Source organism: Ensifer sp. 22521, from assembly GCF_052044795.1.
Classification (GTDB): Bacteria; Pseudomonadota; Alphaproteobacteria; order Rhizobiales; family Rhizobiaceae; genus Ensifer.
The window spans coordinates 1-55419 of the sequence record NZ_JBQENM010000033.1; the positions used below are offsets into that span (position 1 = coordinate 1).

Consider the following 55419-nt stretch of genomic DNA (forward strand, 5'->3'; position numbering starts at 1 on the left):
GTCGGACCAGGATAATGTGACGGCCGAGAAACTGGCCGAACTTAAGACCAAAGTCCATTCGATCTTTGGCGAAGTCGTGCTGGCGATGAGTTCTGTACCTCGATACAGAACTCAGTCACTAGCAGACCTTGCTCACCTGATCATTGACCCTTTGGTTCGTAACCGCATTGCGGTGGCTTCTCCAAAGCGAACACGAGCGAAAGCTCTCTGCTCTCGCCAAGTGCCGTTGCCGTGTGGGCAAGCGTTTCTGCTGAAGTGGACGCCAAGATAGCAGAACAAACGAAGGCTGGCGTCTTCCCGATCCGTCTGAAGCCTGATGATTGGACCAGCGGCGAGATTGTGTGGTTATTGGACGTGATCGCGCCATCGCGGGAAATGGCAACAACCGTGCCTGCCAACTTCAATCGCGTTGCCAAGCAGGATGCAGTTAAGATCCATCCCCTCGTTGCTCGGTTGGTTGATGCCGAAGTGCTGCAAAAACTTGTCCGCAAAGTTGACGACGACAGGTCCTCCAAAGACTCTAGTTCTCTGAATTGAAGTCCATTGGAGCTTGCTCGCGTTCTCAGCGGGCAAAGCGGGCATGTAGGCGTCAATGACCCGAACGCGATTTGCACTGCTGATATTGTCGGCCGCCTTGCTGGCGGGGCTGGCAGGCTGTGACTTGTTCGGATTCCGGACATACGAATGGCACCAGAAGATCACTGTCATTGTTGATACTCCAGATGGCTCTGTGTCCGGTAGCGCGGTGACCGCCGTGACTCTTTCGGTTTCCCCAAAGTGGTTCGGCCTAGGAGATGTCTCGGGAGCGGCCGTGGGCAAACTTGCGGGAGAAGCGGTTGTCGTTGAGGTGCTTAAGGGCAGATACCTGTTCGCACTTCTACGGCAGTACGATCATCAGACAGCTTTGGAAGCGTTTGGGTCGCCGCGGCAGAAGGTGTTGTCTAGCGATGAAGTGCGTAGCGAATTCGCTCGCCTGGAAAAGCTCCGAGACGAACGCGTTCTGTCTCCCGACAACTATCCGGACCTAGCCACAATTGACGATGTGGGCAATCCGGCGAGCATTAATGAAGTCGATCCCCGTCACCTTGACCTTACGTTTGGTCCCGGCGTTCGCCTGAAGGCGATCACGATATCGCTGACGGACGATCCCGTGACCAAGGGCAATGTAGAGGCGGTCCTTGGTCCGGATTTCTTCAAAAAATGGTCCGTGCAGATGAAGGAAGACTTCAAGAAGAACGGACCTTTTGTCCAGCCACCATTCGCATTTCAGATTTCTCCAAACGATTTTGTGACAAGGAATTAGGCCGATGACTATTTCGCGGCAGTTGTTTCAGGCAATTTTGTCCAGACTCTTACAACCGTGGATACAATCCGGGTCTCCAACTCACAGGCACCCGTATAGGGAGCGCCGTAATTGGTCGTGACTCGTCGATCTTGACTGAGGGTGATCAGCGACTCGATATCGACGCCGGATTCTATGCGATTTCCTACGACTGGGATGGTCCGACCGTTATTTCGTATCGCGGTACCAGTCCCCAGAGTGACGGTACTATTCTCGTTGACGTACTAAATGGCTATTTTGTGGGCGCTGGGCATTCAACCAACGACCAAGCCTGGCTGGCCGCACAATTCTATCAGCAAATAACGGGCACAGAAGCTGGAGATCCGACTGCGGCCAACGCGATTTTGACAGGGCATTCGATGGGCGGCGGTCTTGCCGGGTTTATCGCCGCCTTGTATCGCCAAGAAGCCTACATTTACGACAATATGACATTCGAGAATGCGGCCGAGAGCGCCTACGACATTGTTCGTGCTGCAACGCTTTTAAGCCGCCCCGGCATGTATTATTGCCTTGAGGGGTCATGACCATCCGGCTGGTCAATGGCCTGGAAGCCTTTACCGAGGAAAAACAACATCTGGTTACTCCAATCGCCAACGCTCCAGCTCAGCCAGAGTGAAGCGCGGCGTAATGTGCTGCGGGCAGTTCCAGTCGAACGCCTCCACCGCGATGAGGACGAGACGCTCCACCCTTGCGAGATAATCGGGTACGGTCAGCTTTTTCGCCAGCACCGGATCGTCTTCTGCATCGATGACGCGCATGTGACCATAGATTTTCAGGCGCCGCCGGTGCGCGTAGTCCATCAGAAACAGTGAGACGCGGTCATTGGCGCTGACATTGCCTGTCGTGATGTATTGCCGGTTACCGCGAAAATCCGCAAAGCCGAGCATCGATGCGTCAACCGTGGTGAGAAAGCCTGCAGGCCCACCACGGTACTGGACGTAGGGCCAGCCGGTCTCCGAGACACTGGCAAGATAAAAACCGTCGCGCGCGCCGATGAAGGCCGTTTCTGCCGGACCGAGGCGCTGGCTCTGCGCAGTTTCGGCTGCGTGAGCGCGCGCGCCGATCCGCGCCCACTGCTCCGCGCTGCCATAGTGCTCCTGTGCGGCCGCTACGGAGGGCGTTGTGGCGATACTGAGATATCTGCTGCTCATTCCATTCCTAACTTTCTAGACCGCCGGAGCTAACTTCAATCCTGCAAGGCCCAGTCCGCCACCTCCCAGCGCATCTGCCCACGGTCGGCGACGACACGGCCGAGCCCTGGGAAGGGCATGTGCGTGGCGGCGATGAGTGCGCCTTCCGAAGCGGCGCGAGGGAAAAAGCGGTCGCGCATCGCCTTGGCCGCTGCACGCTCCTGCTCGAACAGGAAGAACACGTCGGTCGCCCCCGGATGCACGACCGGAAAGATCATGTCCGAGACCATGATGAGGCTCTTCCCGTCATCTTCGACCCGCACGCCGATATGGCCGGGTGTATGGCCGGTCAGGTCGACAATTGAGACGCCGCGCACAATTTCGCGTTCTCCGTCAATCGCCTGGAGTTTCGGGTAGAGGCGCACCACCTCCTCCGCCATCTTAAAGCTGGTCTGCAGATAATCGGGCGCGCCGCTGCGCTTGGCCGGGTCGGTCCAATGGGTGACGTCGCGACGATCGATGTAGAGCTCCGCCTTGGGGTAGTTGTTCTTGCCTCCGGCGATCAGACCGCCCATGTGGTCCTGATGCATATGCGTCACGATCACCGCGTCGATCTGGTCAAGCTGCAGGCCAAGCGCACCGAGCGCCTGCGGCAGTTTACCGGTCTGCCCGATCGAGCCCGCTGCACCGGCATCGATCAGGATGCGGCGCTCGCCATCATCGATGAGATACTGGTTGAAGAGGAACCGCACCCCACTCGGCCGGGCGGTGAACTGAGCGACTGCCGCCTGCTCCACCTCGGCCGGGGCGCGTCCCGGAAAATAGTCGAAGGGCATATCGGCATACCCGTCTGTCAGCGCCGTCACCGCGAAGCGACCGATGCGGATCTGCGCCAGCGGCGTAATGCTGACCGGCGTTTTGGCGGTATTCTGCGCGGCGGCAAGGGCCGGTGCGCCACTGATCAGTCCTCCCCCGAGGAGGCCGAGAGGAAGAGCGCTGGCAAAGGCACGACGTGAAAGTTGAGGCATGACGTCTTTCTCCTGATCATTGGCAATACGGGGAGCCGGCCGGCGTCCCCTTGGCACGACACAAAAGCTAGGATATCCGAAATCAATAGGGTATCCTGCCATTTCAGGAACTTTCCTCTCAATTTCCGGAAGGATTGGATGGATCGGTTTGAAGCGATGTCGGTGCTGCTGGCGGTGGTGGACGCCGGCAGCCTCTCGGCTGGATCGCGGCGATTGCATGCACCGCTCGCCACGGTCAGCCGCAGGGTCGCGGATCTTGAAAAACGCCTTGGCGTGCGCCTGGTCCTGCGCACCCGCCGCGGCCTCACCTTGACGGATGAGGGGCGCAGCTTCGTCGCCGCGTCACGTCGTATTCTGGAGGAACTGGATGCGGCCGAGCGGCAGGCCAGCGGCGACTATGGCGCGCTGCGTGGAGGGCTGCATGTGACCGCACCGATTGCCTTCGGCGAGCGCCATCTGCTGCCAATAGCTCTGGAGTTTCTGAAGCAGCAACCCGATATCAACCTGCGCCTGACCCTCGCCGATCGGCAGCTAAGTCTGGCAGATGAGCACGTCGATGTGGCCCTGCGGATCGGACACTTGGCGGACAGCGCGCTTATCGCAACGCGCGTCGGCGCCGTCCGACGGGTGATCTGCGCGAGCCCCGACTATCTTGCCCGCCGAGGCGTTCCGCGTCAGCCGGAAGACCTCAGCCAGCATGACGGCATAAGCTTTCAGGGCTTTGCGACCGCGCCGGAATGGCGCTACCGCCGGGACGGCGCGGCCTTTACCATCGAGCCGCGCCCCAAATTCGCGGTCAATACGACGGAGGCTGCCATTCAGGCTGCAATAGCCGGTATCGGCATTATCCGCGTGCTGTCTTACCAGATCTCCGATCAGTTGCGCTCCGGTGCTCTGCACGAATTGCTGACGGACTTTGCACCGGAACCGCTACCTGTGAACGTTATCCATGGACCAGCCGATCCCCTGCCGCTGAAGGTGCGGTGCTTCCTCGACTGGATCGTCCCAAGCCTACGCGCGCAGCTGGCTTATTAGCGTCCCGCTTCAGGCGCACCACCGTTGATGGCAGTGAGGCGCACCGGTGCGAATGCTGCCAGATGCGGCCGTCCTTCCTTAAGCGCCTAACATGTCGTCTTCCGCTAAGAGCCAAAGCTTTCTCTAAGACTGAAATGGGGGCGCATTGCTACCGGGCCAAGTCGGACGCTGAGGACCCGGGCTGCCGTTCGATCCGCATTAATGCGCACAAGCTTAACAGCGTTATCGTAGCCCAGCTGATCCACGTTGTCCCGTTCCTGCGCTTGGTTTACCCAGGTCTCAATCGGGTTGATCAAGGACGCCGCGAGTGGGATGGGAAGCACTAGAGCTGTGGGGTAAAGACGCGGTTCGCATAGAACGGCTCGCTGGCGGGGTTGCCAATGACGTCTGGAGCGTGCACATCCACGGGCAACTTGCAGTCAGTCGTCTGGGTACCAGGAGCAACGCTGATCTGGCGTGGGAGGTTGAACTCCTCCGGCACCTTGACCGTGAAGGTCTGAGCGTGCCGGTGCCGATCCCGGCGGTCGACGGCCGGCTATTCGCGGATGGCCTGATGGTTATGAAATACATACATGGCGGACCACCCGAGACCGAGGGCGACTGGCGGCGCGTAGCCGAGACCCTCCGCGAACTGCATCGTTTGACGCAAGGCTGGCCGCAGCGCCCAGGGTGGCGATCCTCGACGGACCTCCTGCATGCCGAGACGGGGACGAGGATCGACCTTGCCGCGATGCCGCCAGATGGCGTCGCTCGATGCCGCGCGGCATGGGCACGGCTTATCGGACGTGAGACAAGCGTCGTCCACGGCAATCCCAACAACCCTGCCAACATCCGCATGACCACGGACCGCGTCGCACTGATCGACTGGGATGAGTCGCATATCGACGTGCCCGACCTTGACCTCGTCTTGCCCCATAATGCTGCCGATCTGGAAGCCGGGGCGTATGACATCGCCGCGCAAGCATCGGCCGCATGGGAAGCCGCCGTCTGTTGGGATGACAAATACGCGAAACAGCGACTTGCCGAAGTTCGAGCGGTCTAAGCGACGGCCGCTCATGGCGCATTGATGCCGTCGAAGCTTAGCTTGATCGACGTCTGCTTTCGGGAAGACGCCACCGCGGGCACTGCGACCGAAATGCGGGCGCAAAGCGGAAACCATTTCCACTTTGGGGCCGGTTGCGGATTGGCGGGTGCCCGAAGACGACCTTTAGCTTCGCTGCTCTCGACGGCGGTAGCGGGTGGAGAGCGGTCGTCGCCAAGCGGATCCCCGAATGACGTGTTTCGGGCCGCATTCCGGACGGGCAGATTCCTGGCGATGAGGATCGCAGAAGGTTAACTGCGGCCGGTGGTGAACTGACCGAAGGTGGAACTGATTACCCCGCTACATTGTATATCTCGGCAAGGTCGCGTAGATCCCAGTTCCCGCCAGACAACACCGCGCAGACTTTTTCATCGGGCTTGACGTCTATGCTGCCCGCCAACAGTGCTCCGACGCCAATCGAGGCGGCTGGTTCAGCGATCAATTTCGCATCCTTGGCAAGAGCACGCATTCCTGTGATGATGTGCTCGTCGTCAACGAGAACAATCTCGTCCACATATTTTTCGATAATCGGATACGGGTTTTGACCCGGAACGCTTATCCTCAAGCCATCCGCAATCGTGTTCTTCAAGGGAAGCGATGTGCGCTCCTTATTGATCCGGCTGTGAAAATACTTCGGTGTCAAGGCAGGCTCCGCCCCGATAACGCGCACCGATGGCTTCGTTTCCTTGATAGCCGTCGCGATTCCGGAGATTAGGCCTCCGCCGCCCACGGGAACGATGACCGTATCTATATCGTCCAGGTCCTGCAGGATTTCACAGCCGATCGTTCCCTGACCGGCCATCACGATGGGGTCCTCGAAAGCGTGAACAGTAGCGTATTTGTTTTCTTCAGCGATTTCATACACCCTTTTCCATCTGGCGGCGGTGTCGCCATCGAAAAGAATGACCTCTGCCCCGAGGGCTTTTGTGTTTTCGATCTTGATTCTGGGCGTGGTGACCGGAACGACCAATATCGCTTTTACGCCCAGCATCCTGGCGGCATAAGCAAGCCCTTGGGCATGATTGCCCGACGACGTCGCAATAATGCCGTTTGCGATCTCTGCTCTCGAGAGCGAGAGAGCCTTGTTCAGGGCGCCGCGGATTTTGAATGCGCCAGTAATCTGCAGGGTTTCCGGTTTGAGATATAGCTCACAACCAGCGGCTTTCTCTATTTTTTCCGCACGCAATAGCGGCGTGTGCTTGACGTGCGGTTTCAGCCGTTCCTGAGCTTCACGGATGTCCTGAATGGTGGGGTAGTTGCGCATAGTCATTACTCAAAGAACTGAAAGAACGTGCCGACGTTATTGGCTATGGCGTTCTGATAGATTTTGCTGGCTGTCGTATTGTCTTGTATGGCCATCCCCGTGGAATCGAAAATCGTGATTTCATCATCACTTTCTCGTCCCGGCTTCCTTCCCAGCAATACCTCGCCGATTTCACCATGGATGTCGTCTCTGGCGATGATGTTTTTATTCAGCGGGTGCCAGGTCTCGCCCTTTTCGGCGCACTGCGCAATTGAGTCGACGACTACTTTTGCGTTCCTGAAGAGCTCTGGATCCAGTTCTTGTTTACCTTGTTGATCTGTACCGATTGCAACGATGTGGGTGCCGGGCTTCACCCAATCCGCTTCCACAAGCGACCCTTTCCCGCGGGTCGTCGTAATCAGGATATCGGCCTGCTCAACGGCCTCTTTTTTGGAGTTTGCCATGATTACAGGAATGCCGAATTCGCTTTCGATATCCGTCTTGTATTTGGAAACCGTGTCCGGATTACTGTCCCATGCGTGGATCTCTTCGATCTTCATGATCTCGTTGATCGCCCGGATTTGCATTCGTGCCTGATTGCCTGTCCCGATCGATGTAATTCTTCTGGCATTTTTCCTTGCCAGTGCCATTACGGAAACGGCTCCAGCCGCCCCGGTTCTGAGACCGAGGATCAAGCTTCCATCCATAATGCAAATCAGCGCACCGCTCCTGGCATCAAACAGGAGAATGGTCGCCATGCCATTGGGCACGCCGTGTGCTGTCGGGTTATCAATGAACCCTCCAGAAGACGCCTTCATGGAGATCACTTCATTGGCTTTGTAGTAACCAAGCTTGAAGTCAATCTCCCCCCGAGGCGACGGCAGATCTATTCCGATATAGTCAGGTTGTTCCACCTGATCACTGTTAAAGCCTTTGTAAGCCTCTTCCACCGCGCCGATGATTTCCGCCATACCGATTAGCTGCCTTACTTCATCCTTCTTGAGCAGCAGCGTTTTCATGCATGACCTCTCTATTGCCGGATTCATGGGACGCATCGGCACAGCCCGATCCGTGCCGCACTCACCATAGCGGGCGAACCGCGAGACTAGCGCCCGCATTCGCCCCGACCTGAAGCAGATTGTTTTGAATCGCATAGGGGCTTTGGCAGAGAGTTGCGGCAGGAGTTCTTCCGAGCTTAGGCGTCAGCGCGTAGGCTTCGCCGCGAGTGGGAACGCTTGAGAGGGAAGAGGATTCCATGACTATTTGGGACTTGACGTGTCGCGTCCCCTCGACCTGGCTCCCTCCCCATGTCCCGCCAACTTCTTCAGTTGTTCGGCTTACCCGCACTGCAATGCTGCTGGATGAAGTCCGACAGGAAGGTTGAAGCGTGAACACACCTCCGATGCACAGCGATCGCCTGAGGCACTTTCGAGAATGTCCCCTCAACAACGCGGAAACCTGGATTCTCTTCGCAGAAACGTGACAGGGACTCGGTCAAGCCCGCAGCCGCATCGCACCGGGAGGATACAAGCATGTCCAGGGCGGAGGCGGGATTTTCGGTATGGAGGACAATTGCATTTCTAACCTGTCGCTCAAGCTGCTTTGTATACGCAGCGGTTCTGGCGGCGGCAATGCGCACCCCTTCGACATCAACATGCTCCACGCTGCCCAGCGGGCTACTGTCTGACACCAGAAAGCTGGCGGTCACCGTGGTATAGGGGGGCGAGAAGGAGAACCTGTCGGCACGTGATGGATCGGAAGCAATGAACGCAACGTCCCACTCGTTGCCTTCGGCAGCGGCAAGAATGTCAGCGGCCGATCCGTATTGAACCAGCGACAAACCGCAGTCGAGTTCTGCCGCAAGTTCGATCGCGATCTGCTCGCTCGGCCCTGTTAGGGTGCCTGTCACTGGATCGAGTTGGACAAGTGCGGCATTCGACATGTTGACCGCCGCTCTGATGACTCCCGTCGGTGCGATTTCAGTGAGGAGCTCATCACGTTGCGGCATCGTGGTGCGCTCCGTGAGATGCAAATCGTGCCGCCAGTGCTTCCGATCCCCTTGCCAGGACAGCGACATCGACACCAACAGCAGTAAATAGTGTTCCCAGCGAGATGCACCGTGCCGCGAACTTCTCATCGGGGGTAAGAATGCCCGCAGGTTTGCCCAACGATTTCAGACGTTCAATCGCGTCGACAATTGCATCGACCACCTCCGGGTGGCTCGGTTGGCCCCTGTGTCCGAAACTCGCTGCCAGGTCTGCCGGTCCTACGAATACGCCATCCACTCCCTCTACAGAGGCAATCGCCTCCAGGTTGCCAAGCGCTTCCCGCGTCTCGACTTGTAGCAACAGGCAAATTTCCCGTTCCGCATTTTGCGCATAGTTCGCAACTCGCCCGAAACGAGTGGCGCGCGTCAGGGCAGAAACACCACGAATTCCATCCGGAGGATATCGCACGGCCGCGACTGCGGCTTTCGCCTCTTCTGCGTTCTGAACGTAAGGAATGAGCAGTGTCTGAACGCCAATATCCAGGAAACGTTTGATGAGAACGGGGTCGTTGATGGCCGGGCGGACGACTGGGGAAACGTCGTATGGTGCGACCGCTTGCAATTGTGGCAGGACGGTCAGAACGTCACCCGGAGAATGTTCCGTGTCGAACAGGAGCCAATCGAAACCTGAAGGCGCAACGATTTCCGCGGCGTAGTTTCCCGGCAAGCCACACCACAGTCCGATCTGACTTTGACCAGCAAGAAGCTTCTGCTTGAACCGATTGACAGGATGTTCCATCTAGCACCTCAAACGAACGACACGCCGATGGAGCCAACAGGGCCATAGTCGGCCTGAATGACATCACCTTTCGCGATATCGACAGGACGCGTGAAGGAGCCGGCCAGGACTATTTGTCCCTTCTTCAGGCCACCGCCCACAGCATGAAGTTTGTTGACCAGCCACGCGATGCCGGCTGCCGGATGTCCCATGATCGCCGCCGACACGCCCGACTCCTCGATGATGCCGTTCTTGGAAAGAGTCGCTCCGACCCAACGGATATCAATGTCCATCGGGCGAATTATACGGCCGCCAACGACGAGGGCGCCGAAAGCCGCGTTGTCCGCAATGGTATCGGTGATCGCTCGAGGGACTTCGGTCCGGTAGTCGATAATCTCGAGCGCCGGGACAACGAACTCGGTCGCACGCATGACGTCATAGATCCTGGTGCCGGGCCCGACGAGATCCTCACCCATAACAAAGGCCAGCTCGACCTCGAGGCGCGGCTTGATAAACAAGTCAGCCCTGATCTGCGCTCCGTCGTTGTAGAGAGCATCGTCAAGAATGCAGCCGTAGTCCGGCTCCGTCATTTTCGAAGCCATCTGCATTGCGCGTGACGTCAGGCCGATCTTATGCCCCACGATCCGTGCGCCCTTGGCCACCCTCGCCTCCGCCCACAAAGCCTGAATCCGGTAGGCGTCCTCGAGTTCGAGGTCCGGGTAGGTCTCGCTTGGCTGTATGATCGGCTTCCGCTCGATTTCAGCTTTGAGCAGCGCGTCTGCCGCGGCCCGGCGTTCTTCTTCGGTGATCATATCGTTTGCTCTGCTGATAGTGAATTTATTTGATCGGGGGACGCGGCAAAACTGCTTCGCCGGGTTCCATGACATAGGTGTAGTCGAGCGAGAACCATGGACCAGGAATATCCGTTTCGGTCGGATGGGGCTCCTCATGGCGAATGAAGTCGCCGGTCAGGGCCGCCGTGACACCGAACTGAACATCGGAGTCGATGTTCGGGTCGCTGGGGTCGAAGACCTGGGAAATCAGCGTCTTGTATCCGTGCTTGAAGATCAGTGCATGCAGGTGCGCCGGTCGGTACGGATGACGTCCCTGAGCTTTGAGCAAGCGTCCGACCACGCCATCGACCGGTATGGGATACCCGACCATCTTGACGGTCCTGAACCAGAACCGACCTTGCTCGTCGGTCATGAATTTGCCGCGCAAGTTCATCTCGGCCTGGTCCGGGTCCTGGTTTTCATAAAGACCGACGGGAGATGCATGCCACACATCCACTTCGGCGCCGGCAATTGGCTTACCGTCGCGGTCAACGACCTTGGCATGCACGAACAAGGGAGTGCCCGGCGTCTCGGATCGGATAATCGTTCCGCCATTTTCGACTCGCGGAGAGTTGAGGCGCCAGAATGGGCCCAACAGCGACTGGGAGGTCTCAGTCTGTCCTCTGTCGCCATTGTTCAGCAGGCAGACAAGTGAAGACACGCCAAGAGAACCGGCCATCAGCACAAACTCGTTGTGGTGATCAGTATGCAGCTTCCCGATCTCATTCAGCATGGCTGTCGCCTCCCGAAACTCGACCTCCGTCAGTCGAACCTCGCGCACGAAGGCATGAAGATGCTTGACCATCGCGACGAGGATTTCTCGCAGGCGGGGGTCTTCAGTGCGATTCATCACAGCGAGGACGGCTGGCGTCAGATCGCTTTCAGTTTTGATCACCATGTGGGCTACCTCCCGATTTCCTCGACTATCCAAATAATCGATTATCTGTCAAGGTCGCCGTACATTCTTGGCGGCGCCAATAGCCGAGAGAAACAGGATATGGCCATGGTAGTCCATTGATTCCAATACATATTAATCGCACAAAGTTAGCTGAGGCTCGACTTTTTGCAGATTTCAGAGCTCTCACGTTGACACGAATAATCGTTTATTGTATCGATCATCGACAATTAGTTCGGGGAGCCTTGGGAGGAACAATGGTACCGGATCACGACGGCGCATTTGCTCCGACGACAGAAGATGCCCCATCGTCTTCTGGATTTCTTGACGACGGCAAAAACACAATTGGGAGCCAGCTTGCATCCCGTCTTCGTGAGGCGATCATCTCCGGCGAGCTTCAGGCCGGCAGCAAGATCAATCTCGACAAGGCGCGCAAGACGTTCAACGTAAGCCTCAGTCCGCTGCGTGAAGGGTTGGCGCGGCTGATATCGGACGGCCTAGTGGAGTTCGAGGACAATCGCGGCTACCGCGTTTCATCAATTTCCTTGGCCAATCTGGAAGAGATCACCACCCTGCGCGAAGAGTTTGAAGTCTTTGCGCTTCGCGAGTCCATGCGGCTCGGCGATGTGGAGTGGGAGGGCAACGTCATGCGCGCGCTGCATCGCCTTAACCGCACCGAGCGCGACGCGGCTCGGCCAGAGACACTGGAGCGCTGGGAAGAGCTCCACCGCGAATTTCATCTGACACTCATCTCTGGCTGCGGGAAGCCGATCCTGCTCCATTTCTGCAGACTGCTTCTTAATCTCAACGACCGTTATCGCCGGGTGTTTCTGACCCGCACGTCGGGTGACCGCAACGTTAGCCAAGAGCACAGTGAGATTGCTCAGGGAGCCGTCGCGCGGGATCTGGACTATTCGTGCGATATGTTGCGTCAGCATATTCACCGCACGGGAACCAATCTGCGCAATCACCTCGCGACAAAGGGGATCTTGTGATGACCGTCGCGACGCCAAGACCGGGGCTTGAACTGGGCGTGGCGCATTTTTCATCCATCGCGCTGCCGCCCAAGGAATTCGCCGTGATAGCTGCTCGGGCGGGTTTTGCGTCGATAGGCCTGCGTCTGCACCCCGCCTTTCCCGGAGCCCCTTTCTACGAGTTGCCTGTGGGCAGCCAGAGTGCCCAGGAGTTCAAGACAGTTGCCGATGGCGAAGGCATCAAGGTGTTCGATATCGAGTTCTTCGTGATCGACGAGAGCTTCGTTGCGGCCTCCCATGAGGCGACCGTGGCAGCCGCTGCGAACATAGGGGCCTGCCGGCTGAGCGTTTGCGGCGATGATCGAGACGGCGGCCGTCTTGCCACAAACCTTTCTGAGTTTTGCGCCCTCGCGGCGCGATATGGCATGTCAGTCGACATCGAAAACATGGGCTGGCGGACGGTAAGAACCTTTCGCGACAGCGTAGCGGTCGTGAATTCCTGCGGAGCAGAGAACGTCGGTGTCCTTGTTGACGGGATTCACTTCTTCCGAAACGGAGCCTCGATCGACGAGCTTCGCGCAAATGCAGGGAAGGTAAAACACGTCCAGCTTTGCGACGTCCGCGGGCCTGCTCCCAAAACATCGGACGCAATGATCGCCGAGGCGAGAAGCGGCAGGCTCGCTCCTGGAGAAGGCGAATTGCCATTGAAGGACCTCTGGGCGGGAACCGAATACGGCGCTGCTATCTCGGTTGAAGTGCCACTCGTCGGGCCGGTGGCCCCGGAGGCACATCTAAAACATCTGCATGACAGCGCATTGGGGATTTTGAAACCGGATCATTGATTCGGCGCCGACGCGGCGTACGCCGGTCGGAGGGAGGAAATCTTACATGACTTATACGTTTGATTTCGGTGCGGTCCTCGACCGCGCCCCGGAATTGCTATGGGGTTCGCTTGGAACGCTTGGCCTTGCGTTGGCTGGGATGCTCCTCGCACTCGTCATCGGAATCCTGGGCGTTGTTGCAAGGACTTCCAAGAGCGAGATCACGCGCACCCCCGTGATCGTCTTCGTCGAGGTCGTTCGTAATACGCCATTCCTCGTGCAGATCTTCTTCATATACTTTGCCCTCCCTCTCATGGGCATCCGCCTCAATCCGACCGTTACGGCGATCTTTGCCCTCGGCATCAATGGTGGGGCGTACGCAATCGAGATCATCCGAGGCGGGGTCGAGAGCGTGTCGCGCGGCCAGATCGAGGCAGGTTTCGCACTTGGACTGCACAAGGCGGACGTCTTCCGGCTCATCGTGCTCAAGCCGGCACTGCGGGCGATTTATCCCTCGCTCACAAGCCAGTTCATCATGCTGACACTGACAACGTCTGTCTGCACGTCAATCGCCGCCTACGAACTGACCTCGGCCGCTCAGCGCATTGAGTCTGACACCTTCCGCAGCTTCGAAGTCTATTTCACGGTAACCGCTATCTACCTGGTTATTTCGACCCTGATGATGGGCCTCTTTGCCCTCATTTCTCGCCACTACTTCAACTACCCGACGCGATAGGAGGCAGCCATGGGTCCCATCGGCGAAAATGAATTCTTCTTTCTGATGCAGGGTTTGAGGTGGACCGTGCTGCTCGCGATCGTGGGCTTCATCGGTGGGGGGATATTCGGAATCCTGATCGCGCTGCTGCGCACCTCGAAGACGAAGGTCGCCCGGACGATCACCGCAGGGTATATCGGCGTCTTCCAGGGCACGCCCCTTCTGATGCAGCTCTTCGTTGTCTATTACGGCGTTGCGCTGGTGGGCGTCGAGGTCAACGCCTGGATCGCGGTCGCAATCGCCTTCACGCTCCATGCCAGTGCTTTCCTGGGCGAGATCTGGCGCGGCGCCATCGAGGCTGTGCCGAAGGGCCAGACGGAGGCCGCCAACGCCCTCGGTCTGCATTATGTCTCGCGGATGAAAGATGTCATCTTGCCGCAGGCCCTGAAAATCTCGATGCCGGCCACGATCGGCTTCCTTGTCCAGCTCATCAAGGGCACGTCGCTAGCAGCAATCGTCGGCTTCATTGAACTGACTCGCGCCGGCCAGATCATTTCAAACCAGACCTATCGTCCGCTGCTCGTCTTCGGGATCGTCGGCGCAATCTACTTCATCATTTGCTGGCCGCTCTCCCATGCCGGAAGTGGCCTCGAAAAACGGATGGCGAAAGCTGCCCGCTAACCGCTTCGCTCGAAGCGAAACTCTTGAGGAGGAGAATAAGCATGCATAACAATCGTAGGAATTTTCTCGGACTTGCACTGGCAACCGTTGCCTTCGCAACCGTTGGCGCTGCCGCCGCCTCTGCGGCAACTGTAGAGGAAATCAAGGCAAAGGGCACGCTTGTGGTCGGCATCCAGGGCGACAATGCGCCATGGGGGTTCGTCAACACAAGCGGTCTGCAGGACGGCTTCGACGCTGACGTCGCCAACCTTTTTGCCAAGGAGTTGGGCGTGAAGGTTCAATTCCAGCCGCTCGCCGTTGCCAACCGAATTCCTGCGCTTACGACCGGCAAAGTCGACATCCTGTTCGCAACGATGGCGATGACGGAAGAACGTGCGAAGTCAATTCAATACAGCAAGCCCTACGCCGCTAACACGATTTCGCTTTATGCCGCGAAGTCCGACACGGTTACGAAGCCTGAAGACGTTGCGGGATGGGAGATCGGCGTTCCGAAGTCCAGTTCGCAGGATAAGGCAGTAACGGACGCCGTCGGATCCACCGCAACGGTCCGCCGCTTTGATGACGACGCCGCAACCATCCAGGCTCTCGTCTCCGGACAGGTAAAGGCGGTTGGCGGCAACCAGTTCTATGGTCAGCGTCTGGATGCGGCGAGTGCCGGCACCTATGAGCGCAAGATTGACTTTCTGACGACCTACAACGGCGTCGGGACCCGTCTCGGCGAGAAGGACTGGAACGAAGCCGTCAACGCCTTCATCGAGAAGATCAAGGCCAATGGTGAGCTGGCCGCCATCACGAAGAAGTGGATGGCGATCGATCTGCCGCAGTTCCCGGAGTCCATTCCGAACATCCCGTTCACCGTCAATTAAAGCCCAAATGGAGAGATCCGTGCTCAATTCCGCAAACGATCAACCGACGCTGATTTCCCTTGAGGATGTGCAGAAGTGGTACGGCGCTTTCCATGCCTTGAAATCCATCAGTCTGTCGGTCCGCAAAGGCGAAAAAATCGTCCTCTGCGGGCCGTCAGGCTCCGGGAAATCAACGTTAATCCGCTGCATCAATGCCCTCGAAACGATCGAGGAAGGCAAGATCGTCGTCGAGGGTCAGGTACTGGACGGAAGCACCAAATCCGTCGATGCGATACGGCGCGAAGTGGGAATGGTTTTCCAGAGCTTCAATCTCTTCCCGCACATGACCGTACTTCAGAACTGTACACTCGCCCCGATGCGTGTTCGAGGCACAAGCCACGCTGACGCAGAGCGACTGGCTCGAAAATATCTCGAGCGCGTTCGAATCCTTGATCAGGCCGAAAAGTATCCTGCGCAGCTATCCGGCGGGCAACAACAACGCGTTGCCATCGCTCGCGCGCTCTGCATGGAGCCGAAGGTCATGCTCTTCGACGAACCAACCTCTGCCCTCGATCCTGAAATGGTGAAGGAGGTGCTCGACACCATGATCGGGCTCGCCCGTGACGGCATGACGATGATCTGTGTCACGCACGAAATGGGCTTTGCCCGCCAGGTCGCTGATCGCGTCATCTTCATGGCCTCCGGAGAAATCGTCGAAGAGGCCGAACCGGAGATCTTCTTCAAGTCTCCCAAGCACGAACGCACGAAAACCTTCCTCGGCGAAATCCTTGCCCACCACTGACGTTCGAAAGCGATACCAATGCACGACAAGAAATTCCTCGTGGGACTGATCGGGGCCGACATCCAAATGTCAAAGTCCCCGGCGCTCCACGAAACGGAGGCTCGACATCAGGGCTTCGATTACCGTTACGAGCTTCTCGATCTGGCCGAGCGAGGCCTTCCCGCCTCGGCGCTGCCGGACCTCCTAGATGAGGAAGAGCGGCGCGGTTTTGCCGGGAGCAACATTACACATCCGTGCAAGCAGTCTGTGATCGCCCACCTCAGCCGCCTTTCCGAGGATGCAGAGATGCTAGGTGCGGTCAACACAGTGGTGTTTCGTGACGGCGAGAGGATCGGCCACAACACTGATTGGTACGGCTTCTACGAGAATTTCCAGCGCGGCCTTCCGCACGTCGCGAAGTCGCATGCCGTCCTGCTTGGCGCCGGCGGCGCCGGTGTCGCCGTGGCGCATGCTGCAATCAAGCTCGGTATTAAGCGATTATCGATCTTTGACCATGATTCGAAACGAGCAGAAACCTTGGCTGGGCAGTTGAACGATCGGTTCTCAAGGGATTGCGCTCGTGCCACGACGGATGTCGGCAGCACCCTGCGCTCCGCCGACGGCCTTATTCATGCGACGCCGACGGGTATGAAGAGCCATCCTGGTTTGCCGATCGACCCGGAATGGCTTCTGCCACAGCATTGGGTCGCCGACATCGTCTATATGCCGCTCGTCACAGAGCTCCTTGCTCTCGCCGAAAGAAAAGGCTGCCGGACCCTTCGTGGCGGCGGCATGACCGTCTACCAGGCAGCAGCGGCTTTCGAATTGTTCACCGGGATAGCGCCCGACGCAGAGCGCATGTCCCGTCACTTTATGGACTTGTGCCGCCTGTCGGCTTGATGGGGAGATCCCAAATGCCCCATATCATCATCGATTATAGCCGGGGCGCGGGCGAGCATGTAGCCATGGACCGGCTCACGCTGAGCGTGCATCGCTGCGTTCGCGATGGCGGACTTGTGAAACCCTCCGCCGTGCGCACGCTTGCGCGAGAGGCGGCATACTCCTGCGTGGGCGATGAGCATGTCGATAATCATTTCATCCAAATCATCGTGCGGATGGCACCGGGTCGTACTGCAGAGACCAAGCAAAAACTCCTCACCGTCGTTCTCGACGCCGCGCGGGAGATCGCCGCGCCTTCTCTCGAAGCTGGGAGGCTCGGCTTGCGTGTGGATCTCTACGAGTCGGACCCTGATTTTGCCGTTCAAGCAATCGCGTTCGTCTGACCAGGACGGCGTGCTCAACAAGGACACTATACTATGAGCCTGATCTACGTTCTCAATGGACCAAACCTCAACCTGCTTGGCAAACGCCAGCCGCACATCTACGGGCATGAAACGCTCGCAGACGTAGAGGCGGACTGCCGCAAACTGGCAGCCGAACTCGGCCATGAAATCCGCTTTCATCAGAGTAACCGGGAATACGAGATCATCGATTGGATTCATGAGGCGCGCGAGGACGGTGCGGGCATCGTCATCAATCCTGCAGCCTTCACCCATACCTCACTCGCCATCCTCGACGCTCTGAACACATTTGAAGGGCCTGTGATCGAGATCCACATCTCCAATGTGCATAAGCGCGAAAGCTTCCGGCACTATTCGTTCGTTTCGCACCGCGCGGACGGCGTGATCTGCGGCCTTGGAACAGAAGGATACCAGCTTGGCATCCGACGCGCGGCGACAATGATCAAGGCGGCGAGGTGACCATGAGCCAACGGGTCAAGCTGGCCGTACTTGGCGCAGGCCTCATCGGTAAGCGCCATATTCAGCACGTCCTGGCCGAGCCCTCGGCGCAACTCAGTGCCGTGGTCGATCCCACGCCGGTTGGCGAGATTATTGCCAAGGAAGCCGGCGTGAAGTGGTTTACAAGCTTCGCGGACATGATTGCCGCAGACCGACCTGACGGGATCATCGTGGCTACGCCCAACCAGGCTCACGTCCAGAGCGGGTTGGAAGCCGTTGAAGCCGGCGTTCCCGCACTCATCGAGAAGCCTATCGCCGACGACATTATATCCGGGGAAAAGCTGATCGCAGCGGCTGAGGCAAAAGGTGTTCCTCTTTTGACCGGCCATCACCGCCGACACAATCCGGTGATGCAGAAGGCAAAGGAAATCATCGAAAGCGGGAAGCTCGGCCGCGTTCTTGTTGTCAATGCGATGTTCTGGCTGTTCAAGCCCGACGATTACTTCGACATCTCGTGGCGTCGTGAGCGCGGTGCGGGGCCGGTTTTCCTCAATCTCATCCACGATGTCGATAATCTGCGCTACCTTTTCGGCGATGTGGCTGCGGTTCAGGCATGCGAGTCCAACGCGGTGCGCGGCAACGCAGTTGAGGAAACGGCTGTGATCCTGATCGAGTTCAAGAATGGAGTTTTGGGAACTGCGACAGTCTCGGACGCGGTGGTCGCACCGTGGAGCTGGGAGATGACAAGCGGAGAGAATCCGGCTTATCCCAAAACCGAGCAATCCTGTTACATGATCGGAGGAACGCATGGGTCGCTGGCTGTTCCGTCGCTCGAGGTCTGGCGCAATCCTGGTAAACGGAGTTGGTGGGAACCATTTGACCAAACGCGTATCGAGGTCGACGACGAGGACCCGCTCGTTCTGCAGATCAGGCAATTCTGCAAGGTGATCCGCGGAGACGAACCGCCGCTTGTCAGCGGGCGTGAGGGGCTCGAAACCTTGAGGGTAGTCGATGCGGTAAAACGCTCGGCGGCAACGGGAGAACGTATCGAGTTGAACTGACGCCGAGTAATGTGACCGCCTGCTCGCCCTTCGCGTCTCCTTGCATCCGATGCGATGAGAACGCCGGCTCAACACCGACTTTGGGCATCGCGCTTCCGGCGGAGGAAATCGTCGCCGCCGCTCTGTCTTCGCCGCCATCGAAACGCGCCTGCTTCGGCAACGACGCAACGCTTCATCGAATTTCTGGGTGACTGCTTGAACCAACTTAACGCAGAAATCAACGTCCGCCTTGACGTGCCTTTTTGTCATTCGGTACTTGGAGCCGGATGTCCGCAACGGGTCGAAACGCGTCGATCGCAGCTTCCGAGGTAAGGTCTGGAAGTGGCGCAAACCTGCAACTCGGCGGCATCTATGCATGTCCGCTTCCGGGATACCACCGTGCTCTGCTCAGTGTTGGGCCACGAGGATCGCATAATGTATCGACTGGAATGGGGTTTCGGTCTTTCGGTTGCAGCCGGCGGCGTTGAGCTCGCGCTGCTGAACGGCCAACGGCAGTAACCTTCAAGGCGAGATATTCGAGCGAAATTCCCGCGGTCCGTTGCCGGTTGCCTTTCGGAATGCCCGGGCAAAATTGGCTGGGGAGGAATATCCTAGCTCCGCCCACCGAAATGCAGTTATTCTTAACAGGAGTGAATAGTTGACGCGCTACCTACCCCTGGACGCCAACGGTGGCGCGAAATCAAGACCGTATATATCCTTGGTCGTTGGCCTAAGCGTCACTCTGCTCTCTGCTTGTGCAAGCCGGCCGACAGGCGTCCTCGAGCCAGTCGTAGCCGTCTCATCGGCCAGCCAGGTTGAGATGTTGATCGCGACGACGCGGGGCCGAGCCACAAAGCGAGGCGAAATGTTTAGCGGCGAGCGCGCGCCTAGTCCGACGTTTGCGGACATTACGGTGTCGATCCCGCCTGACGCTGCCCGTAAGGCGGGCGAAGTCGCCTGGCCACGCAAACTTCCGCCCAACCCGAAGACGGACTTCGCAACGCTGAAAGCTGAGGAAATCAACCGAGCGACGGCCGAAAATTGGTTGAACACGAAAGTGCGAAAGAGCCCGGATGGTAGCGTCCTTGTCTTCATCCACGGGTTCAACAATCATTGCGAGGATGCAGTCTTCCGCTTCGCGCAGATCGTCCACGATTCAGGTGCCCGGAGTGTGCCGGTGCTCGCAACGTGGCCATCTCGCGGCAGCCTTCTGGCCTATGGCTACGATCGCGAAAGCACGAACTATACGCGCAATGCCGTGGAAAGCTTGTTCCAGTATCTGGCGCGCGATCCAGAGGTGAAGGAGGTCTCGATCCTCGCGCATTCGATGGGCAACTGGCTTGCACTCGAATCCCTGCGCCAGATGGCCATCCGCAATGACGGACTTCCGGGCAAGTTCAAGAATGTCATGTTGGCGGCGCCGGACGTCGACGTCAACGTTTTCAGCTCGCAGATCGCCGATATGGGCAAACAACGTCCGCGCTTTACACTTTTCGTGTCCCGTGATGATCGCGCCCTCGCAGTTTCTCGACGTGTCTGGGGCAATGTTTCCCGATTGGGCGCCATTGATCCGGAGCAGTCTCCCTACAAGGAGGAACTGGCAGCGAACGAAATCTCGGTCATCGATCTCACCAAGATCAAAGCGGGCGACAATCTGCACCACAGCAAGTTTGCGGAGTCGCCAGAGATCGTCCAACTGATCGGTACTCGTCTGTCTAGCGGACAGACCTTAACCGACAGTCGCCTGGGACTTGGCGACCACATCGTGGCAGCGACGGCGGGAGCCGCGCAAACAGTTGGAACCGCCGCGGGCCTGGTTGTTTCCGCTCCGGCCGCGATCGTCGATCAGAACACAAGGCAAAACTACGCTCAGCATGTCGAGATGCTTGTCGGGCCATCCAGTGGAACGACCACGACCAATAGCGTTTGCGGGAAGAATAATCGGGCTAGGAGCGAGAATTGTAACCAGTAGCGCGAAAGACCTTAACGCAAATACCATTTGGCCAAACCGCGATCTTCATCGATGTCTGATCGAGGACGCGGATCGATCTTGGTCGCATCAGCGACCACCAATGGGGAAGCACCAGCGCAATGCGGAAGCAACCTGACATCGCGGGAGACCTTGGTCCGATTGTCTATGTCATCGATGACGACCCGAAGATTCGTGACGCGCTGATTGACCTCTTTGCCGCCACCAACAAGCGGGCAGCCGCCTTTGCCAACGGCAAGGAGTTCCTGGAAACGGCCGACATCGATGCGGCGGGGTGCGTTCTTGTTGACTTCAGAATGCCGGGGCTCAATGGGCTCGATCTTCAGGATCGGTTAGCGACCATGGGCAGCAGTCTCCCGGTGATTTTCTTGACGGCCTTCGCGGACATACCGACCAGCGTGCGTGCAATGAAAGCCGGTGCCACGGATTTCATAACCAAACCGTTCGACACCACGGAACTCCTCGATGCGGTCGAGTACGCCATCGAGCTCAATCGCGAGCGACGTAAAGACTCTGCGGAAAAAGACCAAATAGACGAACTCATAGGTTCTCTCACTCCGCGCGAAAACGAAGTGATGCAGGCCGTCGTCCGTGGTCTGATGAACAAGCAGATCGCCTTCGAGCTTGGGATCAGTGAGATGACGGTCAAGCTCCACCGGATGAGCCTTATGCGGAAAATGCAGGTCAAATCGCTCGCAGAGTTGGTCCGTACGGTCGAGCACGCGCGGCGCTGACGGCGTTGCATCGAAGAGCCGAAGACGGTGACGCGCCCGAGATCCGCTGTCAGTCATCGTTACTGGAGGAGTTCGGCTTTCTTTACCAGGTCTGCAAGCGAGCGCGCCTGCATCTTCCTCATGGCACTGCCGCGATGAAGCTTGACCATGATTTCGCTAATCCCCAATACGTAGGCGACCTGCTTGTTCATAAGGCCGTCCGTGACGAGCTTCATGACCTGGCGTTCCCGCGGCGTGAGGCTTGCCGCGCATTCCGCGACATATCTGCGTCTGGAAGCCAGCTCGCGTTGCTCTCGCCCCCTTGCGATGGCGGCGTTGACGGCAACGAGCAAATCGTGCGTGCAGAATGGCTTCAGCAGGAAATCGACCGCCCCAGCTTTCATGGCCGATACACTCATCGAGACATCGCCATGACCGGTCATGAACACGATCGGGACCTCGGATCCCGTTGCAGCCAGCTTTCTTTGAAACTCAATGCCGCTAAGACCAGGCAGCCGCACATCCAGAAGAAGACATCCGGTTCTTTCAGGATCCGCACGGTGATTGAAATCCGTCGTATCCGCAAAGGCGTCAGAATCGATACCGACTGTCTGGAAAAAATCGACCAGTGACGCCCGCAACTGTTCATCGTCGTCGATGATGTAGACCATCTCATCGGTGGGGTTTCGCATATCGGTTGTTTGATACGCCGACATCGTTTCTCCCTCCGCAGGTCGAGGCCGCCAATCCATTGGCGCGGCGATTCTACAAAATGAGGCGAGGTTGTCTATAGAACCAACGTTTACTTGTGCTCGGTTGAATCGGTGCGGCACGGGACAATGATTGCTCCCCATTCAACTCGTGCTCTCGTCCGCCAAGCGGTGTCCGGCGCCTGCTTTGTCCTGGAGCCAGCGCGCCACGCGCGCTCGGCCCATGCGTCTTGGTCCACCGGCATGGCACAGGCCAGGCCAAACCACCGTATAGTTTTGGCGATCAGTCTAATCGCCTAGCCTAGGTCTAGTATGCGTAAGCGGCAATGTCGGAGCCCGTCACATCCCGGCCGATTTGGAGGGCTTCACGGCGCAGTAGCGATGGCATTGCCTTGTCAGCCGCGGAACATCCCACGGGCTAAACGCAAGCGGGCCACCGTCACTCCGGCAGGCCTGCGAGACGCAATCCATCCGAAAACCGCTTGAAATCGTCTGGTCGGTGGATCGGAAGCCAATCTCTGAGATTTGAAACGCGCAGCGCCGGATCAAGCGCCCGCAGGCGCTGCATGTACCGACTTGCCTCGTCGGGACGGCCCGCAAGAGCATGGCTCGCCGAAGTAAGCGCGACCGCCACCAGCAGGCTCGGCAGGTTTGCAAGTGCCTTCTCGGCCCAGACTAACGCGTCGTCATAATTTCCGGAAAAGAAATGCGCAATTGCCGTGCCGGTCTGCATTCTGAACATCTCCGGATCGAGCGGGCTCAGGCGAACGGCATGGGCGAGATCCTTGATCGCGCTCTCCGTCTCACCACGGAAGACCCGCAGCACGCCGCCCAGAAACCACGCGAGCGCGAAGTTCGGATTGAGCAACCGAGCCCTGTCGATCAGCGCAATGCCGGCATCGAGGTCGTCGGCGAGATGACCGAGTGCGTGGCCGCCTCTCGTCAGCGCCACGGCGTCGTCCCGGCCAAGCTCAACCGCAAGCCGCGCCAGTCGTGCGCCTTCAGCGATCTCTGCTGTGCGGTCGACCATCCATCCGTTGAGCTTTCGCCAGAAGAAGCACCAGGCGGCGCCGGCATAGGCGGAAGCAAACTCATCATCAAGGGCGATGGCCTTGTAGAAGAGCGGCAGCGCCGCCTCGAGCGCCTCCTGGGTCCCGCTGTGCAGTTTCGCCATGCCGCGAAGATAGTAGTCGTAGGCATCAAGGCTTTCGGTGGGCTTGCGCTTGGCGCGCTCGATCTCGATCCGTTCAAGCTGCGGCGAGATCGCGCCGACGACGCTTTCGGCTATGTTATCCTGCAGCTCGAAAATGTCGTCGAATGTACCTTCGAAACGCTCCGCCCAGAGATGTGCTCCGGTCGTGGCGTCGACGAGCTGGCCGGTGATGCGTACTTTTTTTCCGGATTTCCGCACGCTTCCTTCCAGAACATAGCGCACGCCAAGTTCGCGCCCCACTTCGGTCGCTTCCACGGCGCGGTCCTTGTAGGTGAAGCTTGAATTGCGCGCGATGACGAAGAGCCAGCGGAACCGTGACAGTGCGGTGATGATGTCCTCCACCACGCCGTCCGTAAAATATTCCTGCTCCGGATCGCCGCTCAGGTTCTGGAAGGGCAAGACGGTTATGGAGGGCTTGTCGGGCAGGGGGAGCGCAGGCGGCGCCGTGCTTGCCTCGCTTGGACTGCCGACGGCGGCACCCAGCCCTTCGGCAAGATCCCCGTTACCAACATTTAAGGGGCTGACCGCGCCAATGAAGCGGAAGCCCTTACGGGCGATGGTTCGGAGCAGGTGCTGTTCTTCGCCGCTGTCGCCGATTGCCTTGCGAACGGCGTTGATGTGGCTGGTGATCGTCGATTCCGACACGATCCTGCCGCCCCAGACAGCCTGCAGCAGATCATCCTTGCCGACGACCCTGTCGCGATTCTCGATGAGATGCAGCAACAGATCGAAGACTTGCGGCCCGACGGCGACGATCTGCCCGCGCAGGGTCAATTCCCGGCGCTCCGGATCGAGCAGATAGTCTGCGAACTTGAACTGCACCTCAGCCCTCCTTGCCGGATTTTCCCTGGCCAGCGATTGCTATCCACCGATAACTACCACGTCCTCGCGTGCTTAGAGCATCCCGCCAAGATCACACAGTCGCTTGGACGGACAATCAAGCTATCCTCAAGGGTAATTCAAGACAGGCCCAAGGACTTCCTTAGAGCATACGGGCACTCTCAGCGCAGATCGGCGGCAATGGTGCAGTCGAGAAAAAGCAGAGTGAACCCATGAAGATCGTCGTCATCGGAGGCACCGGCCTTATCGGATCGAAACTTGTGAAGAGCCTGCGCGAGCACGGCCACGATGTGCTTGCTGCCGCGCCGAATACTGGCGTCAACACGATCACGCGTGAAGGCCTGGCCGCGGCGATGGATCGGACCGACGTCGTCGTCGACGTCGCCAACGCCCCGGTTTGGGACGACAAGGCTGTTCTCGAATTCTTCGAGACGTCGGGGCGTAACCTACTGGCAGCGGAAGCTGCCGCCGGCGTGCGCCATCACATCGCGCTGTCGATCGTCGGCAGCGAACGGTTGCCCGACAACGGCTACTTTCGGGCAAAGGTCGCGCAGGAAAACCTCATCAAGGCATCCGGTATTCCTTATACCATCCTGCGGGCCACGCAGTTTTTTGAGTTCGTCGGCGGTATTGCGCAATCGGCAACAGTCGACGGAGAGGTTCGCCTATCGCCCGCGCTGTTCCAACCTATCGCTTCCGACGACGTCGTGGCGGCGCTTGCCGATGTCGCGCTCGCAGAGCCGCTCAACAGAACGATCGAAGTCGCCGGACCGGAGGCCATACCGCTCGACGAGGTGGTCAGGCATTTCCTGCGGGCGACAAAGGACGATCGAAAGGTCGTCCCGGACGTTCATGCACGGTATTTCGGCGCACTGCTCGACGACCAATCGTTAACCCCCGGCAAGAACCCGCGGCTCGGCGCAATTCGGTTCGATGATTGGGTCGGTCAGCAAGTCGGGTACTGAAGTCGCAAGGACCGGCAAGGGGGCCGCGCTCGTGCTTCGACGCGCGGCTCCGACATCCCCTTTGCCGCGAGGTCGCTTCGCAGCCAACGAAACCCAACAGGGACTGAGACAATGGATACGCTCGAGGACAAGATTACCACCGCCACAGGAAGCGCCTCCGTCGGCGTCACCCCGAAGCGATCCAGCAAGAGGAAGAAGCTTGGTGTGTTGCTGTGTCTCGGCGCTGTGGTGGCCATCGGGGGCGGCTGGGCCTGGGCCCGTCCGGGAGGTGAGGCGTCGACGGACAACGCCTATGTCCGCGGCGATGTGACGTCGCTTGCGCCGAAGGTTGCAGGTTATGTCGTGGCCGTCGAAGTCCGCGACAACCAGAGAGTTCGGGCGGGAGATGTGCTTTTCCGGATCGACGACCGGGACTACCGGGCACGCCTGGCGCAAGCTCAGGCCAACGTCGAAGCTGCAAAGGCCCGGCTCGTCCATGTCGATGCGGAGACTGAGCTTCAGCACGCCCTTATTCGTCAGGCCGAAGCCCAGAAGCGTTCGGCCGTCGCCGAGATGAATCTGGCCGCCAAGGCGTATGAACGCCGGCGCGAATTGATCCGCAGCAACACCATCAGCCAGGCGCATGTCGATGAAAGCGATGCGGCCCGATCGAGAACAGAAGCAAGCGTATCTGCGGCCTCTGCGACGATCGAGGCGCAGAAGCAACGCATCGCCGTCCTCGCGGCGCAGCGTGAAGCCGCCGTCGCCGCCGTGGCGCAGGTAGAGGCCGCACGCGATCTCGCTCAGATCGATCTGGAGAGCACAACCGTCCGCTGCCCGGTCGATGGCGTTATCGGCAACCGTCAGGTTCGCGTCGGCCGGTTCGTCGCGCCGGGCACCTCCCTGCTCGATATCGTTCCGGTCGACGATGTGTGGGTTGTTGCCAATTTCAAGGAAACGCAACTTGAGCACATCCAGTCGGGCCAGCGCGTCCGTATCACTATCGACGGATATCCGGACCAGGTCCTTGAAGGCACGGTTGACAGCTTCGCTCCGGGCAGCGGCTCGGCCTTCAGCCTGCTCCCGTCAGACAACGCAACCGGAAATTTCGTTCGTGTCGTCCAGCGCGTGCCGGTCAAGATCCGATTTGCGCGCAACCCGTTGACTGGGCGCCTCGTGCCCGGCCTGTCCGCAAGGGTGGACGTTTATCTCGGGACCGGGTCATGACCTCGCACGTAGCCACTACCAGAAGCCGCGACACGTCTGCGTCAGCCGCGCTGCTTGTCATCGGTATCGTGCTGACGGCACTGACGGAGGCGATTGCCAGCACCGTTCTTTCGCTCGGACGCGGCGATATCATTGGCGACATTTATGCCACGCCGGACGAGTTCGCCTGGCTTGACGTCGATTACACCGCCTTCAAGCTCATCGGCTTTATGGTCGCTGCTTCGATGCTGGGCCGTATCCGACCGCTCACTCTCGTTATCGTCTCGACGCTCATCATGGGACTTGCGTCCGGCATCGCGTCCGTGACGACATCGCTGGATCTTTTGATTGCCCTCAGGGTCATGCAAGGTCTCGCCGGCGGCACCCTCCTCGTCGCAGGGCAGACCATCATCTTCTTCGCCTTTCCGAGCGCGCATCAGCCAATCCTCCAGGCGCTGTTTGCGATGGGTGCCGTTGTCGCTCCCGCGACGATCGCTCCGGCGCTGCAGGGGTGGCTGCTGGACAACCAGTCCTGGACCTGGATCTTCTACTGCAATGTCATCCTGTCCTTGGCCGCCGCCGGGCTTCTGTTGATGGCCGATGATCCGGCGCCCACCACAGTGCGGCCACGTCCGTTTGATTGGATCGGATTGATACTTATCTCGGTCGTGCTTTTCTGCTCCACCTATGTCCTCAGCCAGGGAAGTCGCTGGGACTGGTTCGAAGAACCGCGCATCCTTTGGCTGTCCGTGGTGGGCGTGGCCTCACTGCTCATGTTTTTGGGGCAGCAGGCGCTCCGCAAGGGCAATGGCCTCCTCGATTTTACCCTGTTCAGGTCGGAAGACTTCGCCTTCGCCTTTATCGTCAGTTTCGTCGCCGGTGCCGCACTGTTCGGGAGCGCATTCCTGATCCCGTCCTTTGCCGTATCCGTTCTGGCGTTCACGCCAACCGAAGCGGGCCTACTTCTCCTGCCGAGCGGCGCGCTCTTTGTCGGGGCGCTGCTCTTTGCCGCATTTCTCATGCAGGTCCGTCGTATTGCTCCATTCGCAACCGTGCCCTTCGGTATCCTGCTGATCATGATTGCAATGTGGATGCTGTCCGGGTCGACCAGTGAAAGCGGTGCGGACGACATGATGGCCGCGATCCTTTTGCGTGGCCTTGGCCTTGGCTTCCTGTTTCTGTCGATCACGCTGATCGCTTTTAGCAATCTCAGTGGGCGAAACCTCGCGTCCGGGATCGGGCTTTTCAACACCGGGCGCCAGCTCGGGGGCCTTATTGGCGTCGCGGGGCTTCAGACCCTTATCGACCATAACATTGCCGCCAATGTTGCGGTCCTCGGCTCCAGCATCAATGCCGGAGGTCAGGCCGTCATTGAACGCCTGACCAGCACCACTGCCATGCTCGCTGCGAGGGGGATGGATGCCGTTCCCGCCAGCCGAGCCGCGATCGCACTTCTCGGCCGCGCCGTTACCGGTCAGTCTGTCGTGATCGCCTTCGACACCGCATTCAACGCCGTGGCACTTCTGTTTGTCGTCGCGGCGCCCCTGCTCGTGGCAATCAAGGTCGGATTTGCCCGTCGAGCGAAGGCGCGCCACACGCAGTAGCGCCAGGATGCGTGGCATCCGAGTCAGGCGACGGTCGTCGACCGCACAGACTGCCCTAAACCCAGGTATAGCTCGACCCTCAACACCTCTCCAACTTAGACTCCACCCCATGCCCCGTGAGCGACACGTCTCGATCAGGCAAACAGGAGGGTATCATGGCGCAGGTAGAAGCAAGATCCCATACGATTGATCAGCAAGATACAAACACAACCTTGGACCCCTCACGCCGTGGTCGGTCGGTGCCTGAAGAACTGGTTCCATCGCGTTACGCGGTGCGGGTCGGTGACATCGAGGTGCTGGTGGTCAGCGATGGGGTGCTGCCACTGCCAACCACGATGTTGGGACACAATGCCGACCCGGCCGATCGGGCAGCTTGGCTCGACGGCATGTTCTTGCCACCGGATACTTTCGACTGGTCTCTGAACGTGATCGTGGTACGAAGCGGCGCCCAAACCATACTCATCGACGCCGGGCTTGGCCTGGATCCGGACTTGAACCTGCCGCGGGCGGGTCAACTGATCAGGCGGCTGGAGGCCGCGGGCATCGACCTCGGATCGGTGACCGACGTGGTTCTCACCCACATGCATATGGACCATATTGGCGGACTGCTCGTTGATGGCGTGAAGGAACAACTGCGTCCGGACTTGCGGATCCACGTGGCAGCCGCCGAGATCAAATTCTGGGAATCGCCGGATTTCTCGCACGCAGTCATGCCGCAGGGGTTCCCGGATGCTCTACGGGCGACTGCCAATCGGTTCGCGAACGAGTACCGCAATCATCTGTGGCCGTTCGAGGAGGAGTGCGAGGTAGCACCGGGTGTGGTCGCCCAGCGCACCGGCGGCCATACGCCTGGACACTGCGTGGTCCGTGTGGCCTCAGGCGGCGACCGGCTGATGTTTGCCGGCGACGCCTTGTTCGCGGTCGCTTTCGACCATCCCGACTGGTACAACGGTTTTGAGCACGACCCCGAGGAGGCGGCTCGCGTTCGGGTGCGTCTCTTGACGGAACTGGCGGAGACAGGATCGTCGCTGGTGGCCACTCACCTGCCGTTCCCGTCCGTAGGGCATGTAGCAGTCGACGGCGACCGCTTCCGGTGGGTCCCGGTCTTCTGGGATTACTGACGGGTTTAGCTGAGCGATGGCCTCACAAGAACCATCGGTTCGTCTTGTCCTCCGCGCGCCAAGCTTCCCTGAGAGCCAGAGCACGGCTGATGGCGCCGCACTATACGGCAACGAGGGCGGTCTCGCCCTCGTACTCCCCCGAAAGCACTGAAGGCGATGCAAACGTTGGTATGTCTTTTGGGCGAATACAATCGTGATACGCTGGCGAATGTAACCAGAATACGCTGCTCATTTTCTGTATGCCTGCTTGAAGGTGCTAGACGAACCACGACACGGCCCCTTTTTCAGAAAAGATTGCCACGGATGTCCGGATCTCGAGCGAAGATTGTCGCGATAATCGATGACGATCGCAACCTGCGGTTGGCTCTGCAGGATCTTTTGGAAACCGTAGGCATAATCGGCGAAGTATATAAGTCCGCCGAAGACTTCATTTCCCGGGAAGGATTCAGAACGGCCGATTGTATCCTGACCGACCTGCGTATGCCTGGTATGTCCGGATTAGAGCTCCTTCGGATGCTCAGGACGCAAGGGCACAAACAGCCCGTATTGATCATGACATCCTATGCAGACGCCGACGCCGAGGCGTCAGCGTTGAAGGGCGGGGCATCGGAGTTTCTGAGTAAGCCGTTAAACAGCGACAGGCTGATAAGATCCATCCGACAGTTATAGCGGGGGAAGAGCGGACAGCGAGAGACTCTGCGCGCCAGGATGATCTGGCAGCAATCCTGCTTGTATCCGAAGATCGCGGCGCTCGCGCCCATGCGCTTCGTCTTCGCTCGGACGAAAGAGCTCGTACGGTTTCGCCAGGAGACCGGAAATGGACCAGCAAACCCAAGTGCTTCCTGTGCTCGTTTGTGTTCTTGGCCTCGCTGGAAATGTTGTCTGGCACCTGCAGGGCAGGGTGCGTCCAACGGCGCGGTTGGTCGTGCAGATCGCGTTCTTTGCGGCAATGACCGCAGCCGAAATTGTCGGCGAAGGCCGGTCGCTTGCCAACCTGATGATCATCAAGAATGGCGTAGTCGCGATAAAGAGTGGCGAGAAGGAGATCGCACGCCTGGCGGCGAACATGCCTGCTCGCCGGCATGAAAGAGAAGCATGACCTCCATGCTGTCACCCGCCTCGCCGTCTATGAGGTCGGTCAGGCAGCGTTCGCACCACTTTTGCTCAAGCGCCCGGAAATTGCGGAGGATCTGGCGGCCGATCTGGCACAACGGGAGGCGCTCGGAGCCAACTCGGAATTGCCTGCGAACCAGCGTGAGCGGCGCAGACTGGATCTGCTTCACGCAATCCGATCCATCTTTCGAAGCCAACGAGAGAGCGCGAAAAGCTGAAGCGGTTACGCGGCGTTCTCGAGCTAAGGCACGACCTCTCCAGAGTTAACATCGCCGCTGCGGCAAACCTACGTATATCTGTTTCTTCCCAGAAGCCGGCCATACGATCCCACACGTTGCCAATAACGTGAATGGAGGAGAAATCCATGCGAAGATTAGCGAGTGGTTTGCTGGTTGCGACGCTGATCACCGGACCGGTAGCGGCCTCCGACGAGCCCTATAATGCCAAGGTCACAGTGGTGTTCGACCACGCGCTTCCGAATGTACCCGGCAAGAGTATGCGCGGCGTTCTGGTCGAATACGGCCCCGGCGGGCACAACCCGTCACACACGCACCCCAAGAGCGCTTTTATCTACGCGACGGTGATCGAAGGCAGCATCAAGAGTCAGATCAACGACGGTCCTGTGAAAGTCTACAAGACGGGTGAGAACTGGGCCGAAGTTCCGGGTGATCATCACCGCGTAAGCGCGAACGCCAGCGACAGCGAGCGGGCGAAGATTCTGGCCGTTTTTGTCCTCGATACCACCGAAACGGAGATGGTGTTGCCCGCGAACTAGAGCCCTTCGAAACCAGTTGCGATGACCTATCGCCGAGCTTGCAAGGAGCAGAACCATGAAAATCGTCATTATCGGCGGCACCGGCCGCATCGGGTCAAAGGTTGCAGAGCACCTTAGAAACAAGGGCCACGACGTTGTGCGATCAGCGCCGTCCACGGGCGTCGATACCCTCACAGGCGAAGGATTGGCCAATGTGCTAGCCGGCGCCCAGGTGGTGCTCGACGTCAGCAATTCACCCTCCTTCGAACCAAGCGCCGTTCTTTCGTTCTTCGAACGGTCGACCTCCAACCTGCTCAAGGCGGAACTGGCGGCCGGTGTCGGCCATCACGTTGCGCTCTCCATCGTCGGTATCGAACGGTCGCCCGACAACGGCTATTTCCCCGCGAAAGTCGCGCAGGAAAACCTGATCAAAAAGGGCGGTGTCCCGTACACCATTGTAAGGTCGACGCAATTCCTGGAGTTCCTTGGCGGCATTGCCGACGAGGCAACGGTCGACGGGACCGTCCGTGTCTCATTGGGCGCGTTCCAGCCCATCGCTGCAGACGACGTCGCGGGCTTTGTCGCCGAAGCGGCGATCGGAAAACCGGAGAACCAAACGATCGAAATCGCAGGTCCGGAAAAGAAGCCCATGAGCGATTTCATTTCCGAGTATCTCGCAGCTGTCGGCGATGGCCGCAAGGTTGTTGCCGACCCTGATGCCAAGTATTTCGGCTCGCGCGTCGACGATCAGTCGCTGGTTCCCCTCGGGCCGGCCAAGATCGGCAAACTGGACTTCAGGACCTGGAATGCTCAACATCCTCAGGCTGCCGCCTGAGGCCTATCAAGCGGAGGCCGATGCGCGGATACAATGCGTGTCGGCCACCAAGGAACTGGTCGATCTTGCCGCAGGATCCGTCGAGAGAGTTTCGCTCGCTCTGGAACGAGCTCGAGGCGAAAGCGACCGCCGAACCCCGTTTCACCAACGCGATCGACTTTTGCAGCCTCTGCTGCACAGCTTCTTCACAGGTGGCGAAAATTGGCATGCTGGCGCAGTGACGTCGTCCGACGTGGAATGCCGCATGCGCCCAATCGGGCTGCATCCGAGACCCTGGGTAAACTCGGCAGAAGGCTCATGATGGTCGCAATCGAGCAGGGCATTCTTTCTCGAGGATTTACTACCGAAGGTAAGGAGTAAAACCAAGGTTTTTCATCCAAATCCGCCTCGATCATGGTAGTTGTGGGAGCTAGCGACCGGATCGAAGCTGTGATTGCATGGGACTTATCAAGACAAATGTAGTCAGCAGAGTCTAGCTCGTGCAAAAATTGAAGCTCGACAAGAACTGAATCGGTATTTGAATCGCGTCGGCAAATCGCCGACGCTCATGGCCTGGAATGCCAAGGTGATTATCGACAAACCAGAACCGGCCGGGAGACCGAGCCATGGCCAATCTTTCAATTGACCCGATCGCGTCTCGCGATCCGATTTCACTTCGGGTTGGTGCAACAGCCTGCCAGGTGATCGGTGGCCTCGTTCCGCAAATGTCGCCCTTTGTGGTCGCGGGACTGATTGACGGTCTTGCGCTGTCCGAGCGCGACGCCGGCATCGTGGCCTCTGTCGAACTTCTGGCGCTGGCCGCCACCGCGATCTTGATTGCGCCCGTCCTACCGCGGGTATCCTATCGGCGCGCCGGCATGTTTGCGCTGGCATTGACCTTGGCGGCCCAAGCGGCCTCGATTACCGCCGATGGGTGGGCTTCGCTTATTTTGCTACGGGGCCTCGCGGGCATTGGCGAGGGAGCGCTCTATGCCATGTCGCTCAGCATCGTCGCCTCCCATTGCCGCAATCCGGAACGGATCTTCGGTTCGTTCCAGCTCGTCTGGGCAATCGGCAGCGTGGCGCTGTTCAGTATAGGCGGTGAAGTGACCGCGACATATGCCCATAGAGGGATTTTCGCTCTCATCGCGGCCATGACACTGGCAATTTCACCGCTTCTGCTTCTCATCCCGGATCTTAGAGCTCTGAAGCATGCCGAGACCCGGGCGATGCCGTCCGTCCCGCTGCTCGGAAGCCTGCTGTTTGTCGCAATCGTTCTTTACGTGGCGGTCTCTGCCGGTCTCTTTGCGTTCAGTGGACCAATGGGCGAGCGTATCGGTCTGGACACGGCCGCGGTCGGGTACATCCTCACGGTGTCGACCGTCGTCGGTCTTGCCGGGGCGGGCGCGGCCACCGCACTTAATGTTCGCTGGGGGCGGGCGATCCCGATCTCAGCATTCTGCCTTGGCTACATGCTCGTCGCATTCGTCCTTTGCCTTTGGAAAGACCCGGTGGCGTACAGTGTGGCGGTCATTGTCTCCGCCGTCCTGTACTATTTTTCGCTACCGTATCTGTTCGGTCTGGCTGCAGCGTTGGACCACAGCGGGCGTTGGGCGGCAGTCGCCGGGTCGGCGTACCTGCTCGGATTTGCAGCAGGGCCGATTTTTGCAGGGGCAGTTGTTGCCGCTTCGGGATACGCAAGCCTCGCAGTGGTGTGCGTTGCCATGACGGTGGCCGCATGGATTCTCGCCATGTTCGTCGTCGGTCGAGCATTTGCGGCACGAGGCTTGGTTGGCCGGCTTCCCAGTTCGCCGACATAGGCCCCAAAAGCTATTCGGCCCCTGCGACGGGCAGAGTGAACGCCACTGTCGCGCCGAAAACCTCGTTGTTGGCGACCCAGAGACACCCGCCGTGGGATTCAACGATCGATCGACAGATAGGAAGCCCCATTCCCATGCCGTTGTTCTTGGTCGTAAAGAACGGTTCGAACACGCGCTCCGGATCCTTAAAACCGCTTCCGGCGTCCTCAACCGAAATGCGGATCGTGTCAGGGCGCTCATGGCTGGACATGATCTTCAACGAACGCAGAGGGTTCGTGCTGTCCATGGCCTGGATGCCGTTGCGGATGAGGTTCACCATAACCTGTTGAACCTGCACCCGATCGAGCGATACCTTCGGAAGATGCTGGGCGAGGTCCATGTCGATACGGGTCGTCGTTGCAGCTATCTCGTCTGACATGAGGTCGAGCACCTCATGAACAAGGCGGTTTATATCTTCGAGCGTCCGCGCCTGCGGCTGGTGTTTGAAGAGTGCGCGGATTCGGCTGATGACCTCGGCTGCCGCCGCAACATCCTGGGTAATGCGCTTTGCCGCGAGCTTTCCTCGCTCGACGTTTGGAGGATCGGCCGAAAGCCAGCGAAGGCATGCGTCGGTATCCGTGGCGATTGCCGCCAGCGGCTGGCTGACTTCGTGTGCGATCGAGGCGGAAAGTTGCGACAGATTGGCCGCCTGGGTTGCCCGCGCGAGTTTCTCGGCTGAACGGCGCAACGCGGCCGTTGTTTGCACCTGATCTTCTATATCGTGGCAAAGGCCGAACCACTGGACGATGTTGCCGTCCTGATCCCGCAAGGGCTCCGCGCGCCCGGACATCCAGCGATAGACGCCGTCCGCGCGAAGCAACCGATATCTCATCGAAAATCTTTCTCCGGTCGCTAGGCAGCGGGTCAGCTCGGCATAAACGGCGTCAGCATCATCCGGATGGAAGATCGTGTCCATTACGGATGCAACGTCACTCACATTTGACAGGTCAAGGCCCAGATAGTCTGCCATGCGTCTGTTGACGAGCGTCGTGGTCCCGTCGGGTGTCAAGCGCCATAGATTGCTCGGAACCATGTCGACCAGCAGGGATAGCTCGACCGAACGAGCGCGCAGGCTCTCTTCAGCCTTCTTTTGGTGTTCGATGTCGATGGTCTGACCGTGCCAGGCTGTGACGTGGCCGCCTGTGTCTTTTGAGGGCCTCCCCGAAGCACGAAACCAGCGAAACTCGCCGTCCACGCCACGTAGGCGGTGCGCGCTGTCGAATGGTTTGCCTGTCTCCATGCTCTGCCGCCAGATCGTAGCTACATATCGCTGATCATCTTTGTGGACACGTTCAAGCCATGCGCCGTGATCATGCAGGCCACCCCCGAAGTAGGCGTCCATGCTCCGGTTGCGATAGATGAACCGGCCTGCCGGATCCATCGACCACACGTGGCCAGGTATATTCTCGAGAAGACCAAGCGCGAACTCCGCGGAATTACGGGTGTTTTCGCAAGAGGGGGCGTCTTTCGTCAGTCCATCGTCGTTGGACATCTGTCGCTCCGCTGAAGTCAACAAATAGAACGTCACGCCGAAGCTCGGCGGCGGACCGACAGCCTTGGTGAATGAATGGCTGCATTATATCCCGAAGGACTTCGTTTTCAATCTGGCCCCTGTGGACTGGGCGCGGACCTTTTGTCGGCCGGCGCATAAACGGATGTATATCTGCCGGATTGGATGCACTTCCGGCACAATAGTGGCGACCACCTCGAAGGCGAAGGTGTCCGTCGACAGCATTCGGCAGAAGGATGGAGCACCATGACCCAACGGTTCAATTACTCCCAGCTTTCGCCCGGTATGGTCAAAGCCATGATGGCGCTCGGCAACGAGATCAAGAAGGGCTCGATCGAGGAGACCCTGATCCTCGTCGACATGCGGGCATTTGCCAAGGAAGCGATCATCCACGGCGAGCGGCCCCTGCGGCTCTTCCATATCGCGGCCTGGCGTGAGTCCACGTTGTTCTCGCCGCGTGGGCGGGCCGCGCTTGCCCGGACGGAAGCGCTAACGAAGCTGCCGGACGGCGGTGTTCCCGACGAAATCTATGAAAGGGTGAGGAATGAACTGTCCGAGAAAGAGATTTCCGATCTCACGTTCCGGATCATAGCTGTCTATGCCTGGAACCGCATGAGTATTGCGGCCCGCGCCGTTCCTGGTTCCGCCGACAAGGCTTACGGACTGGACAAGGCCGGTCTCTAGATGAATTTTTGTCGGGCAATGGCAGGGTTCCTCATGCTTGTCTGCCTTGTCGGCTGTGCCACGCAGCGTGCCGAGGTTGCAACGCTTCCCGTCACCGCATCACCGGCGCTGCAAAGCACGCAGGCCGTTCGATCCCAACGAAGCTCCGGGACCTCCAACCTCCTCTACATTACGGACCGAGCACCCGTGATCGCTTCCGGCAACACGTTGTCGTACGGTGCCGAGCGAGCCATATTCTTGAGCTTCGGATCGGTGTCGATCACCTCAAAACGTAACTCTCCTACCAGCAAAAGTGAGCTGCGTGTCGGCGCAGTTTCCGAGACCGGACGGTTTCCGGCAACACCTTACGGCGTCGTGGCGACGGCTAACGGGCTACGCCGAACACCGGAGGCAGTCGCGGCCCATGAACAGGCTGTCGCATCGCTGCAGGCCGAAGTCGCTCGGCGTCTCGCAACAGCCAGACGTAAGGAAGTCGTCGTCTTTATTCACGGATACAACAACAGCTTCGACGACGCCGTGCTCGCCACCGGCGAGATTTGCAGATCGCTGCAAAACCAATTTGTCTGCATTGTTCTGACATGGCCTGCCGGGGGCTCCGGCGGCTCGTTCTTTGGCTACAACATTGACCGCGAGTCGAGCGAGTTTGCTGTTGCGGACTTCAAGAAAGCCGTTCGCATCATCGCCGAGACGAAGGGTGTCGAGCGGCTTCACCTCTTGGCGCATAGCCGCGGAACCGATGTGCTCGCGAGTGTGATCCAGCAACTCGCCATTGAAGCCTATGTCAGCGGGTCCTCGCTTTGGCAGCGCTACAAGATCGTGAACGCGGTGTTTTTCGCTCCCGATATTGACCTCGATGTGGCTTCTTCCAAGTTGTTCGCCTGGGTATCAGACCCAGACCTGGCCTTCGGCAGCAAATCAAGTGCAGGTATGTTGCCGTCTCAGGGCGCTATGCATCTCACGGTTTATTCGTCTCAGAGGGACGAAGCGCTGAGGGCGTCAACGCTTCTCTTCGGCAGCGCCTTGCGGCTGGGGCAGCTCTCTATCGGCAGGCTCCCCAAGGACAGGAGCGAGGCGGCGTCCAAATGGGCAGGGTCTCATATGGGAGGGTTGGTCGATTTCATCGAGTTTTCCGGTCGCGGTGGCTTCATCGGCCATAGCTACTTCTTGTCGGATGCAACCGTTAAGGCAGATTTGGTTGCGATCATTCGCGACAGAGCGAAAGCCGGCGATCCCCGACGCCAACTCGTCGAAATCAAGCGCCCTTTCTGGCTAATATCGGATGTCCAGCGGACCTCGCGCTGATTGTACCAAGGCTTCGGAAGCTACGGTTTGCCTCAAAGCCATGCGGCCTCCTTCGCACTGATTGCATACGCCTCTTCCTGGCTGAAATGTTGGCATCCGGATGTCTCGTGCGCGGCTCTCCTCAACGCCCAGCCGATGGGCTTCCACGCCCCGGCTCAGATCGTGCGAGACGCGCGCGACCATGGCGTCGAAGTCCGGCCGGTCTGTTTAAACGCCGGCTGCTGGGATTGCACGCTCGAGGCCGGCAGCCATTGCCACCTATCTCTCGCAGAATGGTTGCAACATTTCCGACAGCGCCCAGTTCGATGACGCTGACACCGACCGCTACTTCATGCGCGTCAGCTTCCAGCCGGAAGAGGGGCGCACCCTTGAGCAGCTTCGTGAAGGCTTCAAGCCGATCGCGGAGAAATACGAGGCGAACGCCGAGTTCTTCGATGAGAAGAAGAAGAAGAAGGTCATCCTGATGGTGAGCCGCTTTGGCCACTGCCTGAACGATCTTCTCTATCGCTGGCGGATCGGCGCGCTGCCGATCGACATCGTCGGGGTCATCTCGAACCACGTGGACTATCAACGGGTCGTCGTGAACCACGATATCCCGTTCCACTGCATCAAGGTCACCAAGGAGAACAAGCCGGAGGCCGAGGCAACTCAGATGCAGATAGTGGAGGATTCCGGTGCGGAGCTCATCGTGCTGGCGCGTTACATGCAGGTTCTGTCCGACGAAATGTGCCGCAAGATGTCCGGCCGTATCATCAACATCCATCACTCCTTCCTGCCAAGCTTTAAGGGCGCCAATCCCTACAAGCAGGCCTACGAGCGGGGTGTGAAGCTAACGGCGCGACGTCGCACTACGTCACGGCGGATCTGGACGAGGGGCCGATCATCGAACAGGACATCGTTCGGGTCACCCATGCGCAGAGCGGCGAGGATTACGTGAGTCTCGGGCGCGACGTCGAAAGCCAGGTGCTCGCGCGTGCGATCCACGCCCACATCCACGGACGTGTGTTCATCGACGGCAACAAGACCGTGGTGTTTCCTGCATCTCCGGGCTCCTACGCGTCAGAGCGCATGGGCTGAGGGCGGCGTGACGCGGCATCGACACCGGGCCGGCAGGAGGCCGGCCGAAGTGTTGCATACTGCCGGAAGCTGCCCCTGCCGATTGGCATGATGCATTTCACTTAAGATGTGAGCGACGTCCGCCTGAGCAGAACGGAGCCGTACTTTACGAGCGTCATGGACGGCTTGTTGCGCGTATGTTCACTTTTTGGGCCAATAAGATCGCATAATGTATCGACTGGAAGGTGCCGCGAGTCGCGATTCTGCGGTCTCCTTGTAGCCGCGGGAGCGCTTGGACTAGCTTGCGACCGGCACGAACATCCCGAGCTTGATATCTTTTAGCACGACATTGGTGTGAATGCGCTTGATTTGCGGGTTTTCTGACATCAAGTTGGCCGTGATCTCGTCATATTGGCCGACGTCCCGAGCCGTGATGATCGCGATCAAGTCCACTGCACCGGTCACATAGTAGACCTGTTGAATATGTTCCTGTTTGGCAAGCCAGACGCGAAACTTCGACAGGGCGTCGTAGTTCTCGCGTTCGATCTCCATTCCGGCGATGAAAGTCATGGGGTTGCCGGCGACTTTGCGGTCGATGATGGCAATCTCGGCGGTAATGATGTTTAAGTCCCGCATCCGTTTCAGGCGACGTTGCACGGCTGATGCGGACAAACCCACCAAGTCGCCGATGGCCTCCGCCTTCATCTGGCAGTCAACCTGAATGATGCTCAAAATCCTGCGGTCGAAATCGTCAATCGGTTCCATTCTCTCATCCTAGGCAGTCCTTGGCCGCCTCTGCACTATCACGCTTTTTGCCACATTTGCGCAGTTGTCGCGTAGACTTGTCAAAGCGGCCAGATCTTTGGCCATTTCGGAACCTTCCTGCTGCGTTTGGCGGCCGGCATGCTCTTCTCATCGCCCAGGATGAGGAACCGACATGGTACAGTACAACATAGCTCTTATCGGATTCGGTGGAGTCAACCGCGCTCTCGCGCAGCTCGTGGCCGAGCGAAACGACCTCTGGCAATCGGAACTCGGCTTCCGGCTCAACATTGTCGCAGTGACCGATCTCAACCTTGGCTCCGTCGTCTCGCGAAACGGCATTGATGCACGAATGCTCGTCGAGACCAATTTCGAGAAAGGCGGCTTCGCCAGGCTTTCCGGTGGGTCTGCGGAAGCTGACAACGAAAAGGTCATCCGGCAGGCGCCTGCTGACATTGTTGTCGAGGCCACATTCACGAACCCGCATAACGGAGAACCGGCCGTTTCCCATTGCCGCTGGGCGCTCGAGAGTAGCAAGCATGTTGTAACCACCAATAAGGGTCCGGTGGCGCTGGCAGCCGCCGACCTCAAGGCGCTGGCTGGTCGTAACCATGCTCATTTCGAGTATGAAGGTGCCGTCATGAGCGGAACACCCGTCATACGTTTGGCGAAGAACGCACTTGCTGGCGCTGGCCTCAGTGGATTTGAAGGCATTCTCAACGGCACCTCAAACTTCGTCCTCGGTCGCATGGAGGCTGGGCTCGGCTTTTCCCAGGCGGTTAAAGAGGCGCAGGCGCTTGGTTACGCCGAGGCCGATCCGACCGCTGATGTTGAAGGTCACGACGTGCGGCTGAAGGTGGTCATCCTGGCGAATGAACTGCTGGGCGCGGTGCTCAAACCGGCGGACGTCTCTTGTGAAGGAATTTCGGCGCTCACCACCATGGACGTCGAGACAGCCGCCAAAGAGGGATACCGCTGGAAGCTGATCGGTTCGGCAGCGCGTCTCGAGAACGGTAGCATCGAGGCATCTGTCGTGCCGCGCCGTCTGCCGCTCGAGCACCCGCTCGCGGGAGTGAGTGGCGCTATAAACGCGGTATCCTTCACCACTGAGATGCTCGGTTCAGTGACGGTAACGGGTCCGGGAGCTGGCCGGGTCGAGACCGCTTATGCTCTTCTCTCCGATATCATTGCTATCCACCGCTCAGCGTCGGCTGGTTCGATCAAGGAGGCCGCGGAATGACAAACGTCAAGCTTCAAGTTGCCCCGACTACGGAAGTGATCGACGTTTTCAATCCTTATGACGGCATGGTTGTCGGAAGCGTAAGAGCCAGCACGTCCGATGACGTTGGCACCCTTCTTGAGCGTGCCAAGCGGGGGGCGGCGGTGTCGCGAGCGCTCCCTAGGCATCGCCGGGCCGCCATTCTGGAAGGAGCAGCGCGGCTCGTCTTGGAGCGCCTCGAGGATTTCGCTCGCACGATCGTCTGCGAAGCGGGCAAAACGATCACGCAGGCCCGCAAGGAAGCATCGCGTTGCGTGAACACGTTGAAGCTCTCTGCGGAGGAAGCCAAGCGCAACGCCGGCGAGATTATTCCTTTCGACGCCTACGCGGGCTCGGAGGCGCGCCAAGGGTGGTTCACACGCGAACCGCTTGGGATCATTGCTGCCATCACCCCTTACAATGATCCGTTGAACCTGGTTGCGCACAAGCTTGGCCCGGCAATCGCGGGCGGCAATTCGGTCTTTTTGAAGCCGTCGGAGCTCGCGCCGCTTTCCGCTCTCAAGCTGGTTGGGACGTTGATTGAAGCGGGCCTGCCGGAAGAAATCGTCACTGTCGCTGTCGGCGGCGCGGATCTCGGGCGCGCCATTGTCTCAGCCCGCGATATCCGCATGGTGTCGTTCACCGGTGGTTTTGCGACCGGCATGGCAATCACGCGGACGGCCGGTCTGAAGAAGCTCGCCATGGACCTTGGCGGCAATGCTCCGGTAATCGTCATGGCGGACAGCGACATTCAAAAGGCGGTGGATGGCTGCATCTCGGGCGCCTATTGGGCGGCCGGCCAGAACTGCATCGGCACGCAACGCATTCTCGTTCAAGCCGCCTGCTACGAAAAGTTCCGCCAGGCATTTGTCGTTGGCACCAGCAGCCTTCGTGCCGGAGACCCGCGCCTTGAAGGTACAGATGTCGGCCCCATGATTTCCGCCGCTGCGGCCGAACGCACCGAAAAGGCCGTGGAAAGAGCTCTATCTGCTGGCGCAAAGCTACTCTGCGGCCATCGCCGCGAAGGCGCCATCTATCACCCAACCGTGCTTGAAGGCGTCCCGCGCGACAATTGTCTCTGGAAGGAGGAGGTTTTCGCACCAGTTGCGATCCTCGAGCGCTTTCAGACGCTTGCGGACGCGATCCGACTGGCGAACGAACCGGACTACAGCCTGCATGCCGGCGTCTTCACCAACAACCTCGCCGTTGCGCTGGAGGCTGCAGCCGGCATCGAGGCCGGTGGAGTCATGATCAACGATTCCTCCGATTATCGGTTTGACGCCATGCCGTTCGGAGGTTTCAAGCACGGCAGCATGGGACGCGAAGGCGTGCGCTTTGCCTACGAGGACATGACCCAACCCAAAGTGATCTGCATCAACGGGCAGTGACGCGGAAAAGCCGCGATTCATTGAGGGTTTTCGCGGAAAACAGTCGAGGTACATTACGATTGCGCGGCAAAGCCGCGCAAGCGATTGCTAAATTGCGACAAAATAAGCCACGAAAAAGTGGGGAACCAATGACAACAAGCATTTCAGGCGCACTGCGCGTCGACGACGTACACAAGAGTTACGGCACCCACGAAGTGTTGAAAGGCGTATCACTTGCCGCGGGCAAGGGGGATGTCATCTCGCTGATCGGGTCGTCAGGATCCGGCAAGAGCACTTTCCTTCGCTGCATCAACTTTCTCGAGCTCCCGGACAGCGGCCGTTTCGTCATCAACGGTGAGGAAGTTCTAATGAAGGCTGGACCGGCCGGTCGCGTACATCCTGCCAACTGGCGACAAATAGAGCGCATCCGGACCGGTCTAGGCATGGTTTTCCAGAGCTTCAATCTTTGGGCACACATGACTGTCCTTGAGAATGTCATCGAAGCGCCAGTCCACGTGCTCGGGATGAGCCGCAGGCAGGCGACCGAGAAAGCTGAAGCGCTGCTGCATAAAGTTGGGCTCTACGAAAAACGCCACGTCTACCCCGCCTTCATGTCAGGTGGCCAGCAGCAGCGCGCATCAATAGCGCGGGCACTTTGCGTGGATCCGTCGGTGATGCTGTTTGACGAACCGACCTCGGCTCTTGATCCCGAACTGGTTGGGGAAGTGCTCAAGGTCATCCGAGATCTCGCGGAAGAGGGCCGCACGATGCTGCTCGTAACGCATGAGATGAAGTTCGCCCGCGACGTCTCAAGCCACGTGATGTTCCTGCATCAAGGCCGCGTCGAGGAAGAGGGCAAACCGGAGCAAATCTTTGGCGCTCCCATCAGCGCCCGGTGTCGCGAATTCACGAGCTCGTCACGCCATTGAGTGTGGGCGTGCACCAATCAAAAACGAAAGGGAACTGACATGAAGACCGCAATTTACCTGATTGCCGGAGCAGCTCTTCTCGCCTCGGGTGCCGGCGCGAGTGCGGAAGTGCGCTTTGGCATCATGAACGAAGCCTACCCGCCGTTCTTTACCAAGGACGCGTCGGGCAAATGGATCGGCTGGGAAATCGATCTGATGGATGCGATCTGTGCCGAAATGAAGGAAAGCTGCTCGGTCGTTGACATGTCTTGGGATGGGCTTATTCCCGGTCTTCAGTCAAAGAAATTCGACGTCATCTGGTCTTCCATGTCGATCACGGATGAACGCAAGAAAACAATCGCCTTCACCAATAAGTACTACAACACACCAAGCAAACTGATCGGTGCACAAGACGGCATAAGCGGTACCACCGCCAATGACGTCGCCGGCAAAACGATTGCCATCCAGGTATCCACGGTCCAGACCGAATACTACAAGAAGCACTTTGCGAGCGTGGCCGACGAGAAGACTTATGCCACGCTGGATGAGGCTTTCCAGGACCTGTCAGTCGGCCGCGTGGACTACGTGTTCGGCGACTCGATCCCGCTGATGACATTCCTGGGATCGGATTTTGGCAAGGATTGTTGCGAGGACAAGGGTAATGTCCAGGATGACCCGGATGTTCTGGGGCAGGGGATCGGCGGCGGATTGCGCAAAGAAGATGTCGAGCTGCTCGCCAGGTTGAACGCCGCCATCGCAGCCATTCGAGCTAACGGAAAATACGCAGAGATTTCCAAGAAGTATTTCAACTTCGATCCCTACGGCGAATAGCCGACGTAGCGGACGTCAAGGCGACCCGCTCTATCTCCGCCGATTGCACCCTCTCAACGACAAAGCGTTCGAGCCGTAATGATCCTGCTCGCACGCCGCGGAGCTGTTGTACTCATGCAGACAAGCTTATCCATTTTCGAACTGCTTTCGCCCAACCCACCAGGATGGGGCGGGGTACTGCTTTCGGGCGCGGCCTCGACCGTTATGATTTCGCTCGGAGCGTACCTGGTCGGCATATTGATCGGGCTCGCGGCTGCGGCCGGCAAACTCAAGGGCAGCCGTGCCGTCGCCACGTTGCTTGATCTTTATACGACGGCCGTGCGCGCTATCCCGGAACTGATCCTGATCATTGGCCTCTATTATGCCGGGACGGATGGCATCAACAGGCTGCTTTCCGCACTCGGCTTCCCGCCAATCGAGATCAACGGCTTCCTCGCCGCCGTTGTTGTGCTCGGGGTCGTGCAGGGCGCCTACATGACCGAGGTGCTGCGCGGTGCAATCCTTGCCATTCCCGCGGGCCAGGTCGAAGCCGCCAGCGCCTTCGGCATGCGACCCTGGCTGCGCTTCCGCCGAATTGTTCTGCCGGCGCTAATGCCGAATGCGATACCCGGCATGGCCAATCTCTGGATGTCGGTGACCAAGGACAGTGCGTTGATCGCCGTTGTCGGCTACCAGGAACTGGCGCTTGCGACACGTCTCGCCGCTGGAAACACCAAACATTATTTCCTGTTCTTCCTTGCCGCTGCCGCAATCTATCTGGCGATCACGGTCGCCTCCAATGTCGTGTTCGCTAGCCTGGAGACCCATTTCCGGCGCGGGCAGGCAAGAGCAGCCTGAGGAGACGCACAATGGATTTCTCGTGGGTCTCCAATTACTGGCCGCTCATCGCCGCAGGTGCGTTGCAGACGATACTTCTGCTCTTCATTTCGGTCACTTTCGGCTTCGTTCTGGCGATCGGCCTTGCGCTTGCGCAGGTGAGCGGTCTCCGTTGGCTGCGATGGTGCGCAAAAGCCTACTGCACGTGCTTGCGTGGTACGCCCCTGCTCATCCAATTGTGGCTGCTCTACTATGGCGTCGGGTCTTTGCTGCCTATGATCCCCGGGCTGCGCTCAAGCTTCCTTTGGCCGATCGTGCGCGAGGGCTTCTTCTTCGCGGCCGTCAGCTTCACGCTGAATTACGCGGCCTACGAGGCGGAGGTACTGCGCGGTGCGCTGCTCGCCGTTCCGAAGGGCGAGCTGGAAGCCGGGCGCGCCTTCGGCATGACGCGATGGACGCTTTTGCGGCGCATATGGCTGCCGCGGGCGATCCGTATCGCGCTGCCGACAATCACCGGCGAGGTTGTGCTCCAGCTGAAGGCGACGCCACTCGCCTTCACCGTCACCGTGATGGATCTCTATGCCGTCGCCTACAAGATCAGGCAGGACACGCTGCTCGTCTACGAGCCTTTGGTCGTCGTCACCGTCTTTTATGTCTGCCTCACCCTCATCATCACGCGCGCCTTCCGCATCGTCGAGATGCAGGTGCCGATACGGCGCTGACGTCGCCGGTCGAAGTTAAACGGAGATCGCGATGTTTAAAGGATCGATCACGGCGCTTGTCACGCCGTTTCAAGACGGGAAGGTTGATGAAGAGGCCTTCCGATCGCTCGTCGAGTGGCAGATTGCCGAAGGCACCCACGGTCTCGTCCCCTGCGGAACGACCGGAGAGAGCCCGACCCTTTCGCACGCCGAGCACAAGCGCCTGGTTGAACTGACTGTCGAGATCGCAAGGGGACGGATTCCGGTGATCGCGGGCGCCGGATCCAACAGCACTGAGGAAGCGATCGATTTTTCAAGGCACGCGCAGGCGGCAGGCGCCGATGCGCTGCTTATCGTCGCGCCCTACTATAACAAGCCGACGCAGGAAGGGCTTTATCAGCACTTCCGCGCCATCGATGCCGCGGTCTCCATCCCGATGATCGTTTACAACATACCACCGCGCAGCGTCATCGACGTCGCCGTGGACACCCTTGCCCGTCTGGCACGGGATTGCCGCAACGTGATCGGCGTCAAGGATGCTACCGCCAATTTGCTGCGTCCGTCTCTGGAACGGATGGCCTGCGGTCGCGATTTCAATTTGTTGTCCGGCGAGGACGGCACTGCCATTGGCTACATGGCGCATGGTGGCCATGGTTGCATATCCGTGACCGCTAACGTCGCACCGCGACTTTGTGCGGAGTTCCAGTCCGCATGCCTTGCGGGTGATTTCCGTCGCGCGCTCGAAATTCAGGATCGCCTGATGCCGCTGCACCGCGCGCTTTTCCTGGAAACCAACCCGGCGGGACCAAAATACGCCCTCTGGCGTCAGGGTCGCCTGCCCCGGGAGGTACGCATGCCCCTCGTGACGGTGACCCCCGCTGTGGAGGCGGAAATCGATCATGCCCTGCGGCACGCCGGTCTTTTGGTCTGATCCGCCGATCTCGCGACTAGACCGTTTTACGCAGCACCGGGATGCGCGGCGAAACGACGCCACCTTCCCTAGTCAGGGACTGAGTGCCCAGGAGGATACTGAGATGGCAACGAGACACCCAGCCTGTTTGGAGCGCGAGCCAGACGCGAAGATGCGCATGCCCGGCGCAACGATGGGTCTCAGTCGCGAAACCCTCGCTCTGAGCGGCGGGCTCGTCATCGATCCCTCGACGAAGGCGATCGCCCCGAACCTCTCCATGTCCGTCAACAATGTGTTGGTACCGGGCGACGGCGCTTTTTCCGCCGACGGCATCGACGATCTGACGGCTCTGCCGTTCCTCTATGCGCGTTGGACCAATCCGACAGTGCGGCAACTGGAGCAGCGCCTCGCCGCACTTGAAGCTGCCGACGATGCAATGGCCACGGCTACGGGCGTTGCTGCAATCGGTGCTACGTTCCTCACCTTCTTGAAGAAGGGCGACCACCTGATTGTTAGCGACGTTTGCTATGCCGGTGCCAACGAACTCGCCCGGCGCATATTGCCCGACTATGGGATTGAGGTGACGCCGGTGAACATGTCGCGCCCGGAGGACGTTGCCGCCGCCCTCCAGCCCAATACCAGGCTCGTCCATTGCGAAAGTCCGTGCAATCCGATCCTACGCCTGACCGATCTTGCCGTCATCGCCGGCCTTGCGCGAAAGCACGGTGCTCTGATGTCGGTCGATTCAACGCTGGCCACTCCCGTGGCCACGCAGCCGCTGGCACTCGGAGCTGATCTCGTCATCCATTCCCTGACAAAGTTTATCAACGGGCACGGTGATGCGTTGGGCGGGGTCGTTTGCGGACGCAAGGACTTGGTGGAGAGAATTCGCTCACGCGCCGGCGTATATCTCGGCGCATCGATGCCGGCCATGAATGCCTGGCTCATCATGCGTGGCATCGACACGCTGTTTCCCCGCATGCGAGCGATCTCAGACTCCGCGGCGAAGATCGCGACGTTCCTGCAAGGCCATCCGGCTGTGGCGGCTGTGGCCTATCCCGGCCTGACCTCCCACCCGCAACATGACTTGGCAAAGCGCCAGATGGATCTGTTCGGTGGTGTAGTGACCTTCCAGGTGAAAGATCCCGCGACGATGGCCCAGAAACTCGCGGAGCGTCTCAAGGTTGCCCATTATGCCTTCTCGCTCGGCCATCAGCGCTCGATCGTAGTGTTGCTCGACACGCAGGAGATGATGAAGTCGACCTACGGGCTCACAGGGGAGCAGCTTGCTGATTACCGGCGCTTTGCAGGGGATGGAGTGTTCCGGCTATCGGTCGGTCTGGAAGCGACCGACGATCTTATTGCCGACCTCGACCAAGCTATTACCGCCTGACCCGGACTGCGGAGGAAATCATGTCAAAGCCACGCGTCGAAACTGATCTACTCGGACCCCGGGCGCTTCCGGCAGACGCCCTGATCGGTATTCATACACTGCGTGCAACGGAGAACTTCGACGTCTCCGGGATCAGGCTCCAGGATTTTCCTGAGTTCGTGCAATCCTTGGGAATGGTGAAGCAGGCTGCCGCCACAACCAATCTTGAACTGGGGCTTCTCTCTCCTTCCGTCGCACAGGCGATTGAACGGGCCTCCAGCAGGCTGATTGTCGGCGAAATCCTCGCGCCGCATTTTCCGGTCGACATGATGCAGGGCGGGGCGGGGACCTCGACCAACATGAACGTCAACGAGGTAGTCGCCAATCTTGCGTTGCAGGACCTGGGGCGCCTGCCAGGCAGCTACGATGCGATCAACCCAAATGATCACGTGAATCTCTCCCAGTCGACCAACGACGTTTACCCGACCGCGATTCGGCTGACCGTGCTGCGGGAAGGTGAGAAATTGATCTCGGCTCTTTCGGCATTGGTCGCCTCGTTTCGATGCAAGGGGGAGACCTTCGCAGACATCCTGAAGGTTGGCAGGACGCAGCTCCAGGATGCCGTCCCGATGTTCCTTGGGCAGGAGTTTGAAGCCTTCGCAGAGACGCTGGAGGAAGACGTCGCACACTATCTCGGCGCCGCCGAGCTAATGCGCGAAGTCAATCTGGGTGGCACTGCGATCGGTACCGGCGTCAACGCGCCCGCCGAGTTCTCCGTGGCCGCCTGCGCACATCTATCTCGCATCTCTGGCGTTACCCTTCGACCCGCGCGCAACCTCGTCGAGGCGACGTCCGATACCGGCGCCTTCGTTTCGATCTCGGGCGCGCTCAAGCGCATGTCGGTGAAGCTTTCGAAGATCTGCAACGACCTACGCCTCCTGTCGAGCGGCCCGCGCGCTGGTTTCGGCGAAATCCGGCTTCCAGCCATGCAGGCCGGCTCGTCGATCATGCCGGGCAAGGTTAATCCGGTGATCCTCGAAATGCTGAACCAGATCGGCTTCCAGGTGATCGGCAATGACCTGGTGGTCACACTTGCAGCCAGTGCCGGGCAACTCCAGCTGAACGCGATGGAGCCGGTCATCGTGCTCAACATCCTCCAATCCATTCGGCTTCTGACGAGAGGCATGGAGGCGCTGCGTATCCGATGCATTGAAGGGATCGAAGCCGATGCAGAGCGTTGCCGGTCGCTTCACGACTCTTCGCTTGTCCATGCGGCAGCCCTCAATCCATTGGTCGGATATGCCAAGGCCGCATCCCTTGCCCGTACAGCCCTTGCGGAACGGATATCGCTGCGCGAGGTGGTCGAGCGCGAGAGCGACCTGTCTGCAGCCCAGATCGACGCGATTTTTGGCGTGAAAGCTCTCGAGATCTTTGAACCGGGGCAACACTGAAGGGAGCGGAAGAATGGCTGTTTTCACGGATCTGTCGGAGACCGACTGTAGCCAAGTCGCCATGGTTTACCGCTTGGGACGTCTGACCTCGGTCATCGGCATTGCCGACGGCGATGCCGAGACGACCTTTCTCTTCCGCTCAGAGCGCGGCGACTTCATTGTCACTTTGTTCGAAAGCGGCGCCGATCCCTTCGATCTCGAGCGTGCTTTTCGCACGATGGAAACCCTTTCTGCCGCAGGCGTACCCTGTCCGACGACGTTCCGAACCGATGCGGGCGCAGCGACGGTCACCGTGTCGGGAAAGCTCGTTGCGGTTGTCGGCTTCGTGCCGGGGGCGCGACCGAATGAGATCACCCCTGAGAAGAGCCGGGCGCTAGGGGGCTGCGTCGCGCGCATCCACCAGACCCTGAGGCGTTCCTTTGACGAAGGGCGCTCAGGCCTCCCGAAAGGTCCGGTGCACGGAGCCCTCAACCGGGACAATGTCTTCTTCCTCGACGGAGCGGTAAGTGGTGTCATTAATTTCCGCTTACGCCACGACGACATTCTGATCGCCGAACTCGGTCAGGTTTTGATGCGTTGGACGGCGCGGGCTGACGGAACTCTGGAGAAAAGGCTCGTCCAGCCCTTACTTGCTGGATATGAAGCGATCCGTCGCTTGAGCGAACCAGAACGGCAAGCCCTACCGGCGTTCGTGATGGCGGCCGCTGCTACCGAACTTGCACAAGATCGCAGGCTTACGGATCTCGAAGCGGCCACACTCAGGACCTTGCGCTCCGCCAAGGCATGTATCGAGGAGATGCAGCCATGAAGCGTATTCTCGACCGATCGGATGAGCGCATTCTAACCGAGCTGACCAGAAATGCCCGAATCCCACACGCCGAGTTGGCGGAGGTCGTCAATCTCTCGCGCAACGCCGTGCGCCAGCGGATTGAGCGGCTGGAGCGCGATGGCCTTATTCAGGGATACACGATCGTCGCTGGCGAGGGGAGGCCGCCCAGTGCAGCCGTCACCGCGATGATGTTCGTGTATCGCCACGACCGCATGCGGGGCGGTGACGTCATCCACGCGCTCAAGCGACTGCCAGAGGTGGTGTCCTGCGACGTCATGAGCGGCGAGTTCGACCTCGTCGTGCGAGTCGAGGCGAACGCCACCGACCGCATTCGCGAAATCTGGCAGGAAATATCAGCACTTCCGGGCGTTCGAGACACCCTCACAGCGTTCGCATTGTCTTCGATGATCAAGCGATGAGCCGGGCAAAAAAGGTATAAGCCATGAAACCCATTAGAATTCTCGACGGCGGCTTGAGCCGTGAACTTGTCCGGCTTGGAGCGGACCTCAGGCAGCCGGAATGGTCGGCGCTGGCGCTGATGGAGGCTCCGGAGGTCGTCAGGCGCGTGCATGAGGAGTTCATCGCCGCGGGCGCCGATGTCATCACCACCAACAGTTACGCATTGGTGCCGTTTCATATCGGCGAGGAGAGATTTCGGGCCGAGGGCCGCAGGCTGATTGCTCTTGCTGGAAGTCTTGCGCGTATAGCAGCCGATAGTGCTGGAGATCGCAAAGTGCTCGTCGCCGGATCTCTGCCGCCGATCTTCGGTTCATACGAACCGCAACTCTTCAGACCGGAGCGGGTGCAGGACTATCTTGGCCTATTGGTGGAAGAACTCGCGCCCTACGTTGATCTGTGGCTAGGTGAAACCCTGAGCCTCATGGCCGAAGCCGAGGCAGTGCAGCAGGCGATAGCGAGCACCGGTAAACCGTTCTGGATTTCCTTCACGCTTGACGACGGGCCAGGCACAGAACCAAACCCGGCAGCCCTGCGTTCCGGGGAAAGCGTGGCCGATGCTGCGCGATGGGTTGCTGGGTCGGGAGCTCAGGCACTCCTCTTCAATTGCAGCCGTCCCGAAGTTATGCAGGCAGCGGTCGAGGAGGCCTCGGGGATCTTTGGCGATTTGGGCGTTTCCCTTGATATAGGTGTTTATGCGAATGCATTCGCTTCCGATGAAGAGGGAGCGGCAAACGAAACGTTGCATTCCGTTCGAGATGATCTCTCAGCTGAGCGATATTCGAGCTTTGCCTGCGTTTGGGCGGAGAGCGGAGCCTCGATCATCGGTGGCTGCTGTGGTGTTGGTGCGTCGCATATACGGTGCGTCGCTTCTCGGCTTAATCGGCGCAAAAACGAACTCGCGGCTAGCTGAATAGCTGCCGCGATCCTGCGAACTGGCCTTTTGCAAACAATTGCGCTCGGCTTTCTCAACTGGGCTAAGCCCCCGACCGACCAAGGCCGACTGAAGCGATAAACCTCGCAATGGCTTCTCTTTTTGCTGGCGTCGCACGGGCAATTTGCGTCTTTCACGGTAGACAAGCGCTATCGGGCAACGCGTTGTCGTAACGCAGGCCTCCCTCAAAACCATGTCTCGGCGAACCACTGCCTTCACACAGACCGCCCCGACTATATCCAAACCCGGCTTATTGCATCGAAAGCAGCCATTATAGAGGGATCGCCGATACGAGCCTCCAAGCAGAGGAAACTCAGCGTCGTGGAGATTTTAACATTCTCAGCGATGACAAGGCCGTGTGCCTGTTGTTCATGAAGGGCAATCGCCTCTCGGCAAAGGCTCAATCCCACCCCTGTCCGTACCATGGCAACCATGGACGTCTCCTGATCCACTTGGGCGACTATATTTTGCCGGACGCCTAAATCGGCAAATAGGCGCGAAAGCAATCGATTGTGGACCGAGGCCTGCGGTGTGCCAATCCAAGGAAGCGATGCGAGCTGTGACCAATCCGCGCCGCGCACGAAACCGGCGAGCGATGGTGGAGCGACGACGCGATAGGTTAATTGCGCGAGCTCGCGGGCATGAAAAAGCGGTGCGGCGCTTTCTCCGGTTATCTCGGCGGAAGGATCATAATCTCTTGGGTCGCCGAGATAGAAACCGGCATCGAGTTCATTTCGCCTCAGCCCCTCCGGCACGTCGCCGCTCATGCCGTGACGTAGTGTGGTTTCTATACCCGGCCCGCTTTCGATCAGCGCCTTCAGAAACGCCCCCAACCGGGTGAACTCCGGGTCGATGATCGTGCCGATCCGTAGTTTCCCCCGCACGCGCGTCGCCAAATGTCCGGCCGTCTGGCCAAAATCTGTCAATGCCGTCAGCACCTGCTCCGCCTTGGCTGCCAGCAGGGCTCCTTCCTGCGTCAGTTCCAGCCCCGTGGAGGTTCTGCGGAACAAGGTGAGCCCGGTGTCGGCGGCAAGGCGCTTCAATTGCAGTGTGACGGCAGGTTGGGTGACGTGCAGTTGCTCCGCGGCGCGCGTGACGTTGCCCTCGCGCGCGACGGTGACGAATGCCTTCAATTTTCTCAGGTCGATTGACTGAAGCATATTAACTTTACTTATAATGCCTTGCGTCATTTGTCATTGGATTTCCGGGCCGCTCCTCCGCTATTCCTGAAAATAGAGATGAGGAGGAGGCTAAAATGCTACGGCGAATCGTCGAAGCTTATGATTGTGCGGTGTTGCATCGCAGCAGGCGGGCAAGCCGATGACCAGCCGCGCTTCTTACCGCGCCGCCGATAGTTTTGACTATATCATCGTCGGTGGAGGCTCCGCAGGCTGTCTGCTCGCCAATCGCCTCAGCCGCGATCCAGCGATGCGCGTGCTGCTGCTAGAAGCTGGCCGAAAGGACGACTATCACTGGATTCACATCCCGGTCGGCTATCTCTATTGCATCGGCAACCCGCGCACCGACTGGCTGTACAAGACCGAACCGGATGCCGGATTGAACGGCCGGTCGCTGCGCTATCCGCGCGGCAAGACGCTCGGCGGCTGCTCCTCGATCAACGGCATGATCTATATGCGTGGCCAGGCGCGCGACTTCGACGGCTGGGCGGCGACGATCGGCGATAACGCCTGGTCCTGGCAGAATTGCCTGCCCGATTTCAAGGCGCATGAGGATCATTACCGGCTGGACAACGGAGCGGATCCGAAGACCGGCGGCAACAGCCGCTTCTCCGACATGCACGGCCACGGTGGCGAATGGCGAATAGAAAAGCAGCGGCTCAAATGGGACATCCTCGAATCCTTCGCCGAGGCCGCCGTCGAGGCCGGTTTTCCGCGCTCCGATGATTTCAACAGAGGCGACAATGAGGGCGTCGGCTATTTCGAAGTCAACCAGCGATCCGGCTGGCGCTGGAACACGTCGAAGGCTTTCCTGCGCCCGGCGAAAAGCCGCCCGAACCTGACGGTCTGGACTCAGGCCCATGTCGAACGGCTGATCCTTGAAGCCGAGGCGTCCGGCCGCAAGCGTTGTGCCGGCATCGTTGTCCAGCGGCAGGGGCAAAGGGCAGAGGTCAGAGCGCGCAGGGAGGTCATCCTGTCGGCCGGCGCCATCGGCTCGCCGCAGATCCTGCAATTGTCGGGCATCGGGCCGGGCTCTCTCCTGAAGCGCCATGGTGTCGAGGTCGCCCACGACCTGCCGGGCGTCGGGGAAAATCTTCAGGACCATCTGCAGATTCGCGCGGTCTTCAAGGTCGGCAATGCCAAGACGCTGAACACGCTCGCCAACAGCCTGTTCGGCAAGGCGATGATCGGGCTCGAATACGTGCTGAAACGCAGCGGCCCCATGAGCATGTCGCCCTCGCAGCTCGGCGCTTTCACCCGGTCGGACGACAGCCAGGCGCACGCTAATCTTGAATATCACGTCCAGCCGCTGAGCCTCGACTCCTTCGGAGAACCGTTGCACAACGTACCCGCCTTCACCGCGAGTGTGTGCAATCTCAACCCGACCAGCGTCGGAAGCGTGCGCATTCGCTCCGATAAGGCCGTCGACGCCCCGGCGATTGCGCCGAACTATCTGAGCACGGAAGAGGACCGCCGCATCGCTGCCGAGAGCTTGCGGCAAGTGCGCAGGATCGTGTCGCAGCCGGCATTGGCCAAATACCAGCCTGAGGAATGGAAGCCCGGCTTGCAGTTCCAGAGCGACGAGGAACTGGCCAGGTTGGCGGGCGATATCGCCAACACCATCTTTCATCCCGTCGGGACGACGAAGATGGGCCACGATGACGATCCGATGGCAGTGGTGGATAGCCGTCTCAGGGTGCGGGGCATTGAGGGCCTGCGCGTCGTTGATGCGGGTATCATGCCGAAGATCACCAGTGGTAACACCAACGCGCCGACGCTGATGATCGCCGAAAAGGCGGCCGGCTGGATCGTCGCCGATCGGCGCGCATAGAAAACTCTTGGGGAGATAAGAGCAATGACATCGATCGCGCGTTCCGCGCTTCCGCTTTCCGGCGTTCGGGTGGTTGATTTCGGGCAATATATTGCCGGCCCGGCCGTGGCCATGATTCTTGGTGATCTTGGCGCGACCGTCGTGCATGTCGATCCGCCCGGCGGTCCGCTCTGGGACAATCCCGCCAACGCCATCCTCAATCGCAACAAGCTGATCGTCACCCTCGATCTCAAGTCGGAAGAGGGGGTGGATGAGGCAAAAGCGCTGGTCGCCGAGGCCGATATTGTCGTTGAGAATTTCCGCCCCGGCGTGCTCGCCCGGCTCGGAATCAATTTTGCGGCGCTCCGCAAGGCGCGGCCGGAGCTGATCACCCTGTCGATCCCCGGCTTTGCCTCCAACGATCAGCTTCGCCGTGACTGGAGGGCCTTCGAGGCGGTAATTGCGGCGTCCTCCGGCGTCTTCACGGATATGGGCCTCAATCGCGTGCTGATGGGCATTAACCCGTCTTTCTCGCCGCTGCCGCTCTCTTCCGCCTACGGCACAATGCTTGCGGCGTCCGCAACGGTGTTGGCGCTTCAGGCGCGCGAGCGCACCGGGCACGGTGACCACATTGAAGTGCCGCTGGCAAGTGCCGTCATGGAGGGCCTCTCCTACAATTCGATCCTGATCAACGATTATCCGCTGCGTTACCAGACCCAGCGCGAGCGGGAGATCGAGCGCCGGCGCGGCGAGGGTCTGCCGATGGATATGTCCTATGACGACCTCCAGGAGTTCCTCGATCCCTTCTATCGCAGCTATATGTGCGCCGACGGGCGGATGTTCTACGTCGTCTGCCCCAGCCACAAGAACCATGCGAAGCGCTGCCTGCAAGCCCTCGGCCTCTACGATGAGCTGGTTTCCGAGGGACTGCGCGAGGAGGAAGACACCTATCTTCCGGTCTCGCAGTGGTCGTCGGACGTTTCGCTTGGCGTCTATCCGCTCCCGAAATTCTGGGCCGACAAGATCGCGGCCCGCATGAAGGAGGTCTTCCTGAGGAAGACGGCGGCCGAATGGGAACGCGTCTTCGGGGAAGGGCTGTTTCCGGGTGCGCCACAGCGCTGGCTAAAGGAATGGATCGCCGACGATCACGCCAAGGCTGCCGGCCTCATGATCGAGGTGGACGATCCGACCCTCGGCCGCATGATCCAGCCGGGGCCGATGGCGTGGCTGCAAGAGAGCGCGGAAGCCATGTTAACGCCGCACCCGCGGCGTTGGGGGACCTTTAAGGACGCGCTGGCGATGCTTTCCGGTATAGAGCGGCCGTCCTTGCCGGCGCCGACGGCCGACGCCCCCGGCGGCTGGCTGGACGGCGTAAAAGTTCTCGATCTCTGCAACGTGATCGCCGGTCCACATTCGGTCGCCTATCTTGCCCGCTTCGGTGCGGAGGTGATCAAG

Annotated in this window: 58 protein-coding genes and 3 pseudogenes (1 of these 61 only partly in view); 48 read left to right on the top strand and 13 right to left on the bottom strand. The window is 59.3% G+C overall.

The annotated features are described in order from the left end of the window. From ACTJKE_RS31695 to ACTJKE_RS31710, 4 genes and pseudogenes are all read left to right on the top strand, one after another. A pseudogene (locus tag ACTJKE_RS31695) lies at positions 1–271 on the top strand (hypothetical protein); the annotation flags it as partial. Next, entirely contained in the window at positions 256–537 is a 282-nt protein-coding gene (locus tag ACTJKE_RS31700) for a hypothetical protein (protein ID WP_058328437.1), read from the top strand. The pseudogene ACTJKE_RS31695 and the gene ACTJKE_RS31700, both read left to right, overlap by 16 nt. A 55-nt stretch (positions 538–592) precedes the next feature. Further along, positions 593–1303, top strand: a complete 711-nt coding sequence (locus tag ACTJKE_RS31705; protein ID WP_058328436.1) for a hypothetical protein — start codon at positions 593–595, stop codon at positions 1301–1303. Between the two features lie 131 nt (positions 1304–1434). Next, positions 1435–1866 carry a hypothetical protein gene (locus tag ACTJKE_RS31710; protein WP_440693464.1) on the top strand — a complete coding sequence of 144 codons (432 nt, stop codon included), beginning with the start codon at positions 1435–1437 and terminating at the stop codon, positions 1864–1866. A gap of 54 nt (positions 1867–1920) precedes the next feature. Here ACTJKE_RS31710 and ACTJKE_RS31715 read toward each other — a convergent pair whose 3' ends face one another. Beyond that, a complete protein-coding gene (locus ACTJKE_RS31715) occupies positions 1921–2493 on the bottom strand; it encodes a pyridoxamine 5'-phosphate oxidase family protein (RefSeq protein WP_440693466.1) in 573 nt (190 codons plus the stop codon). 35 nt (positions 2494–2528) lie between these two features. After that, positions 2529–3500 (bottom strand): MBL fold metallo-hydrolase, encoded by a 972-nt coding sequence (locus tag ACTJKE_RS31720; protein ID WP_058328433.1) that lies wholly within the window; start codon positions 3498–3500, stop codon positions 2529–2531. A 138-nt stretch (positions 3501–3638) separates the two neighbouring features. On the opposite strand from ACTJKE_RS31720, the gene ACTJKE_RS31725 reads away from it, so the two are divergent. Further along, the gene (locus ACTJKE_RS31725; protein ID WP_058328432.1) at positions 3639–4535 is read left to right on the top strand and encodes a LysR family transcriptional regulator; all 897 of its coding nucleotides are present in this window, start codon (positions 3639–3641) and stop codon (positions 4533–4535) included. Positions 4536–4842: 307 nt separating this feature from the next. Next, positions 4843–5577, top strand: a complete 735-nt coding sequence (locus tag ACTJKE_RS31730; protein WP_058328431.1) for a phosphotransferase — start codon at positions 4843–4845, stop codon at positions 5575–5577. Positions 5578–5908: 331 nt separating this feature from the next. Here ACTJKE_RS31730 and ACTJKE_RS31735 read toward each other — a convergent pair whose 3' ends face one another. From ACTJKE_RS31735 to ACTJKE_RS31760, 6 genes are all read right to left on the bottom strand, one after another. Beyond that, a complete protein-coding gene (locus ACTJKE_RS31735; RefSeq protein WP_197423486.1) occupies positions 5909–6886 on the bottom strand; it encodes a threonine/serine dehydratase in 978 nt (325 codons plus the stop codon). Then, positions 6886–7878, bottom strand: a complete 993-nt coding sequence (locus ACTJKE_RS31740; protein ID WP_058328447.1) for an ornithine cyclodeaminase family protein — start codon at positions 7876–7878, stop codon at positions 6886–6888. Before ACTJKE_RS31740 ends, ACTJKE_RS31735 begins: the two co-directional genes overlap by 1 nt. 305 nt (positions 7879–8183) lie before the next feature. Beyond that, on the bottom strand, positions 8184–8867 hold the full coding sequence (locus ACTJKE_RS31745) for a transporter substrate-binding domain-containing protein (RefSeq protein ID WP_058328430.1): 684 nt from the start codon (positions 8865–8867) through the stop codon (positions 8184–8186). Further along, on the bottom strand, positions 8854–9645 hold the full coding sequence (gene hpaI / locus ACTJKE_RS31750) for a 4-hydroxy-2-oxoheptanedioate aldolase (RefSeq protein WP_058328429.1): 792 nt from the start codon (positions 9643–9645) through the stop codon (positions 8854–8856). The genes ACTJKE_RS31745 and hpaI overlap by 14 nt, the downstream gene beginning before the upstream one ends. An 8-nt stretch (positions 9646–9653) precedes the next feature. Then, positions 9654–10436: a fumarylacetoacetate hydrolase family protein gene (locus tag ACTJKE_RS31755; RefSeq protein WP_058328428.1), complete on the bottom strand. Its 783-nt coding sequence runs from the start codon at positions 10434–10436 to the stop codon at positions 9654–9656. 25 nt (positions 10437–10461) lie between these two features. Further along, positions 10462–11355, bottom strand: a complete 894-nt coding sequence (locus ACTJKE_RS31760) for an intradiol ring-cleavage dioxygenase (protein ID WP_058328427.1) — start codon at positions 11353–11355, stop codon at positions 10462–10464. A gap of 254 nt (positions 11356–11609) precedes the next feature. On the opposite strand from ACTJKE_RS31760, the gene ACTJKE_RS31765 reads away from it, so the two are divergent. From ACTJKE_RS31765 to ACTJKE_RS31820, 12 genes are all read left to right on the top strand, one after another. Beyond that, positions 11610–12347, top strand: a complete 738-nt coding sequence (locus ACTJKE_RS31765; protein WP_081163143.1) for a GntR family transcriptional regulator — start codon at positions 11610–11612, stop codon at positions 12345–12347. After that, positions 12347–13168, top strand: coding sequence for a sugar phosphate isomerase/epimerase family protein (locus ACTJKE_RS31770; protein WP_058328426.1), 822 nt, complete (start codon positions 12347–12349; stop codon positions 13166–13168). Before ACTJKE_RS31765 ends, ACTJKE_RS31770 begins: the two co-directional genes overlap by 1 nt. A 46-nt stretch (positions 13169–13214) precedes the next feature. Continuing rightward, a complete protein-coding gene (locus ACTJKE_RS31775) occupies positions 13215–13883 on the top strand; it encodes an amino acid ABC transporter permease (protein ID WP_058328425.1) in 669 nt (222 codons plus the stop codon). Between the two features lie 9 nt (positions 13884–13892). Further along, positions 13893–14543, top strand: a complete 651-nt coding sequence (locus tag ACTJKE_RS31780; RefSeq protein ID WP_058328424.1) for an amino acid ABC transporter permease — start codon at positions 13893–13895, stop codon at positions 14541–14543. Between the two features lie 41 nt (positions 14544–14584). Continuing rightward, on the top strand, positions 14585–15409 hold the full coding sequence (locus ACTJKE_RS31785) for a transporter substrate-binding domain-containing protein (RefSeq protein WP_058328423.1): 825 nt from the start codon (positions 14585–14587) through the stop codon (positions 15407–15409). 7 nt (positions 15410–15416) lie between these two features. Continuing rightward, entirely contained in the window at positions 15417–16190 is a 774-nt protein-coding gene (locus ACTJKE_RS31790) for an amino acid ABC transporter ATP-binding protein (RefSeq protein WP_058328422.1), read from the top strand. A gap of 18 nt (positions 16191–16208) precedes the next feature. Beyond that, the gene (locus ACTJKE_RS31795; protein ID WP_058328421.1) at positions 16209–17069 is read left to right on the top strand and encodes a shikimate dehydrogenase; all 861 of its coding nucleotides are present in this window, start codon (positions 16209–16211) and stop codon (positions 17067–17069) included. 14 nt (positions 17070–17083) lie between these two features. Then, positions 17084–17452 (top strand): 5-carboxymethyl-2-hydroxymuconate Delta-isomerase, encoded by a 369-nt coding sequence (locus ACTJKE_RS31800; RefSeq protein ID WP_058328420.1) that lies wholly within the window; start codon positions 17084–17086, stop codon positions 17450–17452. A 33-nt stretch (positions 17453–17485) separates the two neighbouring features. Then, on the top strand, positions 17486–17929 hold the full coding sequence (gene aroQ, locus ACTJKE_RS31805) for a type II 3-dehydroquinate dehydratase (protein WP_058328419.1): 444 nt from the start codon (positions 17486–17488) through the stop codon (positions 17927–17929). 2 nt (positions 17930–17931) lie between these two features. Then, positions 17932–18969 (top strand): Gfo/Idh/MocA family protein, encoded by a 1038-nt coding sequence (locus ACTJKE_RS31810; protein WP_440693469.1) that lies wholly within the window; start codon positions 17932–17934, stop codon positions 18967–18969. A gap of 691 nt (positions 18970–19660) precedes the next feature. Continuing rightward, positions 19661–20920 (top strand): alpha/beta hydrolase, encoded by a 1260-nt coding sequence (locus ACTJKE_RS31815; protein WP_440661645.1) that lies wholly within the window; start codon positions 19661–19663, stop codon positions 20918–20920. A 119-nt stretch (positions 20921–21039) separates the two neighbouring features. Further along, positions 21040–21672, top strand: a complete 633-nt coding sequence (locus ACTJKE_RS31820; protein ID WP_058328417.1) for a response regulator transcription factor — start codon at positions 21040–21042, stop codon at positions 21670–21672. Positions 21673–21731: 59 nt separating this feature from the next. Here the strand turns inward: ACTJKE_RS31820 and ACTJKE_RS31825 are convergent, their stop codons facing one another. Continuing rightward, positions 21732–22367: a response regulator transcription factor gene (locus ACTJKE_RS31825; RefSeq protein ID WP_058328416.1), complete on the bottom strand. Its 636-nt coding sequence runs from the start codon at positions 22365–22367 to the stop codon at positions 21732–21734. A gap of 433 nt (positions 22368–22800) precedes the next feature. Beyond that, positions 22801–24396, bottom strand: coding sequence for a winged helix-turn-helix domain-containing tetratricopeptide repeat protein (locus tag ACTJKE_RS31830; RefSeq protein ID WP_440661618.1), 1596 nt, complete (start codon positions 24394–24396; stop codon positions 22801–22803). 230 nt (positions 24397–24626) lie between these two features. On the opposite strand from ACTJKE_RS31830, the gene ACTJKE_RS31835 reads away from it, so the two are divergent. The 11 genes from ACTJKE_RS31835 (at position 24627) to ACTJKE_RS31885 (ending at position 33790) form a co-directional block, all read left to right on the top strand. Then, a complete protein-coding gene (locus ACTJKE_RS31835) occupies positions 24627–25379 on the top strand; it encodes an SDR family oxidoreductase (protein ID WP_058328414.1) in 753 nt (250 codons plus the stop codon). 111 nt (positions 25380–25490) lie between these two features. Further along, positions 25491–26585 carry an HlyD family secretion protein gene (locus ACTJKE_RS31840; RefSeq protein WP_058328413.1) on the top strand — a complete coding sequence of 365 codons (1095 nt, stop codon included), beginning with the start codon at positions 25491–25493 and terminating at the stop codon, positions 26583–26585. Beyond that, entirely contained in the window at positions 26582–28168 is a 1587-nt protein-coding gene (locus ACTJKE_RS31845) for a DHA2 family efflux MFS transporter permease subunit (protein WP_440639219.1), read from the top strand. The genes ACTJKE_RS31840 and ACTJKE_RS31845 overlap by 4 nt, the downstream gene beginning before the upstream one ends. 155 nt (positions 28169–28323) lie before the next feature. Beyond that, the gene (locus ACTJKE_RS31850) at positions 28324–29289 is read left to right on the top strand and encodes an MBL fold metallo-hydrolase (protein ID WP_058328412.1); all 966 of its coding nucleotides are present in this window, start codon (positions 28324–28326) and stop codon (positions 29287–29289) included. Between the two features lie 303 nt (positions 29290–29592). After that, positions 29593–29958 (top strand): response regulator transcription factor, encoded by a 366-nt coding sequence (locus ACTJKE_RS31855; RefSeq protein WP_058328411.1) that lies wholly within the window; start codon positions 29593–29595, stop codon positions 29956–29958. Between the two features lie 148 nt (positions 29959–30106). Beyond that, positions 30107–30388, top strand: coding sequence for a hypothetical protein (locus ACTJKE_RS31860; protein ID WP_058328410.1), 282 nt, complete (start codon positions 30107–30109; stop codon positions 30386–30388). Continuing rightward, a complete protein-coding gene (locus ACTJKE_RS31865) occupies positions 30372–30620 on the top strand; it encodes a hypothetical protein (RefSeq protein ID WP_058328409.1) in 249 nt (82 codons plus the stop codon). The genes ACTJKE_RS31860 and ACTJKE_RS31865 overlap by 17 nt, the downstream gene beginning before the upstream one ends. A gap of 146 nt (positions 30621–30766) precedes the next feature. Further along, the gene (locus ACTJKE_RS31870) at positions 30767–31177 is read left to right on the top strand and encodes a cupin domain-containing protein (protein WP_058328408.1); all 411 of its coding nucleotides are present in this window, start codon (positions 30767–30769) and stop codon (positions 31175–31177) included. A 55-nt stretch (positions 31178–31232) separates the two neighbouring features. After that, positions 31233–31991 carry an SDR family oxidoreductase gene (locus ACTJKE_RS31875; protein WP_058328407.1) on the top strand — a complete coding sequence of 253 codons (759 nt, stop codon included), beginning with the start codon at positions 31233–31235 and terminating at the stop codon, positions 31989–31991. Between the two features lie 65 nt (positions 31992–32056). Beyond that, positions 32057–32212, top strand: coding sequence for a hypothetical protein (locus tag ACTJKE_RS31880; RefSeq protein WP_156436926.1), 156 nt, complete (start codon positions 32057–32059; stop codon positions 32210–32212). 384 nt (positions 32213–32596) lie between these two features. Further along, complete coding sequence (locus ACTJKE_RS31885; RefSeq protein WP_440661628.1) at positions 32597–33790, top strand: MFS transporter; 1194 nt, start codon at positions 32597–32599, stop codon at positions 33788–33790. Positions 33791–33800: 10 nt separating this feature from the next. Here ACTJKE_RS31885 and ACTJKE_RS31890 read toward each other — a convergent pair whose 3' ends face one another. Beyond that, entirely contained in the window at positions 33801–35321 is a 1521-nt protein-coding gene (locus ACTJKE_RS31890) for a PAS domain-containing protein (protein ID WP_440661630.1), read from the bottom strand. Positions 35322–35585: 264 nt separating this feature from the next. On the opposite strand from ACTJKE_RS31890, the gene ACTJKE_RS31895 reads away from it, so the two are divergent. The 5 genes and pseudogenes from ACTJKE_RS31895 (at position 35586) to ACTJKE_RS31915 (ending at position 38402) form a co-directional block, all read left to right on the top strand. Continuing rightward, a complete protein-coding gene (locus tag ACTJKE_RS31895) occupies positions 35586–36023 on the top strand; it encodes a carboxymuconolactone decarboxylase family protein (protein WP_058328403.1) in 438 nt (145 codons plus the stop codon). Then, positions 36024–37325 (top strand): alpha/beta hydrolase, encoded by a 1302-nt coding sequence (locus ACTJKE_RS31900; protein WP_440661631.1) that lies wholly within the window; start codon positions 36024–36026, stop codon positions 37323–37325. A gap of 6 nt (positions 37326–37331) precedes the next feature. Beyond that, positions 37332–37565, top strand: a pseudogene (locus tag ACTJKE_RS31905) (OB-fold nucleic acid binding domain-containing protein); the annotation flags it as partial. Positions 37566–37608: 43 nt separating this feature from the next. Further along, positions 37609–38246 (top strand): annotated as a pseudogene (locus ACTJKE_RS31910) (formyltetrahydrofolate deformylase); the annotation flags it as partial. Positions 38247–38258: 12 nt separating this feature from the next. Then, positions 38259–38402: a hypothetical protein gene (locus ACTJKE_RS31915; RefSeq protein ID WP_440661647.1), complete on the top strand. Its 144-nt coding sequence runs from the start codon at positions 38259–38261 to the stop codon at positions 38400–38402. Positions 38403–38678: 276 nt separating this feature from the next. On the opposite strand, the gene ACTJKE_RS31920 is transcribed toward ACTJKE_RS31915, so the two are convergent. Then, positions 38679–39146 carry an Lrp/AsnC family transcriptional regulator gene (locus ACTJKE_RS31920; RefSeq protein ID WP_058328401.1) on the bottom strand — a complete coding sequence of 156 codons (468 nt, stop codon included), beginning with the start codon at positions 39144–39146 and terminating at the stop codon, positions 38679–38681. Between the two features lie 172 nt (positions 39147–39318). Here ACTJKE_RS31920 and ACTJKE_RS31925 point away from each other — a divergent pair, with 172 nt between their 5' ends. The 12 genes from ACTJKE_RS31925 (at position 39319) to ACTJKE_RS31980 (ending at position 50955) form a co-directional block, all read left to right on the top strand. Next, the gene (locus ACTJKE_RS31925; RefSeq protein ID WP_058328400.1) at positions 39319–40383 is read left to right on the top strand and encodes a homoserine dehydrogenase; all 1065 of its coding nucleotides are present in this window, start codon (positions 39319–39321) and stop codon (positions 40381–40383) included. Continuing rightward, complete coding sequence (locus ACTJKE_RS31930; protein WP_440661633.1) at positions 40380–41789, top strand: aldehyde dehydrogenase family protein; 1410 nt, start codon at positions 40380–40382, stop codon at positions 41787–41789. The genes ACTJKE_RS31925 and ACTJKE_RS31930 overlap by 4 nt, the downstream gene beginning before the upstream one ends. Before the next feature lie 128 nt (positions 41790–41917). Further along, on the top strand, positions 41918–42697 hold the full coding sequence (locus ACTJKE_RS31935; protein ID WP_058328398.1) for an ABC transporter ATP-binding protein: 780 nt from the start codon (positions 41918–41920) through the stop codon (positions 42695–42697). 39 nt (positions 42698–42736) lie between these two features. After that, a complete protein-coding gene (locus ACTJKE_RS31940) occupies positions 42737–43507 on the top strand; it encodes a transporter substrate-binding domain-containing protein (protein WP_058328397.1) in 771 nt (256 codons plus the stop codon). Positions 43508–43621: 114 nt separating this feature from the next. Further along, a complete protein-coding gene (locus ACTJKE_RS31945) occupies positions 43622–44344 on the top strand; it encodes an ABC transporter permease (RefSeq protein ID WP_440661635.1) in 723 nt (240 codons plus the stop codon). 11 nt (positions 44345–44355) lie between these two features. Then, positions 44356–45045 carry an ABC transporter permease gene (locus ACTJKE_RS31950; protein ID WP_058328396.1) on the top strand — a complete coding sequence of 230 codons (690 nt, stop codon included), beginning with the start codon at positions 44356–44358 and terminating at the stop codon, positions 45043–45045. Between the two features lie 31 nt (positions 45046–45076). Next, positions 45077–45955 (top strand): 4-hydroxy-tetrahydrodipicolinate synthase, encoded by an 879-nt coding sequence (gene dapA / locus ACTJKE_RS31955; protein WP_058328395.1) that lies wholly within the window; start codon positions 45077–45079, stop codon positions 45953–45955. A gap of 151 nt (positions 45956–46106) precedes the next feature. Further along, a complete protein-coding gene (locus ACTJKE_RS31960) occupies positions 46107–47327 on the top strand; it encodes a trans-sulfuration enzyme family protein (protein WP_440661638.1) in 1221 nt (406 codons plus the stop codon). A gap of 20 nt (positions 47328–47347) precedes the next feature. Beyond that, positions 47348–48757: an aspartate ammonia-lyase gene (locus ACTJKE_RS31965; protein ID WP_440693472.1), complete on the top strand. Its 1410-nt coding sequence runs from the start codon at positions 47348–47350 to the stop codon at positions 48755–48757. Between the two features lie 13 nt (positions 48758–48770). Then, positions 48771–49565: a phosphotransferase gene (locus ACTJKE_RS31970; RefSeq protein ID WP_440661640.1), complete on the top strand. Its 795-nt coding sequence runs from the start codon at positions 48771–48773 to the stop codon at positions 49563–49565. Further along, positions 49562–50005 (top strand): Lrp/AsnC family transcriptional regulator, encoded by a 444-nt coding sequence (locus tag ACTJKE_RS31975; protein WP_058328392.1) that lies wholly within the window; start codon positions 49562–49564, stop codon positions 50003–50005. The genes ACTJKE_RS31970 and ACTJKE_RS31975 overlap by 4 nt, the downstream gene beginning before the upstream one ends. A 23-nt stretch (positions 50006–50028) precedes the next feature. Continuing rightward, positions 50029–50955: a homocysteine S-methyltransferase family protein gene (locus tag ACTJKE_RS31980; protein ID WP_058328391.1), complete on the top strand. Its 927-nt coding sequence runs from the start codon at positions 50029–50031 to the stop codon at positions 50953–50955. Between the two features lie 254 nt (positions 50956–51209). Here the strand turns inward: ACTJKE_RS31980 and ACTJKE_RS31985 are convergent, their stop codons facing one another. Further along, a complete protein-coding gene (locus ACTJKE_RS31985; protein WP_440693474.1) occupies positions 51210–52166 on the bottom strand; it encodes a LysR family transcriptional regulator in 957 nt (318 codons plus the stop codon). 130 nt (positions 52167–52296) lie between these two features. On the opposite strand from ACTJKE_RS31985, the gene ACTJKE_RS31990 reads away from it, so the two are divergent. Both ACTJKE_RS31990 and ACTJKE_RS31995 read left to right on the top strand, forming a co-directional pair. Then, positions 52297–53985 (top strand): GMC family oxidoreductase, encoded by a 1689-nt coding sequence (locus tag ACTJKE_RS31990; protein WP_440693476.1) that lies wholly within the window; start codon positions 52297–52299, stop codon positions 53983–53985. Positions 53986–54009: 24 nt separating this feature from the next. Then, positions 54010–55419 carry the 5' portion of a CoA transferase gene (locus ACTJKE_RS31995; RefSeq protein WP_440693478.1) on the top strand. Its footprint extends 1104 nt past the window's final position, so 1410 of the gene's 2514 nt are visible here — the first part of the coding sequence; it begins with the start codon at positions 54010–54012; its stop codon lies beyond the right edge, outside the window.

What these genes read in the sequence shown, in the direction of transcription:
- ACTJKE_RS31705 (WP_058328436.1), top strand. Translation starts at nt 593, where the DNA reads ATGACCCGAACGCGATTTGCACTGCTGATATTGTCGGCCGCCTTGCTG.
- ACTJKE_RS31715 (WP_440693466.1), bottom strand. Translation starts at nt 2,493, where the DNA reads ATGAGCAGCAGATATCTCAGTATCGCCACAACGCCCTCCGTAGCGGCC.
- ACTJKE_RS31720 (WP_058328433.1), bottom strand. Translation starts at nt 3,500, where the DNA reads ATGCCTCAACTTTCACGTCGTGCCTTTGCCAGCGCTCTTCCTCTCGGC.
- ACTJKE_RS31725 (WP_058328432.1), top strand. Translation starts at nt 3,639, where the DNA reads ATGGATCGGTTTGAAGCGATGTCGGTGCTGCTGGCGGTGGTGGACGCC.
- ACTJKE_RS31735 (WP_197423486.1), bottom strand. Translation starts at nt 6,886, where the DNA reads ATGACTATGCGCAACTACCCCACCATTCAGGACATCCGTGAAGCTCAG.
- ACTJKE_RS31740 (WP_058328447.1), bottom strand. Translation starts at nt 7,878, where the DNA reads ATGAAAACGCTGCTGCTCAAGAAGGATGAAGTAAGGCAGCTAATCGGT.
- ACTJKE_RS31745 (WP_058328430.1), bottom strand. Translation starts at nt 8,867, where the DNA reads ATGCCGCAACGTGATGAGCTCCTCACTGAAATCGCACCGACGGGAGTC.
- hpaI (WP_058328429.1), bottom strand. Translation starts at nt 9,645, where the DNA reads ATGGAACATCCTGTCAATCGGTTCAAGCAGAAGCTTCTTGCTGGTCAA.
- ACTJKE_RS31755 (WP_058328428.1), bottom strand. Translation starts at nt 10,436, where the DNA reads ATGATCACCGAAGAAGAACGCCGGGCCGCGGCAGACGCGCTGCTCAAA.
- ACTJKE_RS31760 (WP_058328427.1), bottom strand. Translation starts at nt 11,355, where the DNA reads ATGGTGATCAAAACTGAAAGCGATCTGACGCCAGCCGTCCTCGCTGTG.
- ACTJKE_RS31765 (WP_081163143.1), top strand. Translation starts at nt 11,610, where the DNA reads ATGGTACCGGATCACGACGGCGCATTTGCTCCGACGACAGAAGATGCC.
- ACTJKE_RS31770 (WP_058328426.1), top strand. Translation starts at nt 12,347, where the DNA reads ATGACCGTCGCGACGCCAAGACCGGGGCTTGAACTGGGCGTGGCGCAT.
- ACTJKE_RS31775 (WP_058328425.1), top strand. Translation starts at nt 13,215, where the DNA reads ATGACTTATACGTTTGATTTCGGTGCGGTCCTCGACCGCGCCCCGGAA.
- ACTJKE_RS31780 (WP_058328424.1), top strand. Translation starts at nt 13,893, where the DNA reads ATGGGTCCCATCGGCGAAAATGAATTCTTCTTTCTGATGCAGGGTTTG.
- ACTJKE_RS31785 (WP_058328423.1), top strand. Translation starts at nt 14,585, where the DNA reads ATGCATAACAATCGTAGGAATTTTCTCGGACTTGCACTGGCAACCGTT.
- ACTJKE_RS31790 (WP_058328422.1), top strand. Translation starts at nt 15,417, where the DNA reads ATGGAGAGATCCGTGCTCAATTCCGCAAACGATCAACCGACGCTGATT.
- ACTJKE_RS31795 (WP_058328421.1), top strand. Translation starts at nt 16,209, where the DNA reads ATGCACGACAAGAAATTCCTCGTGGGACTGATCGGGGCCGACATCCAA.
- ACTJKE_RS31800 (WP_058328420.1), top strand. Translation starts at nt 17,084, where the DNA reads ATGCCCCATATCATCATCGATTATAGCCGGGGCGCGGGCGAGCATGTA.
- aroQ (WP_058328419.1), top strand. Translation starts at nt 17,486, where the DNA reads ATGAGCCTGATCTACGTTCTCAATGGACCAAACCTCAACCTGCTTGGC.
- ACTJKE_RS31810 (WP_440693469.1), top strand. Translation starts at nt 17,932, where the DNA reads ATGAGCCAACGGGTCAAGCTGGCCGTACTTGGCGCAGGCCTCATCGGT.
- ACTJKE_RS31820 (WP_058328417.1), top strand. Translation starts at nt 21,040, where the DNA reads ATGCGGAAGCAACCTGACATCGCGGGAGACCTTGGTCCGATTGTCTAT.
- ACTJKE_RS31825 (WP_058328416.1), bottom strand. Translation starts at nt 22,367, where the DNA reads ATGTCGGCGTATCAAACAACCGATATGCGAAACCCCACCGATGAGATG.
- ACTJKE_RS31835 (WP_058328414.1), top strand. Translation starts at nt 24,627, where the DNA reads ATGAAGATCGTCGTCATCGGAGGCACCGGCCTTATCGGATCGAAACTT.
- ACTJKE_RS31840 (WP_058328413.1), top strand. Translation starts at nt 25,491, where the DNA reads ATGGATACGCTCGAGGACAAGATTACCACCGCCACAGGAAGCGCCTCC.
- ACTJKE_RS31845 (WP_440639219.1), top strand. Translation starts at nt 26,582, where the DNA reads ATGACCTCGCACGTAGCCACTACCAGAAGCCGCGACACGTCTGCGTCA.
- ACTJKE_RS31850 (WP_058328412.1), top strand. Translation starts at nt 28,324, where the DNA reads ATGGCGCAGGTAGAAGCAAGATCCCATACGATTGATCAGCAAGATACA.
- ACTJKE_RS31855 (WP_058328411.1), top strand. Translation starts at nt 29,593, where the DNA reads ATGTCCGGATCTCGAGCGAAGATTGTCGCGATAATCGATGACGATCGC.
- ACTJKE_RS31860 (WP_058328410.1), top strand. Translation starts at nt 30,107, where the DNA reads ATGGACCAGCAAACCCAAGTGCTTCCTGTGCTCGTTTGTGTTCTTGGC.
- ACTJKE_RS31865 (WP_058328409.1), top strand. Translation starts at nt 30,372, where the DNA reads ATGAAAGAGAAGCATGACCTCCATGCTGTCACCCGCCTCGCCGTCTAT.
- ACTJKE_RS31870 (WP_058328408.1), top strand. Translation starts at nt 30,767, where the DNA reads ATGCGAAGATTAGCGAGTGGTTTGCTGGTTGCGACGCTGATCACCGGA.
- ACTJKE_RS31875 (WP_058328407.1), top strand. Translation starts at nt 31,233, where the DNA reads ATGAAAATCGTCATTATCGGCGGCACCGGCCGCATCGGGTCAAAGGTT.
- ACTJKE_RS31885 (WP_440661628.1), top strand. Translation starts at nt 32,597, where the DNA reads ATGGCCAATCTTTCAATTGACCCGATCGCGTCTCGCGATCCGATTTCA.
- ACTJKE_RS31890 (WP_440661630.1), bottom strand. Translation starts at nt 35,321, where the DNA reads ATGTCCAACGACGATGGACTGACGAAAGACGCCCCCTCTTGCGAAAAC.
- ACTJKE_RS31895 (WP_058328403.1), top strand. Translation starts at nt 35,586, where the DNA reads ATGACCCAACGGTTCAATTACTCCCAGCTTTCGCCCGGTATGGTCAAA.
- ACTJKE_RS31900 (WP_440661631.1), top strand. Translation starts at nt 36,024, where the DNA reads ATGAATTTTTGTCGGGCAATGGCAGGGTTCCTCATGCTTGTCTGCCTT.
- ACTJKE_RS31920 (WP_058328401.1), bottom strand. Translation starts at nt 39,146, where the DNA reads ATGGAACCGATTGACGATTTCGACCGCAGGATTTTGAGCATCATTCAG.
- ACTJKE_RS31925 (WP_058328400.1), top strand. Translation starts at nt 39,319, where the DNA reads ATGGTACAGTACAACATAGCTCTTATCGGATTCGGTGGAGTCAACCGC.
- ACTJKE_RS31930 (WP_440661633.1), top strand. Translation starts at nt 40,380, where the DNA reads ATGACAAACGTCAAGCTTCAAGTTGCCCCGACTACGGAAGTGATCGAC.
- ACTJKE_RS31935 (WP_058328398.1), top strand. Translation starts at nt 41,918, where the DNA reads ATGACAACAAGCATTTCAGGCGCACTGCGCGTCGACGACGTACACAAG.
- ACTJKE_RS31940 (WP_058328397.1), top strand. Translation starts at nt 42,737, where the DNA reads ATGAAGACCGCAATTTACCTGATTGCCGGAGCAGCTCTTCTCGCCTCG.
- ACTJKE_RS31945 (WP_440661635.1), top strand. Translation starts at nt 43,622, where the DNA reads ATGCAGACAAGCTTATCCATTTTCGAACTGCTTTCGCCCAACCCACCA.
- ACTJKE_RS31950 (WP_058328396.1), top strand. Translation starts at nt 44,356, where the DNA reads ATGGATTTCTCGTGGGTCTCCAATTACTGGCCGCTCATCGCCGCAGGT.
- dapA (WP_058328395.1), top strand. Translation starts at nt 45,077, where the DNA reads ATGTTTAAAGGATCGATCACGGCGCTTGTCACGCCGTTTCAAGACGGG.
- ACTJKE_RS31960 (WP_440661638.1), top strand. Translation starts at nt 46,107, where the DNA reads ATGCGCATGCCCGGCGCAACGATGGGTCTCAGTCGCGAAACCCTCGCT.
- ACTJKE_RS31965 (WP_440693472.1), top strand. Translation starts at nt 47,348, where the DNA reads ATGTCAAAGCCACGCGTCGAAACTGATCTACTCGGACCCCGGGCGCTT.
- ACTJKE_RS31970 (WP_440661640.1), top strand. Translation starts at nt 48,771, where the DNA reads ATGGCTGTTTTCACGGATCTGTCGGAGACCGACTGTAGCCAAGTCGCC.
- ACTJKE_RS31975 (WP_058328392.1), top strand. Translation starts at nt 49,562, where the DNA reads ATGAAGCGTATTCTCGACCGATCGGATGAGCGCATTCTAACCGAGCTG.
- ACTJKE_RS31980 (WP_058328391.1), top strand. Translation starts at nt 50,029, where the DNA reads ATGAAACCCATTAGAATTCTCGACGGCGGCTTGAGCCGTGAACTTGTC.
- ACTJKE_RS31985 (WP_440693474.1), bottom strand. Translation starts at nt 52,166, where the DNA reads ATGACGCAAGGCATTATAAGTAAAGTTAATATGCTTCAGTCAATCGAC.
- ACTJKE_RS31990 (WP_440693476.1), top strand. Translation starts at nt 52,297, where the DNA reads ATGACCAGCCGCGCTTCTTACCGCGCCGCCGATAGTTTTGACTATATC.